The sequence below is a fragment of the Nocardia amamiensis genome, from assembly GCF_015477605.1.
Lineage (GTDB): Bacteria > Actinomycetota > Actinomycetes > Mycobacteriales > Mycobacteriaceae > Nocardia > Nocardia amamiensis_A.
In genome coordinates this window covers 282,862-338,077 of the sequence record NZ_JADLQX010000003.1, presented here as the reverse complement: position 1 = coordinate 338,077, position 55,216 = coordinate 282,862, and the positions used below count along the sequence as shown (strand labels likewise).

Genomic DNA, 55,216 nt, shown 5'->3' with positions numbered 1-55,216 from the left:
AGCGAATAACCCGAATATCGCCGTTTTGGCAGGTTGGAAACGCCCTGACACGCAGATAGTGCCCCGAGTTATCGCATCGTTATGTGCTCGATATCACGTAGAAATGGTGATATGTGTCACGTTTGAAAGCGGGATGCTGTGTCCATATGGCGCGCGGGCGCACTACGGCACCGGGACGTCGCCGCCCTCGGGTGGGGACTCCGGCATTCGTCGCCTCTTTGTCGCGTCGCGCCTCGGTAAACATTGCGAAAACGCCGCTGAGCTGGCGATTTGCAGTCCTTGCGAGCTCATGTGTAATGTTGTGTTCACCGACGCGGGGTGGAGCAGCTCGGTAGCTCGCTGGGCTCATAACCCAGAGGTCGCAGGTTCAAATCCTGTCCCCGCTACAAACGGCCCAGGCCGGAGAGATTCCGATCTCTCCGGCCTGGGCCATTTTTCGACCCCTGGATCGCTACCCGTCCCTCCAGCGCAGCCCTTGCCCAGGACTAACCGAATCGATGCTCGGTGACCGATGTGCTGAGGGCCGTGCCGTTGAGCTCCAGGTACAGCAGGCGCTCCGTCACGGACATGGTGACCGTGTTGCGGCGTTCGATCGCGGCGACGGCGGAACCGACGAAGTCACTGTCGAAGCTGTAGAGCGGGATCGCGTCGGCGCGATGGATCCGCTTGCCGTCCAGGTGCGCCAGCACCTTGACCGGGTCGCGATGGGTGTAGATGGCAACCCGATCCGCCAGTTTGGCGGCCCGGTGCACGCGTTCTGCGTCGGGCGCGCCGACTTCGACCCACGCGGTGAGGCGCCCGGTACGATCGCGCACCAGCACCGCGGGCTCGTCGGTGGACGACACGCCGCCGTCGCTGAAAGCGATGCCCTCCTCGTACTCGAGGCAGTAGGCCAGCAGTCGGGTCACCATGAACTCGGCGGTTTCGGACGGATGCCGCGCTACCCGCAACGCCAGCTCCTGATAGACGTCACGGTCGACGTCGGCCAGGTGAACGGCGAAGTTGTGCAGTGTCGCGTTGAGGGCCATAGCAGCAGCAGCTTACGCAGATCCCCGAGTCCGAGTGCACGCGGAACGAGGGTGCTGCTCATCGGACTCGGCTGTCACATCGGATGCTCCGGGATCGGCGTCGCGACAGGCGCATGATCCTGAGGAAAAGCGAGTGCGGAGGCCGCACCGCTGTTGACGAATTCCGTCGCCGCCGCGACGGCGAGCTGCACCGCCTTCTCCACGTCCGCCCCGTCGGCCAGCGCGCTGACCGCGGCGGCGGCGAACCGGTCACCCGCGCCGCAGGTATCGGATCCCGGGCTCATGAGCAGTCCGGACGGCGTCGGCAGGTGCAGGACGTCTGGGCGGCCGCGGCAGAACAGCATCGCGCCATCCGGACCGAGCGTCACCGCGACCGCCTGCGCGGACCATCGCTCCGTCAGCATTCGGGCGGCCCGGCGGGGACCCCGCGTGCCGGGAACGAACCGCTGCGCCTCGTCGCGATTCGGGGTCGCCAATGTGGCGTCACGGATCGGCACCGGCCCTCTGGGGTGTGGATCCCAGACGAGCGGAATCTGTCCCGCCCGTGCCTCGAGCAGTGTCCTGACCTGCGGATGGCCGGCGGCGCCTCGGCCGTAGTCAGCGACGAGTACCGCTCGGGCCGTGTCGATCGCCTCACGCACGTTGTCGCTCAACGGGTCGGCGGTGACACCGCCGTCACCGAAGTCGAGCCGGGTGATGGTCGCCGGCCTGTCCTCCGGCCCTGCGCAGCCCGCACAGGGCCCCACCGCGCGAATCCGCTCTTTCCGGACCGTACTCCCACGAAATGGCAAGGACACCACACGTATCCGTTCCGGTAGCAGCGCGCGCAGTCGATCACCCGAAGGATCGGTCGCGAATCCGCCGATCAGCACGACATCCGCGACGTCCTGTCCGGCGAGGGCAGCGGCCAGCCCGGCCCCGCCCGGTCGAAGCGTGCGGGTCGCCACGTCCACCACCGGGGCGTCCCCGTCGGGACTGCGCCGGTCCGCACGGCCCTCGATGTCGATGTCCAGCAGTACGTCGCCGACTACGACCAGCGGGCCCTGCGAGGTCATGAGTCCGCCCCGAGCGCCGCCTCCAGCGCCATGCACAGCGAATGCACCAGCACGAGGTGCAGTTCCTGCACGGTCGAGGTCGTGTCCGCTTCGATCGTGATCGCGTCGTCGCACAGCGCGGCGAGCGGATTGGGGGTGGGACCGGTCATCGCCCAGGTGGGGAGCCCGATCTCCTGCGCCGCCTTCGCGGCGGCGACGACATTGGCGCTGGAACCGCTGGTGGACAGCGCCAGCAGGATATCGCCGCCGCGCCCGTGGGCCCGCAGCTGGCGGGCGAACATTTCCTGCACGCCGTAGTCGTTGACGATCGCGGTGAGACTGGAGGTCTCGGCATGCAGCGCTATGGCCGACAGCGGCCGGCGTTCGGCGCGAAAGCGGCCGGTCAGCTCGGCGGTCAGGTGCTGGGCCTCCGCGGCGCTGCCGCCGTTGCCGCACACGAGCAACCGGCCGCCGCGTTCGTAGACCGCGGCCAGCTGCTGTGCCCACGAGACGATCCGCGCCGCCGCGGGTCGAAGGTTCCGGCTCAGTGCGACGCCCAGCGCGTCGAAATGTTCTTCCACCGCTGCGACACGCCGATGGTCGACGCGCCCGTCGGCGATCCCACGGCTGCCCTCGGTCGGTTCGTTCGCGTTGCTCACGACGGACCCTCCTTGCACACGCCCGTGAGGGCGAGGGTGACGGCGGCGGTCAGATCGGGGGCGACGGCGGCCATCCGCTCGGCGTGGGCGATCTCGGCGGGGCGTGTCCGCGGCGTCGGTACGAGAATGGCGCCTGCGCCTGCCGCCAGCGCCGCCTCGATGTCGGAGCCGATGTCGCCGATCACGACGCAGCGTTCGGGCTCGATCGCCAGGCTTTCCGCGGCGGCCACGATCAGCCCCGGCTCGGGCTTGCGGCAGCCACAGCTGTCGGCGGACGCGTGCACACAGACCTGCCACGTGTCGAAGGGGCCGAGCAGTGCTTCGACTCTGGCGTTGACGGCCGCGAGCTGCCCTGGGGTGATGAGACCGGCAGCGACGCCGGATTGGTTGCTCACCACCCCGGTGCGGATTCCCGCGCCGCGCAGGCGGCGCAGCTGTTCGCGCGCTCCCGGCACCGGCCGCACGAGGGCCGGGTCGGCGAGATACGGAACGTCCACGATGAGCGTGTCATCGCGATCGAACAACACCGCCGCGGGACGGACGGGCACCCTGGCGAGACGAGGAACCAGGGGTTCTGTGATGCTCATTCACCCTCCTCGTCCCGTCACGCAGGTGACGCGCGTCTGTGCGCTTCGACGGCGTTGATGCGTGTGTCATGCCCGGGCTGACCAATTTGAAACCGCGCGGCACGCTGAACCCGGGTTCAGGCAGGACGTTTCTCGGTGTCGGCAGGAGGCGAACCGCTCGCGGCCGATGCGGCCAGCCGGTCGACCGCGGCGACGACGGCGGTATCGGGGATCTGGTTCAGGCACGGATGCCCCGGTACCGGGCAGTGCCGTGCGCGTGAGCCCGCGCACGGCGCGGACTGGTCGCCGAGCACGATCGAGGGCACCCCATAGGGCGCCCAGCGCCCGGCCGGGACGACCGGCGCGAACAGCGAGACGACCGGTGTGCCGACCGCGGCCGCGAGGTGTGCGGCGGCGGTGTTGGGGGCGACCACGACGGACGCTTCGCGCAACACGGCGGCGAACATCGGAAAGTCGGTCGCGCCACCCGCGTCGGTCGCGAGGTCGCCCGCCACGGTGGCGGTGAGTGCCTTCTCGTCGGGACCACCGGTCACCACCACCCGGTGGCCCGCTCCGGTCAGTGCCGCGACCACGGACCTCGAGCGGGCAGCGGACATGTGCCGGGCCGGCACGGCCGCGCCGGGATGCACCACCACGTAGCCAGGGTCGCCGGTGAGCGGCCGCACGTCGGGCAGGTCCGTACGGATCCGCAACCGCGCATCCGCCGCCGGATACCCCGCCGCACGCGCCAGTGACAGCGCGCGGATCGGTTCGGGCGCGTCCTCGTCGACCAGATGACGGACATCAAGGAGCGACCCCGGATAGTCGGTGCTGATCGCGCAGACGCGCGGCACCCCGGCCATGCGCAGGATCAGGGCCAAGGGCAGGGGTGACTGGTGGAACGAGGTGAAGATGAGCGCCTCGTCCAAGCCCAGCGCAGCCATTGTGGTCCGCAGCTGCTCGACCGCGGACGCGGTCACCGGTGGGGGATCGAAGTCCACCCAGCCCGCCTGGAATTCGATCACCTGGTCGACGCCGGGCAGCAGCTCGGCGGCGGCGCGACCGCGGGGTCCGGCCAGAAATGTGACCCGATCAGCGCGCGCCGCCACCGCCCGCACCGCGGGACCGGTGATCAGGACGTCTCCGGCGCTGTCGAGCCGGGCTGCCAGCACATGTCCGCTCATGTCCGCACCGGGTGGGCGGCGGCGACCTCGGCCAGCAGGCGGTCCCAGGCCGCGGTGAACCGGTCGATGCCGAAGGTGTCCTTCGCCCAGTGCCTGCCCGCGTTGCCGACGACCTCGGCGAAGCACTTCTCCTGAAGGAACATGCGAACGGCCTCGTCGAGGACAGCCGGATCGTTCGACACGATGCCCGCGTCGGCCGGAATCGATGACGGCGCCTCCGTGGTGCCGAGCGCGACGACGGGCATGCCGAGGAACATCGCCTCGACCACCGAAAGTCCCAGCGACGTCCAGCGGGCGGTGTGCACGAAGACACGCCGTCGCGCCAGTTCCGCGTGCAGTCGGCTCTGTCCGTGATCGCCCGCGCCGTGTACACGCTCGGGTGGCAGGCCGAGCGCCACGTGCAGATCGTCGGTATCGATACCGAAGACGTCGATAGGCGCGGCCTGCGAGAGCGGGACGAGCAGATCGGTGCCGGTGATCCGCCCGCGCCGCACCGGCTCGTCGATGATCGTGGCGGCGCGTTCGAGTTCCCCGGTGTAGCGATGGCCGGGGTCGAGGACCCCGTGTGTGATCACGGTGACCGGACACCGGCCGTTGTCCCACATCAGCCGGTTGAAATGGGTGACGTGCACGAGCAGGATGTCGCTGCGGTCGGCGAGCGCGTGACGGGTGAGCGCCGCGTGCGCACGAGGGGCGTTGTGCTCGACGTACACCGCCGGCAGGTCGGTGCCGGGTGCTCGGCCCAGCCATCGGCGCGCCAGCTCCAGTTCCTCCGGCCGCTGCAGGACCACGACGTCGACCTGTTCTTTCGCCAGGTCGGCCGGCGCGATTTCGCGCACCGCGGCGGGTCTGCTGCGCCCAGTCCGCCCGCGGGCCCAGTTGCCGCGCTCGGCGGCGCAGGGAACCAGGTAGGTGTGGTTGCCGTGGACGAACGAGGTCATCCAGGAGTCGTGCACATGCCAGATCAGTACGTTCAGCGGTTGCGGCACCGGGACAGGCCCGGCTTCGATCTCGTTCGGCCGCTCGGGAAGCCACTTCGAGATCGTCATGGCCAGGATTGCTCGGTGGAGTGGCAGACGACCAGCTCTCTGACTTCGCACCCGCGCGGCTGAGTCATGGCGAAGACCGCGGCGGCTGCGACGTCCTCGGGTTTGTTGAGCTGGACATCCGGAGGCGGCGCGTACTGGGCGGGTCGCCCGTCGAAGAACGCGGTGTGCATACCGCCGGGGACCAGCAGCGTGACGCCGATCTCGCCGGCGGTCTCGGCCGCGAGCGCCCTGGTGAAGCCGACCACCCCGAATTTCGAGGCGCAGTACGCGGTCGCGTCCGGCAGCGCCTTGAGGCCCAGAGTGGACGCGCAGGTGACCACGGTGCCGTGGCCGGCGCGCAGCGCGGGCAGCGCGGCCCGGATGACGGCGGCGGTCCCGAGCAGGTTCACCCGTACGACGCGTTCCCAGTCCTCGGTCGAGACGTCGTCCAGCTTGCCGCACGAGTCGATACCCGCGGCGGTGAAGACCGCGCTCAGGTGGCCGTCGGCGCGGTGCAGAAGGGTGTGCACCGCTCGTTCGGCGTCCTCGGAGTGCGCCAGATCCGCGTACTCCCAGATGACGTCGGTTTCGGGTTTGTTCCGGTCGATGACCAAAGGGACGCCACCCGCGGCGCGTACCGCCTCCACGGTGGCGGCGCCGAGCCCGGAGGCGCCTCCGGTGATCAGGACATTGCCGAGTGCTGTCTTCTCCGGTCGGCTCACACGAGATCCTTTCCAGACGGATGGTCGATTTCAGCCAGCGGTCGCGAGGGGGCTGTCGGGCGCCGGTGTGGCGCGGCGGTAGGCGGCGAGTGTTTCTTCGGCGACGCGATCCCAGGAGTAGCGGTCGCGCGCTCGTTGATATCCGGCGATGCCCCACGCTCGGCGCAGCGAGTCGTCGTCGAGCAGGGGCCGTAACGCGCGCGCCACCTGGTCCGGTTCGGGGGCGACCAGTGCGCCGGTGACACCGTCGAGCACGGTGTCGAGCAACCCACCGACCGCGCTGCCCACCACCGGCTTCGCACAGGCCATCGCCTCGAGCGGCACGATGCCGAAGGGCTCGTACCAGGGCGTGCACACGACCACGTCGACCGAACGCAGCAGCGCGGGCATGGCGGCATGGGGAACTTGGCCGAGCAAGCGGACGCGGTCGGCGACGCCGTGTTCGACCGCGACGCGCCGCAGCCGCTGCGATTCGGCGCCGTTCGCGTCATTGTCGTTGTCCGCGCCGCCCGCGATCAGCAGTTCGGTGTCGGGCACGTACACCAGTGACTTGATGGCGGTGTCGAATCCCTTGCGCGGGACCAGTCTTCCCACCGAGACCAAACGCCTGTGTCGTCCTCGCTCGGCGGCAGGCCCGTGCGGACCGAACGACGTCAGATCGACACCACACGGCACGACGGAGATGCGCGCCCGGGGAACGCCCATGCGTTTGAGTTCCTGGACTTCGTCGGTACAGGTGGCCACCACGTGATCGGCGCGGGTACCGATGAGTCGCTCGAATTCGATCCGCGACGGCGGGCTGGTGTCGGCGGAGCCTTGGTATCGGCGCTTGACCGTGCCCAGCGCGTGGAAGGTCAGCACCACCGGGATCCGTGGGCCTCGCGCCACGGCCGCCTCGGAGGCCAGCCCGGACATCCAGAAGTGCGCGTGGATCAGATCGGGTGGACGCTTCGACCACTGCTCCCGCAGGAACGTCGTGAACTCGCCGAGGTGGGGGAGAATGCCGTCCTTCGGAATCGGCTCGGGCGGACCGGCGGGGACATGTACGACCCGATAACCGGCTTCGGTGACGACCTCGGTGTCGATGTCGGGCGCCTCGCGGCGGGTATAGACCGTGACTTCGTGCCCACGGCGGGCGAACGCGGCCGCCAACTCGCCGACGTGTACATTCTGGCCGCCGGCGTCGACGCCACCGAGCTGGGCGAGGGGACTGGCGTGCTCGGAAACCATGGCGATCTTCACGACGTTGTCCCTCCTCGTCGTCGTACCCGCGGGGTCGGGAAGCGTGACTGCCTGTGGCCTGCTCAACCGCTCGCCATGGTGTCCGTGATCGTCGCTGCTGGGTGCGGTCTCTTCGCGGTCCCTCCGGGAGCGGCGACCAGGCCCGTAGTGGCGATCACGAGTAAGTCCATGACCGGCGCGTACCCGCTGCGCCGATGATCAATCCGAGATGGTGGACAGCACGGCGGGGCGCAATCAGCTACCGGCGCGGATCCGTTCGATCATCGCGGAGGTGGAGCGGTCCTGCAGATAACTCAGCACCCTTACCTCGCCGCCGTATTCGCGCACTATCGGTGTCTCGGGCAGCGAATCGAGCCGGTAGTCGCCGCCTTTGACGTACAGGTCGGGTTCCGTGGCGCGCAGTAATCCGGCCGGTGTGTCCTCGTCGAAGATCGTCACGTGATCGACGCAGCTCAGCGCGGCCAGCACCGCACAGCGGTCGTGCGCGGAATTCACCGGACGATCGGGACCCTTGAGTTTGCGCACACTTCCGTCGGAGTTGACCGCGACCACCAGGATGTCCCCGAGGCGTTTGGCCTCGTCGAGGTAGGCGATGTGCCCGGCGTGCAGCACGTCGAAGCAACCGTTGGTGAACACGATGCGCTTGCCCTCAGCACGATGGTTGCGGACGACCTCGGCCAATTCCCGCTGCGGAAGTACCGCCGCGCCGCTGCGAGCGAGCCGCTCACGCAGTTGGCCGGTCGTGCAGACCGCGGTCGCCTGCCGATGGACCACCACGTCGGCGGCGGCCTGCGCGAGCTCCACAGCCGAGGTGAGCGGCATACCGCTGATCAATGCGAGAGTCAGGGCGGCGACGAAAGTGCCTCCGGCGCCTGCGGATCGACTTTCCGGCACCGGCCGCGCCCGTGTCGGATGCACCGGACGATCCTCGTCCAAGAGCACACTTCCGGCGCGGTCGAGGGTGATGACCAGCGTGCTCGTGCCGACAACCTCGAACAGGCGGTGCCGATGACGATCCAAGAGTTCGACGCGCTGCTTCGCGTTCGTCGGCGGGCGGTCTCCGTCGGTGCGGGACAGGCCGAGCACGGCAATGGCGTCATCCGCGTCGAGCCTCACCAGGTCCGGGCACAAGCGGCGCCAGCGCCCTGGATGGTGGGTGTCGAGGATCAGCAGCGGTAACCGCTCGCGCCGGGCGGTGAGGGCTCGGCACATGCGGTCGCCGAGCGCTCCGTGATGGTCGCCGACAACTACCGCGGCGGCGGCGCTGAGCGTCTCATCGAGCGACACGAGCAGCGCGTCGACTTCGGGGTCGTTGGCAGCGGTGCTGCCGCCCTCGGCGTAGCGCACCATGATCTGGTCATCGGCCACGATGCGCGTCTCGACCGGAGTCGCGCGGCTCGTGGCCCGCCGCAGCCACGTCGCGTCGACGCCCGAACGCTCCAGTGCGTCACGCAATGCGGTGGATGCCCAATCGTCACCGGTGAGCGCGACCAATCGCGTCCGCGCGCCGAGCGCCGCCAGGTTGGCCGCCGTATTTCCCGCCGCGCCCGGCACTGTCGAGCCGCGTTCGATGTCGATCACCGGGACCGGCGCCTCGCGGCACAGCCCTTCGCAGCGTCCCCATTTCCACACATCTAGAGCCGCGTCACCCACCACCACGACAAATGGGCGTTCCTGGGCTATTCGATCCGCCGCGTCAGGTCCGAGACCGCTGCCGGCTTTCGCGGTGGACGCGGTGTCCTCGGGGTCCAATGCGTCCTCCCGTCCGGTCCGATGCTTGTTCGCGAGATTCCACCGGCTTTCCGGGCTAAACAGGTGACGACCGCGCCGCTGCCTGGTTTGGCGTTGCGACGTCGTGGTGGTGCGCTGAATGGCCGATCGGATCGCGGCAATGACGGTGGGGCAGCGAGGTCTACCGCCGGTTGAACCGCTTCCGTACCGCGTCCATACGGGCGCGCAGCTCCTCCGGGGTGATCACTCCGCGGTCCATCAGAGCGTGGGCCGTGACGACGACCGAGCGGGTCCGGACCGGGAAGTCCTGGTAGATCGTCTCGCCGAGGGCGTCCTCGGCTCGGCGGCGTTCCAGGTTGTCCAGGGCGCCGCGCCAGGACAGGCATTCGCACGTCGCCTGCATGCTCGACTCCCACGGGTCGGGTGCGCGGTCGAGTTCGGGCAGCGTCGTTTCCCGGCGCGACGCCGGATCCAGGGTGTCCAGCAGGACTTCGTAGGGACCGCTCGTCACTGTCGCGCGTCCTTTCCCGTGGCGGCCTCGACCTGGTTCGGTGGTTGCCGCGCGGTCCAATCGACCTGCGGCAGTGCCACGCCGATCATCGTGTCGCGGGTGACGATCGCGGCCAGCTGTTCCTCGGTCCACCCCTCGGTGCCCTCGGGGCGCATCGGCAGCACCATGAACCGGGATTTCTGGTTCGAGTCGTGTACCCGGATCTCGACGTCGGGCGGAAAGTGCAGGCCGAATTCGGCCAGCACCTCGCGCGGCCGGCGGACCAGGCGCCGACGGTAATTGGGGGTGCGATACCAGTCGGGTGACATGCCGAGAACCGGCCGCGGATAGCACGAACACAGCGTGCACACGATGACGTTGTGCACCGTGGGCGTGTTCTCCAGCACGTAGAAGTAGGTGTAGTCGCTCGGCGTCCCGGATCCGGTCGGGTCGCGCCAGTCGATGCCGACCTCCTTGCACGTCTCGGTGCCGTCGGCGAGCAGACGTGCCTTGAACTCCGGATCCGTCCACGCCTTCGCGACCAATTTCGATCCACCGTGCGGGCCGACCGACTGAGCCCATTCGGCGAATCGGCGGTGATCTTCCTGCGAGAAAAGGCCCTTGTCGATGGCGAGTTCGCGGATCGCGGTCTCCAGGACTTCGAACTCGCTGATCTCCTCACTGGTCTGGATCGGCGCATGCGCCTCGTGATCGTGGGTCCGGCTCACCGGGCGTCCTCCTCTGCGGGCTCGAGCCAGCGCTCGGAGACCTCGGTCTCCAAGGTGTCGACGTCGAAGCCGGTGTAGTTGGGCCATAGGTCTTTCTGACGGAAGCGCACCACGTAGAACGGCTCGAGACGACCGTCCTCGCGTCCCCATGCCTCGTCCTCCGGAATGATCCACTCCGGCCGGTATTCGACGACGACACCGGTGTGCCCGCGGGTGTAGGCCTGGGTGCGAGTGTGGAACATCGACGTAGCGTTCCGGACCCTGACCCGATCGCCGATCCGATACTTCCTGCTCACCGCCGCGCCTCCAACCGTGCGCGTACTTCGTCCACTTTCGCCGACAGTTCGTCCGGGGTGATCAGCCCCTTCTCGACCAAGGTCTTCGCGGCGACGGTCACCCACCGCGCGTAGTAGGGCAGACCGAAGTACAGCGTGGCGCCGAGGTCGTTCTCGGCCCGGCGGCGTTCCTCGGAGTTCCACACGCCACGCCAGCCGAGGCATTCACAGGTGACGTAGGTGTTCATCTCCCAGGCTTCTTCGTCCTTCTCCAGGTACTCGATCGGCACGTCCGGTTGGCCGCCGACGTCGTGCAGGACGTGGCGAAGCGCGGCGAACAATTCGTTCGAGATCTGGTACGGCGAGTCCAGTGGCCGACGGAACACCGGGCGTGCGATATCCGCGACGCGCTGCTGTAATTCGTCGAATCGGTTCGGTCCACCCATGATGTCTCCGTAGTGACGGATCCGCTGTTTTTGGATGCGCACACCGGCGGTGGCCGACCGCGGGGCCGCTTCCGGGCTGAGCTAGTGGCAAGGCCTCCCTGATCTGGTTGCCAAGGGTACACGCCAAGATCAATTTGCTGAAGGATCGCGGGAGCGTCCGTCGCCTCCTCGTCGAAGCCTGTTCAGTCGGGTGGAGCTGGTCGATCCGACAGCGAGATCAACCTCCTATCCGGTAGCTGACCGAGGTGACCGTCACGGTTTGTGTCCGATGCCGGCCCAGTACCAAGCGCTGTCGGCCTTGGTGACGGGAGTGGGCCGGTCCGTGAGTTCGGGGCGCCAGGTGGCGACGGGGACGAGTCCGGGGTCGACGAGCGTGGTCCCGGTGAACAGGGTGGCGGTGTCGGCCTGGCTCCGGGGGTGGAATGCGATTCCGGAGGCTTCCGCGGCGGCGGTCACGGCGGCCATGGCGGCGGCGTCGAAGTCGGCGGTGGGGTGGGTGATGACGAGGTGGCTGCCGGAGGGGACGGCGTCGAGGAGCGTGCCGATGATCTCCTCGGGGTGGTCGCTGTCGCGGAAGTACATCATGATCGCGACGAGCATGATGGCGACGGGTTTCGTCAGATCGAGGGTGTCCGCGAGCGCGGGGTGATCGAGGATGGAGCGGGGATCGTGCAGGTCGGCGTGAACGAAGCGGGTGCGGCCCTGCGAGGTGCTGCTCATGAGCGCACGCGCGTGGGCGAGCACGATCGGGTCTTTGTCCACGTAGACGATGCGTGCGGCGGGGTCGAGGCGCTGGGCGACCTCATGGGTGTTGCCCGCGGTGGGGATGCCGGTACCGATGTCGAGGAATTGCGTGATTCCGGCCTCGCCGACCAGGTAGCGGACGGCTCGGGTGAGGAAGGCCCGGTTGGCCCTGGCCATGGTCTTGATGGTGGGGATGTGTTCGGCGATGGCGTCGCCGAGGGCCCGGTCGGCGGGATAGTTGTCCTTGCCGCCGAGCCAGTAATCGTAGACGCGGGCTTCGTGCGCGACGGTGATGTCGATCTTGGTCGGCGGCTGTGTGCTGATGTAGTTGTCGGACATGCGCTGGGTACTGCCTCTGCCGTTGCTGTTATGCGATAGGGAAATGAGGGGTTCGGAGCGCGTCGATGAGCTCGGTGGTCTGTTCTGGTGATGTGGCGCACACGCACAGTCGATCCCAGATCGCGTTGTGGTGGTCGAGATCGCCGCGTTTGTCGAGGAACTGGGTGCCGGTGGCGTGCGGGAGGTGGACGAGGTCGCTGAGCTCGGGTGCGCCGAAACGAAGCAGCGTGAAGGGGGTTTCGCTGATGGCCGGACCGCCGACGTGGTCGGGCAGCACCTGCACGGTGATGTTGGGGCGCGCCGCCAAGCCTGCGAGATGGTCCAGTTGCGCATCCCAGACCTCGAGTCCGCCGATCTGGCGCCGCAACGCCGCTGCCTCGAGGACCAGCCACACCTTGGGCGGGCCGGAGCGGGTGAGCAGGCGCTGTCGCCGCATCAGCAGCTCGACGCGTCGCTGGATGTCGGCTGCCGGCTCGCGATGGGCAATGGTGAAGACCGTGTGCGCGTAGGACGGTGTGCGCACCAGGTCCGGCACCAAACCCGGTGCGTAGCAGCGGATCATGGTAGCGGCGTCCTCGAGCGCCAGATACGTGTCCAACCGTAGCGATGTCAGATCCGCGTCGGCCTGCCAGCGCCCCACGGCATTGGCTCGCCGGGCGAGTTGCCGGTACTCGGCCCGGACGTCGGCGTCGTGCACGCCATAGAGGGTCAGCAGATCGTCGATGTCCCTCGTGCGGTAGCCCACCCGGCCGGACTCCAGGCGACTGATCTTGGAGTGGGAGGCCCGTATTGCCCGGCCCGCGGCTTCCCCGCTGATCCCGGCTGCCTCGCGTAACCGCCGCAATCGTGCCCCGAGTACCCGGCGCAGCAGTGCCGGATCCTCTTCCGGATCATCTCCGGTAGCTGTCGTTTCGGCGGCGACCCGGTCCCCGATCACTGCCACTCCCGTCGGTCGGCATGTGTATGGGATTGTGCCACAATCCATTACAGTGCAATCCGCCGGAGCGGTTTGCGCGTGTCGCACTACTTGCACGGAGTAGTGCTCGGATCGCTGCTCGGGGAGCCGCTGATGTGTCGATCGCCCCAGGGCGGCAGACGCCGATGATTCTCGTCGAGGAGGTCCTGGGTGTTGCGGTCGGCGACGGCGGGAGGCGGCACATCTCGTGGCCCGGTGCGAGCCCGAGGAAATTCGGCCGGGCGGACCTATTGACTGGTGGGAAAATCTGGACGAAAATTAGAAGTTACACCGGAACACCGGAGAAGTGTCACATTGTCGACGGAGACGTCTGTTGGCAATGAGGATACTGATCCAAGATCCGGCTAGGCCCCCGGCAAGCCAGTCGAATGTCGGAGTCTCAGCGACGACTGAGACCCACGAATTCGATGGAGACTACCGGGGACTGATCTTTTTTGGGGGTCTTCACGTGGGGGAACGCGGCTCGGGAATCGAGCCGGAGTGGTCGGCCGATTCGGGCCACCTCTGCGGAGTACCGGTGGTTGACTAGCCGTGTGTCGGCTGACTCGGCCGCACCTCAGCAACCCATGTCAGGAGGCACCGCAATGCCCACTCATGACGGAAGCTGGCCGCAGGGAACGCCGTGCTGGGTCGACTGCCAGGTCGACGACCCCGCGCGCGCCCGCGATTACTATGGCGAACTCTTCGGCTGGGAGATCCAAGACAGTCCGCCCGAGGCGGGCGGATATCTCATGGCGATGCGCAACGGCCGCCCGGCCGCGGGCATCGGGCCCAAGCCGGAGGGCATGCCGATGCCCTCCGTGTGGACCACCTACCTAGCCGCCGACAACGCCGACACCATCGCCGAGAAGGTCAGCGCGGCGGGTGGTGCCCTGATGATGGCGCCGTTCGACGTACTCGACGTCGGCAGGATGTTCGTCGGCGCCGATCCCACCGGCGCGGTATTCGGGGTGTGGGAGTCCAAGGCCCACAGCGGCGCGGGCATCTACAACGAGCACGGCGCCTATTGCTGGAACGAGCTGCACACCAGCGACTACAAGAAGGCCCAGGAGTTCTACGCCAACGTCTTCGGCTGGCACTACACCGAAATCGGCGACGGCCAGAACTTCATCTACTCCACCTTCAGCCGAACCCAGGACGGCGACGCCATCGGCGGCGTCAACGACTCGACCAAGATGCCGGGCGACAATCCGTCCTACTGGCTGGCCTGGTTCCAGGTGGACAACGCCGACGCCGCGCTGGACAAGGCCCGCGATCTCGGCTCGACGATCATGTCCGGGCCCGACGACAGCCCCTTCGGCCGCATGGGCATCGTGCAGGGCGCGCAGGGCGAGGTCTTCGGCATCATCGATCCCAGCACCACCGTCGGCGAACCACCCACCGGCGCCTGACGCATGACGGCGGGGTGGGCAGCCACCCCGCCGTTCGGTGCGCATCGGTCCGCTCAGTCCGCGCGCGGCGACCCCAGGGAGGTCAAGCCGTGCTGGTGGGCGTACACGACCGCGTGGATGCGGTCGCGGACGCCGAGTTTCGCCAGGATGCGCGAGACGTGCGTCTTCACCGTTTCTTCGCCGACACCGAGCACCGCGGCGATCTCGGCGTTGCTGCGCGCGTCGGCGAGCAGCAGCAGCACCTCCAGCTCGCGAGCGGTGAGCTGCCCTACCTCCGGTGGTGTGGACGGCGGCGCGAGACTGCTCGCGAAGCGGGATACCAGGCGGCGCGTCATCGAGGGGTCGATCAACGCGTCGCCGCGCGCCGCGATGCGGATGGCGGCGACCAGTTCTTCCGGTGGCAGGCTTTTGAGCAGGAAACCGCTCGCGCCGGCTTGCAACGCGCGGTACAGATTGGCGTCGCTGTCGTAGGTGGTGAGCACCAGCACGTAGGTGCCGCCCGCGGCGACGATCGCGGCGGTGGCGGCCAGCCCGTCCAGCTTCGGCATCCGGACGTCGAGGATCGCGACATCCGGTCGCAGGCGGGCGGTCTCGGCGATCGCGGCCCGCCCGTCGCCCACCTCGGCTACGCAGTCCAGACCGTCCTGGCTGTCGATGACGGCGCGCAGACCGGAGCGGAACATGCTGTGGTCGTCGGCGATCAGGACGCGGATGGGCGTGTTCACGATCCTCCGATCGGCATGGCGACCGTGGTGTGCCAGTGGTCGGCAGCACGGCCGTAGTCCAGTTCGCCGTCGAACAGCTCCGCGCGACGGCGGATGCCACTGAGACCGCGTGGTACCGAGGTGTCGGCGGCGGCCGGCGCCAGCGGAAGGGGATTGGTCGCCCGCAGCACCACCCGCTTCGGCAGATACTCCACTTCCAGCCGCGCCCGCGTTCCGTCTCCGTGCCGCAGTGCGTTGGTCAGCATCTCCTGCACGATGCGATACATCGTGAGGTTCAGCGACTCCGGGAGATGGACGGGGGTGCCACGCACGCTCACCTCGACCCCAAGTCCGGCTTCGCGCACGTGCTCGATCAGTCCGTCGATATCCGCCAGTCCCGGCTGGCGCTGTCCCTCGTCCTCGCGTCCGTGCAGCAGATCGAGCTGGCGGCGCAGGTCGGTCATCGCCGCTCTGCTGCTGGACTCCACGGCCGCCAGCGATCGCGCGGCCGCCGTGTTCGCCGCGCCGCCCAGCGCCAGCCGCGCCGCGCCCGCGTGGATGCCGATCGCGCTGACGTGATGGGAGATCACGTCGTGCAGGTCCCGCGCGATCGCGGCCCGCTCCTCGGTCACGGCACGCTCCAGCGCGGCCCGGTGCTCCTGGTGGCGCAGCCGGGCACGCTGCTCGAGGTCGGCGATGTAGGCGCCGCGCGCGGCCGTGTAGCGGCCGACGAGCCACGGTACGCATCCGGCGGCCACGGTGGACGCGAGCAGCAGCCGCCAGTCGTGCGCCGCGGCGGTGTCGGTGAACAGATGGGCCGAGGCGACACCGCAGCACAGCGCAAGCATGGTCAGCGCGGATTTCGGACCGGCGAGCCAGGCCCCCGCGCGATATCCGGCCACCAGGAATCCCACGTCGGCGAACCGCACCGGGAACCCGTACCGGTACAGCAGCAGGACGGCGAGCAATCGCACCAGCACCTGCGTCACGGCCACCACACCCGCCGTTCGAGGTGGCGCTGCCAGGGCCAGGTCGGCGGCGACGACCACGGCCATGGCCGCCGCGGTCTGCCACGGGGCCACGGCGAACACGCCGGACAGTCCGAGCACCACCGCGTCGACGAGCGCGGCGACCACGGCTACCACCAGCGACTGACGGGCCAGCGATCTGCTCACATCCAACCGTTCGCCACCGCCTCCGTCTCTGGTCCCGTCGAGTTTCGCGGGCGATCCTAGCTAGCGAGCCCGGTCGCCGCGCGTATGCCGGATGTCCAGGGTGCCCGTGATCCGGGCCGTCCGCGTCCCCCGCGCGAGGGACGCGGAATCCCTCGTCGGCGCGATGTTCGCGCAGGCCGGGGCCCGTAGCGTCGAGGCCGACGGCAGACGGTGAAGGAGAACTCATGGGCCGTATGGAGTTGTTCATCTGGGCCGTTCCGGCGTTCGCGGTGCTGATGTTCGTGGAATGGATCGCCTACCGCCGCGATCCGGACCGACCGGACAGCAGCGGTTCGGCCCACGACACCGCCTCCAACGTGGTGACGTTCACCCTGAGCAGGCTGGCGAAACCGTTGCTGCAGCATCTGCTGCCGTTCTCGGCCGTGGTCGCCGCCGCGGCGGTCACCCCGCTGCACCTCCCGCCGCGATCGTGGTGGGTCTGGGCACTCGGTCTGGTCGTGACGGACTTCTGCTACTACTGGGCGCATCGCGCCGACCATCGGGTCCGCCTGCTGTGGACCGCGCACAGCGTGCACCACTCCAGCGAGTACTTCAATCTCTCCACCGCCATCCGGCTGCCCTGGCTGCACCCGGTGGCCAGCACCCTGCGCGGGGTGGCTTGGGTGCCCGCGGCTCTGCTCGGTTTCCCGGCCTGGATGATCTTCCTACTGCAGAGCATCGGCCTGCTCTACCAATTCCCGATCCACACCCAGCGCATCAAGACACTGCCGCGTCCGATCGAGTTCCTGTTCAATACTCCGGCGCATCATCGCATCCACCACGGCTCGAACCAGCCCTACATCGACAAGAACTACGGCGGTGTCTTCATCGTCTGGGACCGCATGTTCGGCAGCTTCGCCGCCGAAACCGAACCCATCCGCTACGGCCTCACCAAGAACGTCGGCACCGACAATCCGCTGAAGGTCAACTACCACGAGCTGGCCGGGCTGGTGCGTGACGTGCGCGGCGCCGCCACGTGGCGCGGACGGCTCGGGTACATCTTCGGCCCGCCCGGTTGGACCGAGGACCCGGCATCGGATCGAGCCGAGATTCCGGATCGAGCCGACGACCGCACTCCTGCCACGCAGTTGACCTCCTGATCGCATCGAGCCACTGCGCACGAAGGCGGCTGCCTGCTGAACGTGAGTTGGACGGTGGCAGCACCGCATACGGCCGCGCGCAAGGAATCTGTTTCCCGAGAACTGAGCTCAGACGGCGCCGAGGTGGAACCGGATGGTTGCTATGCGATTGCTATTTGTCGCGAACTCCACCACCGCGACGCCGGCTGCGTCGCCGAGCCGGACGCTCGCCGTAACCGTGCGGCCTGCCGCGATCACTTTGCTCCAGCGCATATTTCGCGCCCGATTGGTGAATTCTTCCGCCGAGACCGGTGTCCCCGCGGGCAGCTCGATGTCGGCCCGGGTGCCGAGCAGTTCACGGACCCGGGGCAGGTCGGTACCGGCCGCGGCGGCGAAAACTTGGGTCGTGGCGCGCTTTCCGCCGCGGCCGACGCCACCGAGCGCCCGCATCAGGCCGAGCATTCCACCGAAGCCCTGGTTGACGATCAACTGCGGACCGAGCTTCAGTGCGGCGGCGATGCCGGGCAACCCGGTGCGCAGCAGCTGCCGGATCATGCCCGCCAACTCCCAGTGCGCGGCCAGGTGGGCGATCTTCCAGACGCCATCCCGCGCGACCAGCCGATAGCGCAGGTGCATCGGGACGAAGACGGTGGCGCCGGTCGACATCGTGGTCTCGATGGTCAGATCGCGCAGCACCGTCGGCGGGTGCACCAGGTCGCGATCGACGCGGAAGGTGATGGTGTTCGGACCGATGAAGGTGTCGTAGAAGCGTTCGATGGCGGCGCGGCCGATATGGGGGCGCGAGCCGACCGGGTCGTTGACCTCGGCGTCCTCGGTGAACAGCGCCACCCAGGCCGACTTGTCGTGTGCGGCGACCGCACGCGGTGACGCCTCGACGGTCGTCAGCAGCGCCGCGACCGAGGGATCCAGCGGCATGGCGGTACCTCCAGTGGCATTGGGAGAACTCGCCCCATGGTAGAACACGTTCTATTCGGCGAGGCCGGACTCCTGGCCGCTGCCCGGTATCGGGCGAATCGGATATAGACCGTGTATTACGGTTTGGAAAGATTTCGAAACAGCAAACGCTCAGCAAACACTGCGTTCGGTTGGTTTCGAACTACAGTCGCGGTATGGGCATCGAGTATGCGAGTGTCATCGATCTCCCTCGGTCCGAGGTGTTCGCTTGGCACGCCCGCCCCGGCGCGCTCACCAGGCTGGCCCCGCCCTGGCAGCCGGTGTCGCCGCGCGCCGAATCGGGTTCGCTGTCCGACGGCCAGGCGGTACTCGGTCTGCCCGGCGGACTGCGCTGGGTGGCCCGGCACGACCCCGAGGAATACGACCCTCCGCACCGGTTCGTCGACGCGGTGACCGTCGACGGAATCGGCTCACTGCCGGCGGGGCTGTTGCCTTGGCGGCATACCCACGATTTCGAGGTCGTCGACGAGCGGCACACCCGCGTGGTGGATCAGGTGGACGCGCCGGTGCCCGCCACGGTGCTGCGCCCCATGTTCGCCTACCGGCATCGTCAGCTCGCCGACGATCTGGCGGCGCATGCGCGGGCGACGCGGGCGGGCTTCGTGTCCAAGACCATTGCGGTGACCGGGTCGTCCGGCCTGGTCGGTTCGGCGCTGACCGCCTTCCTGACCACCGGAGGGCATCGCGTGGTGCGGCTGGTCCGCCACCCGCCGCGTGCAGCGGACGAAAGGCAATGGGACCCAGCCGATCCCGCACCGAATCTGCTCGATGGTGTAGACGCGCTGGTGCACCTGGCCGGCGCATCGATCGCCGGGCGGTTCACCGAACGGCACAAACGTGCCGTCGCCGACAGCCGGATCGGGCCGACCCGCAAACTGGCCGAGGTCGCGGCGCGGGCGGCGGTGCCGGTCTTCGTCAGCGCCTCCGCGATCGGCTACTACGGCTTCGATCGCGGCGACGAGACGCTGACCGAGCGCGCGGTGCGCGGTGACGGCTTTCTCGCCGGCTTGGTGGAGGAGTGGGAAGCCGCCTCGGCTCCGGCCGCGGAATCGGGTGTCCGGGTGGTGCGCGTGCGCACCGGGATCGTGCAGTCTCCGCGCGGCGGCACGCTGCGGTTGCTGCGGCCGCTGTTCACCGCGGGCCTGGGCGGACCGATCGGCGGCGGCCGACAGTGGCTGTCGTGGATCGGGATCGACGACCTGATCGACATCTATTACCGCGCATTATGGGATACCACTCTGACCGGGCCGGTCAATGCCGTTGCGCCGCAACCTGTTCGCAATGCCGAATACACCAAGGTGCTCGCTGCGGTGTTGCATCGTCCCGCGCTTCTTCCGGTACCCCGGTGCGGACCCGCGCTGCTGCTCGGCCGCGAGGGCAACCGGGAGCTGGCGTCCGCGAGTCAGCGTGTCGTTCCCAACCGGCTGGAGCAGGCCGGTCATCAGTTCCGCGCGCCTGGACTGGAACCGGCGCTACGTCATCTGCTCGGCAGGTCCGCGGCCTGAGCGACGAGGCACGCCGATGCGGATCGAATATGAATCGTTTTGTCGCCATGGGTGGCAGGGCGGGTCTGTACCGGCTCCGAGCTGGCGCGAGCCGCACGTAGCCGGACCAGGGCGGCCGCGGTCAGGCGAGTCGGTCGGCAGCGTCCAGAAGGTTGTCCACCCGTTCGACGTTCTCCGGCAGGAAGACCGCGTCCCACCCCGGCCCGGCGACTTGCACCTGGGCGCCCGCGTCCAGGCAGGCGCGCACCGCAGAGGTCAACGCGGTCGACTCCTGCTGCGACCACAGCAGCACGGCGGCGGGGCGGTCGAACCGGGCCAGGGTGTCGGAGAGTGCGGCGGTCGGTACGTCGGCGCCGAGCATGTGCGCCGCGCTACCGCGCTCGGCGAGGGCCGCGCGCAGCACCTCCAGCGGAAGGGAATGCGTCTCGCCGCTGGTGCAGGCCAGTACCACCGGCGTCGGAGCGGTCCGCGCGGGTGGCGGATTCGTGCGGTGCAGCACCGAGATGACGCACCAGGACAGCAGATGCTCGACATCGATGCATCCCTCGCCGCCGAGCTGGCGATCGACGATGTCGGCAAAAGCGGGACGGCACAGCAGATCCCAGGTGTCCACCACGCCGAACGCGCGCACGTGCGCCTCCAGTTGATCGGATAGCGACCTGGCGTCCAGTGCGAACGCCGCGGCCAGCAGCGGGGCGCGCTCGCCGAGCGCAGGCGCGGGCCCACGCACCGTCGCAGCCGCTCCCGCCGGGCTCACGCCCGCGCGGATCAAGGCGAGCATCCGCTCGAGCATGGCGATATCGGATTCGGTGTACAGGCGGTGCCGACCCGGTCGGTCTTGCGGCGGCCCGATGCCGTAGCGGCGGTTCCAGCTGCGTAGCGTCGCGGTCGGGATGCCGAGGCGTTCGGCGACCGCGCGCACCGGGTATCCGGCCGCATCGGACACGGGGGCGGGACCGGCGGGCATCGCCCCATTGTTCCCGTCGTCGACGGGAACGGCCTCACCTGGGCGGCGCTTCGCGCTTGGCTGGGACACGGCATCACTTTCATCGGGGTGCGTGTGACCGCGGCGTGCAACTTGCCGCAGCCGATCGTGACCGCGATGACCTCGGCTTGGCGGAATCCTATTGCATCGATTATGCATCGTTATAAGCTGGAGGAAAGAGTTGTCGATGTCCGAGGAGTGAGCATGACCCACAGTCGGATGCTGACCTGGTCCACGCGCCTGTGCGGGGGAATAGCGTCGGCGGTGGCCACAGTGACTCTGGCAGCGGGCGGGGTTGCCGCGGCGCCGATGCCGACCCAGATCACCGCGCCCACGCCGGTGCCGCGGCTGGATGTGGAGCGGTACCTGGGTACGTGGCGTCAGCTCGCCGCCATCCCGCAGTACTTCAACCTGCAGTGCGCGCGCGACACACAAGCGAATTACTCGCTCGACCCGCAGGGCAATATCGCGGTGCGCAACTCCTGCATCACCTGGCAGAACACCCTCAGCGAGATCAACGGCACGGCCGTGGTGAACGACCGCGAGACCGGCGCCCAGCTGCACGTCAGCTTCCCCGGCGTGCCGACCCAGGACCGCCTGGAAGGGCCGACCAACTACATCGTCACCGCGCTCGGCCCGGCTTATTCGTGGGCGCTGGTCACCGACCCGAGCCGGACATCCGGGTTCGTCCTGGCCCGCGCGGCCGCGCTGGAAGAGGGAGCCTGGAGGGCGGTGCTCGCGGCTGTCACGGCGGCGGGCCAGAATCCGTGCCTGTACCTGACCTCGCCGACGACGGGCGGAGAGTCGCGCATCGTCCCACTGTGCCTGCGCTGATCCGATTGCTCGGCGCTCGCGAGGCCCGAGCAATCGGAGGTATGGCTGAGCCGCCCGAAGAGGATTGCCTCCAATGACCGTCACGATCGCACTGTTCACGCGCGACCTGCGGGTCCGTGACAACCCTGTGCTGACGGCCGCGCATCGAGAAGGCGCCGCGGTCGTGCCGCTGTTCGTTCTCGACGATGCCATCCTCTCCGGTCGCTTCGCCGCGCCGAACCGGGCCGGATTCCTGACCGCGGCGCTCGCCGAGTTGGATGCCGAACTGCGAGCCATCGGTGGCAGGCTGGTTTTGCGCCGCGGCGACGTGGTCGCGGAGGTCGACCGGGTGGCCGGCCAAGTGCACGCGCGGAGCGTGCACATCGCCGCGGATGTCAGCGGTTACAGCCAGCGGAGGGAACGCGCGCTGCGCGAGCGTCTTGCCCGACGGAACTGCCTGCTGCACACCCACACCGCGAGTATCACCAGCACCGATCCGGAGGCGCTCATGCCTGCCACCGGACGCGACCATTTCGCCGTCTTCACCCCGTACTTCCGGCGCTGGTCCATGACGCACCGGCGCAAGCCGCTCGGCAAACCACGCGAACTCAGGCTGCCGCGGGTAGAGAGCCTGCCGTTGCCGGACGCGGACGACCTGTGTGCGGGCCCTGCCTCGCCGCGGCTGGCCGTCGGCGGCGAATCGGCGGGACGAAAGCTGATGCGCGAGTGGTTGTCCGGGCCGATCGAGGACTACGCGCGCCTGAGCGACGACCTCGGCGCCGACGCCACCTCGCGGCTGTCGCCGTATCTGCACTTCGGCTGCGTGTCCCCGGTGGAGCTCGTCCACGGGGTGAATCTGTCCACCGAAGGCGGGCTCGCGTTCGCCCGGCAGCTGGCCTGGCGCGATTTCCACCACCAGTTGCTGGCCGCCCGCCCGGCTGCGGCGTGGTCGGACTACCGCGACCGCTCGATCCGCTGGTCCGACGATCCGCAGGCCGTGGACGCCTGGCGGGACGGGCGCACGGGGTACCCGATCGTGGACGCCGGGATGCGACAGCTGCGCGCCGAGGGATGGATGCCGGGCCGGGCCCGGCTGATCTCCGCCAGTTTCCTGACCAAGTCGCTGCGTGTGGACTGGCGCGTCGGCGCGGAGCACTTCCTGCGCTGGCTGGTCGACGCCGACCTGGCGAACAACCAGCTCAACTGGCAGTGGGTCGCGGGCACCGGAACGGATACCAGGCCGAATCGGGTGCTCAACCCGCTGCGCCAGGCCGAGCGCTACGACGCGGAGGGGGCGTACGCGCGGCGCTGGATTCCCGAGCTGGCTCACCTGCCCGGCGCTCGGGTGCACCGGCCGTGGCGCGAACAGGTCGATCCGGCGGACTATCCGGCGCCGATCATCGACGTCGTCGGAATGTGATGTGTCCGTGCTGGCTTCGACCGGCCCGGCGTGCTCGGAGGTCTGGGCGGCCGCCGTTCTACCTGCGCACTCCCCGCCCCGAACCGCGTATCGAACTGGGACACAACGGGAGCTTCCGAATCCCGTTCGGCCGAGCTTGAATTGATGGGTCGATGATTTGCCGTCCCGAGGAAAGGGGCTCGTTATGGGCACCGTCGAAATCGCGATCACCATCGGCCGCATTCTGGACACCCTGCAGAAGGCACTGATTCTGCTCCTCTGGTGATCTGCCGTGGTGCTCGGGCGAGCGACGAGGGTTGCCCGAGTGCCACGCTGCCGGATACGTGGCCTTTCGACGTATGCGGCAGCTCCGCGGTCGGCCCGTCATCGGCGATGGTGATGAGCGCTGGGAACGGGCCAGACCGAGGAGGCTCTGATTCCGTCACCGCCGTGGTCGATTACCTCGCCGGTAATCGACCTCATCGGCGTTTTCGGCCAGGCTCGAAGTATGGCGACGAACATCATCCGGCAGTCCCGCTCCCCGCTGGCTGGTGCGCTGCGCGGCCTCGCGATCGGTCGTGTCGCACTCGGCGCGGCGGCCCTTGTAGCGCCGCGAGCGCTGACCAGGGCGCTGGGCGTGCTTCCCACACCTGAACTCGACTATATGACGCGCATATTCGGCGCCAGGGCGGTCGCGCTCGGTCTCGGCTACCTGACCGCGCCGCAGGAGGAGTTGCCGCGCTGGCAGCGTCTCGCCCTGATGGTGGACATTCTCGACACCACCCATGGGAGTGTGCGCGTGGCCCGGGCTGACGTCCCGCGCCCGGCCGCGATCGCCATGGTCGCGTTGACGGGCGGCTACATGCTCGTCGGCGCCACCAAGCTGGCCGGCGACCTGCGGTGAGCCCGTCGGGCGAGGCGTAGTGCGCGCCCCTGGCACACTGGGGCGATGGCGACCGTTGTGGCGTTCCACGCGCATCCCGACGACGAGACGCTGCTGACCGGAGGGACTTTGGCCAAGCTGGCCGCCGCCGGGCACCGGACGGTCATCGTGGTGGCCACCGACGGTCATATGGCCGATCTGGATGGCCGGAAAGCCGTGCGGCTGGGCGAGTTGGAGGACAGTGCCGCGGCGCTGGGCGTGGCCAGGGTGGCGCACCTCGGCTATGCCGACAGCGGTCACGGCGCGGTGCTGTACGCGGACCCGCCGGATCGGGTGCGATTCGCGCGCGCGGATCCCGAGGAGGCGGCCGAGCGATTGGCCGCGATCCTGCGCGAGGAGAATCCCGGTGTCCTGCTCAGCTACGACCGCAATGGGGGCTACGGACACCGTGATCACGTTCGCGTGCACGAGGTCGGCAAACGCGCGGCCGAACTGGCCGGGGTGTCGCGCGTCCTCGACGCCACGTTGCCGCGCGAAAGCTACACGCGCCTAGTGCGTTTACTCGAACGACTGCGTATTCCGCTGCGCTACGACCCGGCCACCCTCGCCACCTTGTACAGCCCGCGCTCGGAAATCACCCACCGCATCGACGTCGGTCCTTTTGCCGCCCAGCGCAAAACCGCCCTCTCCGCCCACCGCTCGATCATCGAGGGCTCCAGCCGCTTCGCCACCATCGCAAACGCGCTACTACACCTGCCCACCCCGATCCTCGCTCGCGCCCTCCACTGGGAATGGTTCGCCGAGGAAGGCGCCGCCCCACCTTCCAATACCCCACTGGACGACATCCTCCAGCCCGCCCCGCGCTGAAACCCGGCTACCAACGACCGCGTGCGGCCAGTGCGGTGTGCATGCAGGCATGCGCGAGTTCTTCGCACAAGTCTTGTGCGCCCTCGCCGGGAGGGGCACCACCGGCAAGGCGATGGGATTGTCGTGGCCGGTGATGTACTAGCCAGTGTGGACACCAAAGCGTTGGCGCGCGCGGAACGTGCCGAGTTCGCCGACCTGATCGCCGAGCTATCGGATGATCAGTGGCAAGCGCAGAGCCTATGTGCGCCATGGCGAGTGCGGGACGTGGCAGCACATGTCATCAGCTATGGGCAGTTGACGCCGGCGCGGTTCGCCGCCCGGTTGGCCCGCGGCCAGCTGTTGGACCGCGTCAACGCGCTCGGAGTCGCCGCGTACGCCGAGCGCACACCTCGCCAGCTGTCCGAGCTGGTCCGGGCCGACCTCGATCCATCCGGATTGACCGCCTGGTTCGGCGGACGGGTCGCCTTGGTCGAGGCGATGATCCACCAGCAGGACATCCGTCGGCCCCTCGGACTGCCACGGGTCATCCCATCCCAGCGGATGCGCGTAGCGCTCGACTTCACCAGATATGCACCGCTCATTCGTGGCGCGTGGCGAACCCGCGGTGTTCGCTTGGTCGCCACCGATCTGGCGTGGACGCATGGTGTGGGTCCGGAAGTACGCGGTACCGCTGAAGCGCTGCTCATGGTGATGGCGGGGCGCCGCGCCGCCCTCGCCGATGTGGCTGGTGCCGGACGATCTCGGCTCGCTCACCTCCTCGTGCGGTAGTCCGAAAACGGGCGGTCGCCGTCGGCTGATGGGATCTGACATCGCGAGAACAATGGCCGCCGTTGGCCGTTCCCGCGCCTGGTCGGCCTAGTCCGAGTTCTCGGACAGCAGGGTGCCGGCTGTCGCTTCGGCGACGGTGTGGGTGAGGGCGGGGAGTTTGTCGCGGTCGCCGTCCAGGATCAGGAGCCAGGCGAAGATCGGGCCGAGTAGGAGTGCCTGCACGGTGGTCGGGTCGGGGCGGGTGGTCAGTTCGCCGCGGGTGACCGCGCGGTCGAGCACCTCGGTCAGTACGAGTCGTTCGCGTTCGAGGAAGGTCTCGGCGAAGCGGGTGGCCAGCGCGTCGTCGGCGTAGATGTCGGCGAGCAGGCCGGCGAGGACGTCGGTCGGGGCGTGGCCGAGTTGCGCTGCGATGACGCGGGTTACCGCGGCGAGATCGGCACGCAGGGAGCCCGCGTCGGGTGGCGGTTGCTCCCGCATGTCGTGCACCACGACGGAGAAGATCATTTCCTGCTTGGTCGCGTACCGGCGATAGATCGCGGCCTTGCCGATACCGGCTCGCGCCGCCACCGCGTCGACGGTGAGTCCGGCGTAGCCGCGCTCGGCAAGCAGCTCTCGGGTGGTCTGAACGATAGCGAGATCCACCTCACTGTTGCGGGGACGACCCACGCCTTGTCTCGGTTTCGGCACGCTTCTACTATACGGAACTATCAGTATCGAAACTGACGGTTCCGTAATAGATGGGTGGACTTCACATGATCAAATGGGCAGGTGGCCTTCTCGTGTTGCTCGGATTCGGGCACACACTGGGCAGTTATGTACTGACCGCCGCGGAACACGGGGACTCGTGGTTCAGCACGGAGCTGTGGCGACCGGAAGAGGGAATCACCGAGATGAGTTCGGCCATGGGTTCGTTCTGGCTGACCACGGGGAGCTTCGGCGTGCCGCTGATCGTGCTCGGCATGGTCGTCCTGTGGCTGGATCGCCGGGGCATCGTGCCGCCGTTGTTCATCGCCTGGGCGCTTGGCATCTGGTCCGTGGTCGCCGCCGTGATCCTCGAGCCCGCCCCCTGGGTGCTCGCCTGGATCGCGGTCGGGCTGCTGGCGCTCGGCGCTCGGCGCGCACGCGTCGCCGAATCGACACCCCAGCTCAGCGGCGTATGAGCCGGTCAACGGCGGGGCGACGATGCCCGTGAGTTGTGCTCGCGGGCATCGACGACTCGGACCGGGCGCGCTGCCCTCCCGACCGGCTAAATCGTGCTGACCACCTCGTCGTAGTCCAATCGCGGCGACCGCGGGAACCAGGCGTTCGCGCCCGGCTTGCCGATATTGACCACGACGAGACCGGTGTGCTCGCCCTCCGGGAAGAAGTCCTTGTCCAGTCCCGCGCCGTCGAAGCCGTTCATCGGGCCCGCCGCCAGCCCCGCCGCGCGGATGCCCAGGATGAAGTAACCGATCTGGATCAGTGCATTGAACCGCGCCGACTCGGCCCGGTGGTCCGTATCGGTGAAGTAGTCCTTGGCCTCGGGCGCGTGCGGGAACACCTTGGGCAAGTTCTCGTGGAAATTCAGGTCGGCGGCGAGAATCGCCGAGAGCGGCGCCGCGGCCGTCTTCGGCTTGTTGTTGTCGATCATGTGGGTGACCAGCCGGTCCCGCGCCTCCTGGCTGCGCACGAGCACGATCCGCAGCGGTTGCTGGTTCATCGACGTCGGCCCATATTTCACCAATTCGTAGATCGCGCGGATCTGCTCGTCGGTGACCGGCTCGTCGGTGAAGGTATTCGCCGTGCGGGCCTCCCGGAAGAGCAGGTCCTGAGCCTCGGCGGCGAGCGTCAGCAAGGCTGGCTGAACGGAGTTCACGTGAGTTCTCCTCGAATGTGTTCGGGGACGGTGGGATACGGTCAGTCATGGACGACGCGCCGCGATCGCGTCAGCAGCGCCCCATCGACGCGGACGAGCACGTCGTGCACGACGCAGCTCGGTGCGATCTCGGGCTTGCTGTTCGGGCGGATCTTCACCACCAGGCAGTAGGCGGTGGACACGATGGTCCCGTCGTCCTGGGGTTGCAGGTTGATCATGTTGAACCAGTGTCTGCGCTGCATCGGGTCGGTCTCGAAGCGCTTGTGGAACTCGACCAGGTCCGCGATGATGCCCGCCCTGGTCCGGGCGGGCGGAATCCCCGGCGAGTGCTCGAATTCCGCGTCCTCGGTGAAGGTCTCGGCGTAACCGGGGATGTCGCGGTTGTCCAGTCGCTGCATCTGCTCGGCGTAGAACTGCTGTACCTCGGCGTACAACTCGGTGCGGCTCGCGACAGTGGTCATGGTTGCTCCCTTGGGTTGCGGCGGGGCGCGGCTGCACGCCACGGTGGCCGACGCCGCTAGAGCCTCGGTCGAGCCCCAGCACGCGACCGTCGGTTGACCGGATCTATAGGACGCGCGACGACGCTGGTGGTCGAGAAGCCCGGCGAGTTCGGAAGATCGACCGATGGAGGAGTCATGGCGGAAAATCGGCGCGTCGCGCTGGTCACCGGAGCGACCAGCGGAATGGGCCTGGAGATCACCAAAAGCCTGGCGGCCCAGGGCATTGCGGTGTTCCTCTGCGCTCGCGACGAGCAGCGGGTGACCGACACGGTGAAGAGCCTGCAGGACGAGGGCCACGAGGTGGACGGCACCGTCTGCGACGTGGCCGACGCCGCGCAGGTCCGCGAGTACGTCGACGCGGGCGTACGGCGCTACGGCCCGATCGACATCCTGATCAACAACGCCGGCCGCAGCGGCGGCGGCGTCACCGCGCAGGTGACCGACGAACTGTGGTTCGACGTGATCAACACCAATCTCAACAGCGTGTTCCTGATGACGAAGGCGGTGCTGAACGCGGGCGGCATGCTGGAGCGCGGCAGCGGCCGCATCATCAACATCGCCTCCACCGGCGGCAAACAGGGCGTGGTGCACGGCGCCCCGTACTCGGCGTCCAAGCACGGCGTGGTCGGTTTCACCAAGGCGCTCGGCCTCGAGCTGGCCAAGACCGGGATCACCGTGAACGCGGTGTGCCCCGGATTCGTGGAGACACCGATGGCCGAGCGGGTGCGCGAGGTGTATTCCGGCCTGTGGGGTGTCGACACCGACGAGGTGCACGCCAGGGTCAGCGCCCGGGTGCCCATCGGTCGTTACGTGCAGCCGTTCGAAGTGGCGGCGATGGTCGACTACCTGATCGGCCCCGGGGCGGGCGCGGTGACGGCGCAGGCACTGAATGTCTGTGGCGGACTGGGCAATTACTGATCGGAAGGAATCACGGCAATGACCGCAGTCGACGAGAACGCCGCCGACGCCCGCCCTACCGGGCACGACGATTATCTCCGGGTCCTGGACGCCATACAGACGGGCGCTCTGCACCTGCTCGCGGGCTTCCCGCGGCAGCCGAGCGCGCTGCGCTTCCAGGTCGGGGAGGTGACCGTGGAGGCCGAGTGGCAGGCCGCCGCGCCGCCGTCCGCCCCGGCGCCGGTCACCGAAGTTCCGGTGGAATCCGTTGCGGCGCCGGAGAGCCCGGTGATCGGTGCGGTGGTGCGCGCACCCAGTGTGGGCGTGTTCTATCGCTGCCCCGAGCCGGGCGCGGACCCCTTCGTCGAGGTCGGCGACCGGGTGCAGGCCGGACAGCAGATCGCCATCGTGGAGGCGATGAAACTGATGATCCCGGTGACCGCCCAGACCGGCGGCGTGATCACCGGGATACTCAAGGAAGACAACGAACCGGTGCAATTCGACGAGCCCTTGTTCTCGTATTCTGCGGAATGACAGGGAGTTCAGGCGGGCGGGCGGCTGCGTCGCCAGGTGAGTACCCGGCGTTGGGTCCGCCCGCCGACCTGTGCGGAGCCGATCAGGGTGAGCACGTCCCCGGTCAGCGACATCTGGCGCACCTGCTCGGTGTCCGCCAACGCCGGGTTGGAACACACGCTGATCGCGTGCACCACCTCCGTGCCGGATCGCCGCCACGTGCCCGCGTAACCCATGAACGGCGTCGCGCCCGGGGCGCTGTCCGTGCGCATCATGCTCACCGACATGTAGCCGTGCGCGCCGTAGATCAGCAGGCCGCGTGGCGCGTCTCCCAGCGGCCCCTGGCTGGTCGCATCGTTTTCGTCGATGTCGTAATAGGACACCAGTTCCCATGTTCCGACGAGATCGGTCGCGTTCATGGGCCCAACGATGGCGGCCGCCGCTCTAATCACGCTGTAGCCGAGCCGCGGGCGAAGCGGTGACTGATCCGCACCAGCCGCCAGATGACCTCCAGCTCCTCGCGATCGCGCGGTCCGTAGACCATCACCAGCGTCCCGGGCAGGAATCCCTGCCTGGCCATCGGGTGCAGCTCCGCCCAGCCCTGCTGGACAGTCTGCGTCACCACGTCGTTCGGCAGGCACATGTGCAAGCTGCCATCGCCGCGTCCGTGCAGGTGGGCGAATTCGGTCCCCGCGAGATAGGCCTCGCCGGGACCCTTGGCAAGGGTCGGCCGCAGGTGCAGGGCACGGGTGTCGGGCAGGGAAACGCCGCTGCGGCCGAGCAGGACGCCGTCCAGCGTGGTCATCCGGGACCACAGCTCCTCTTGCAGATCGGGCGGTGCGATCTGGCTGAGCTGCTGATGCGGGTTGTGCTCGCGGGTGCGCGGCCGGTCGCCGGAGCGGCGCGGCAGGTCGAGCCGCCCGTCCACTGTTGTCGTCGTCATGACTGTGCTCCCTTCGGTTTCGCGTGCTCGTGTCCCTGGAACCACAGTACTTTCCAAAGTATAGTAGTAACCAAGCGGAAAGTGAGTAACCGGGAGGACATATGACAGCCGTGCCCGACACCGACCCGTGCCCGATCACGCCGGTCATCGATCTGGTCTTCGGCCGCTGGTCGACCCAAGTCCTCTGGGTCCTCACCCACGACGGACGCCTCCGTTTCACCGAACTCCAGCAGCGCATCCCCGGCCTCACGCCCAAGGTCCTCACCCAGCGCCTACGCCAACTCGAACGCGACGGGTTGGTCTCGCGGACCTACCACGCCGAGGTCCCGCCGCGGGTGGAGTACGAGGCGACGCCGCTGGCCAAGACGCTGACCCCGGTGTTCAGCAGCATCGTGCAATGGTCCAGCGAGCACCTCGGCGAGGTTCTCGCGGCGCGCGCCGCCTATGACGCGGCCGACGGTGTGACCTGAGCCGCGGTCGCCAGTTGGAACAGCCGCGCGTATCCGCGGATCACGGTCGCATCCCGTTCCAGGCGGCGCACAATCGCCGGGCGCGCATGTTCTGACTGGCCGACAGCGTTATTGGAAAACCCTTGCGGCTGTGTCATTTTCGGTTTCGTACCGGGGTTCGGTCGGCCTGCACGCGGCGGGCTCGCTGTGCTTCGATGGAACCGAGTCCGTGCCCTGTGCGTCCAAGACTGGTGTGGCACGAGCGGAAGGGAAGCTGCGGTGATGGTGAACAGTTCGTCTATCGCGCTGATCGAGGAGCGCCGACGACCAAGTGGAAGATTGGGCTGGACCGTGCCGCAATCAACTGCCGACCGCGCGTGGGGCAGGGGGTACACACCGGTTACAACAGACCAGGTGTGCATGCAGAAGGATAGTAGGCCGATTGGGGACGGACTCTGAATGGGCACCTCCGCGAGGGAGATCCAGCAGGTGTTGGAACTGCTCCCGATACCGGACCCGTGGGACCGGAACCAGTTTGTCGAGAACGTGGCCGAGTTGCGCGGACGCCCGATAACCGTGCTTCCGTTGAGAATTCTCGGTTCGATCGAAAGCCCCTGCGGTCTGTGGTTGGTTCGTAAGCACGATGACGTCATCATCCACGAGGACGCGACATCGGAATACCATGTCGACCAAATCGTGTGCCATGAGATCGGTCATATGGTACTCGGTCATGATCGTACATATCAGGGTGGCGTAGACACCCCCGAAGCCGACCAGCTCTTCCGGCTTGCGTTTCCGGATATCGATCCTTCGACGGTTCAAGCCGTCCTCGGCCGTTCGGCTTATGAAAGTGGGCCGGAACGCGAAGCGGAGATGTTTGCAAGCATGGTGATGGTTTCCTCGGTAAGCACGAAGCGGGACCAGAACTTTCGCAACGTCCTCTTCAAACGGCGATGACATCATCGGTATGCGCGGCAATCGCGTGGCCGCTGATCGGTGTGATGGTTCTCGTCGTCCTGGCTCGATGGCGATGGTTCAACAGTACGTCGGCCGAGCGGTACCTCAACGCCACACTCACGATCATCTTGTTGACCCAGTTGCTCCGGGAGCAAGCAGTAGAGACTCTCATCGCCGAGAGTTCGCCGCTGACCGTGACGATGGTCCAACAGCTATCACTGTGCACGATCGTTGTTTCGATCGCGCCCTTCCTGTGCGTGGTCGATCTTCTTTCCGGCAGAGATCCGGCGAAGGTCCGGCGGCGGCAATTTCTTTGGTACTTCGTCGCAGGGTTTCTCGCATCCGTGATTCTGGTGGCCGGAACCCGGGCGCGGCGCGATGAACAGCTGCTGGAGATCTCCGGGGGATGGGACGAGGTGCTCGCATGGGTCGGGTTCTCGGTGCTGCCGCTGTATTTGTCGTTCCAGATGCTGCGCAGATGCTATCTGGAACTCCGGCAACAACGCGTGTCCGATACCGAGAAGTTGATTCTCGCCGGAATAGCGGCGGCAGGAGCGGCCATCGGGGTCTCGACAATGATCGCGCTCGTACTCGCCATACTTCAGGAACTCCGCGTCGTCGACTCGGTCGAGTTTCGGCTCCGAACCCATTCACGGAACTTCTTCTGGATTGCGACAACGATATCGCTGGTGTCTGCCGCGCCTCTGGTGAAAGCGGTCATCGAGTATCTCGGCTGCGACTACGCCGGTCGACGACTGCGACGACTGCGGCCCTTGTGGCGCACGATGGTTTCGATGTTCCCGGACAGCCGGCTCCCGCTGGACGCCGGCGCGGCGGCGGGCCGAGGCACGAAGCTGCAACTTCATCGCGCCACCGTGGAAATACGCGATGCCATCCTCCAACTCCGTCCTTACTGTCGCGATGTGGAGTCGATCGAGTTCGCGCGATTTGTTGCCGGCCGGCATGTTCCAGATCACGAGCGGGATATGGCAAAGTTCGCTCTGCAGTTGGCTGGTGCGGCGCGTGACAGGATGGATACCGCGTCGCCGGCCAACGAGGTGGTCCGGTGGCGGCCACCCTCATCGTCTGCGACCCTGGACGACGAGGTGGCCGAACTTCTCGTACTGGCCAAGTGGTGGCCAGCGGCAGAGAGGTTCGCCGCGACTCCGCAGAACCGCGCAATCACCGAATCAGCCCGACGAGTGGGGGAGAAAACATGATCGAGGTGTCGTCAAGCACGGTCGGGGCTGAACCCGCGGCGTTGCCGCATCCGCGTTTCCGAGTGCCCCTGCTCGGTGACGTCTTGACCACCGACTTCGCCAAGCCATGCCAGCGGTTGGCCGAGCAGGCGCGGGAACTGGGCCCAGTCTTCGAACAGAAGCTCTTCGGCTTTCCCGCGGTCATCGTGACCGGTACCGAGGCGGTGGAGGATGTGAACAACGAGTCGCTGTGGGAGAAGCACATCGGCCACTCGTTGATGAAGCTTCGGCCTCTTGCGGGGGACGGTCTGTTCACCGCCTTCAATCGGGAGGCGAATTGGGAGAAGGCACACAACATCCTCATGCCCGCGTTCACGCGGACTGCGATGGCCAACTACCACGACACGATCGCGAGCACGGTGCGCGAGTTGACCGATTCCTGGTCGGCGTTACCGTCGGGCACGTGGATCGATATTCCCGCGCACGCGAACCGTCTGACTTTCGAGATCATCTCCCGCGCTGGGTTCTCACACTCGTTCCGTTCGATGTCCGATCCGAGCGGAAACCCGTTCGTCGAGGCGATGGTTCGTGAACTCACCTACGCGAACCGGCGAACTGATGTTCTTCCGTGGTTCGAGCTGATCTTCCGCAGAGGTCGGGAACGTCAGCATCGGACCGACGTAGCACATGCGCACACGGTCGTCGACGGCATCATCGAAGCCCGCCGAAGCCAGTCCGGTGCCGAACACCGCGACATACTCGATCTGATGCTCGACGCCGGTGACTCGGTGGCCGGTGACGCACTCGATGCCACGAATGTACGGAACCAGATTCTGACTTTCTTGGTCGCGGGCAGCGAGACATCGGCGAATATCATCTCCTTCGCCTTGCACTATTTGTCCATCCGACCGGACATCGCTGACGGTGTCCGCGCCGAGCTCGACGAGCGTTGGCCCGCCAAGGCATATCCGGACATCGAGTTCGACGATGTAGCCAAACTCCGCCGGCTACGGCGGGTTGTGGATGAGACGCTACGTCTGTGGCCAACCGGTCCCGGCTACTTCCGCCGCGCCCGGCAAGACACAACGCTCTGTCACGGCAGGTACCGTTTCAAGAAGAAGGACTGGGTACTGGTGCTGCTGCTCGCCGCGCACCGGGATCCGGCTTGGGGACCGGACGCGGACGAGTTCAATCCCGATCGTTTCCTGCCCGAGAACCTTCGGAATCTCCCTCCCCGCATCTACAAGCCATTCGGCACCGGCCCCCGTGCCTGCATCGGGCGACAGTTCGCCCAACACGAGATCATGGTGACGCTGGCCGCCATCCTGCACGAGTTCGACCTGGATCCCGACCCGGGCTATCGACTCGACGTCCAGGAAACCCTCACCCTCAAACCAGCCGGATTGCGCCTGCGCCTGCACTCCCGCCATCCGTGACAGCAAGTACCGCCGCGACGGAGAAGTCAGCCTGCACGCCGAGGAGGGCGCGACGTTCCGCTACGGCTACGGTCTGATCCGGCTGGTCTACCTGGGTGCTGCCGCCGAGCACTTCACCTGGATCGGCATAGCCCAGCTCGTTTGGCTGGCGGCAACCGTCACCGCCCTGCAACCTGGTACCTCTCGACCACGACGAAATCCGTACTAGGCGATGTCGTAGTCGGCGGGGTCGATGTGCTGGGTTCTCCGCCAGTACTCGTCGGCCGAGTAAGGCCAGTTCGTCGCTGAACGACCACCCTCGTTGTACCAGCCGGACCTTGTCGAGAAGCCCCACGCGCGGTTCTCGTTGCCGCGGTCGACACACGCACCAAAGTCGTCGTACACGTCTTTGCGGACGTCCAGCGCACGCTGCCCGGTAGCGAGTAGCAGGCGCACGGTCCAGTGTCGGTGGCGAGCGTGCTCGACTCCGCTCGAGCCCGGCTACAGCATCGACGGTCGGCGAGCGTGGAGGAGCCGACGAGGCGCCGGCCGCGCGCCCTACGACGCGGGCGACGCGCGAACTGGGCTGCGATCGCGAATTATCGGTGTCCGCACCGAAAGACGTGACGAATAAAGACGTGGCGAAGGACGCCAACCCCTTCCCCATCGACATCGAAGAGCCGGAGTCGATGAGCTGGCAGGAGATGTACGACCTCGGGCAGCGGATCGATTCCTCCCAAGTAGCGCAAGCCGCCCCGGGATGGGGAGCCATGGCCGACCGAGCGTATCCGGCCGCTCGGACTCGGAGAGTCCGACGGGGCATTTCCTGCACTCTCGAACGGCTGCTGTCGGCCCCCGCTGCTCCCGCTGCTGCGATTCCAGCCGCGCAGGCAGGAGCGGGCATTCCGCAGGCGAGTGCATCCGGTTCGCAGTGGGTAGTTCCCGGTGTCACCGCGTCGGTGCAGTCGGAAGACGTTGTGCGGCAATCGGCCTTATCGGCAGACGTGACAGCGGTGTAGGTCGATTCGTTCCAGAATGCGCGGTCGGCGGTCGAATCATGACGCAGCGATGGGAATTCATGCTCGACCGCATGGAAACCCACTGGGAACCACAGGGTTGGACACGTCTCGTGCGGGTCGATTTCCTCCGGAGGAAATCGACCCGCACAGAGGATTGCGTGACTGTCCGCTGCACGGAGGCTATGGTGCGGCTGCCGGCCGAGGTGCCAGTGCGAGCAGATGTGCGGCCAATTCGTGCGGCATGGTGATCATGCAGTCATGGCCGGTCGGCAGGACCAGGAGCCGGTCGGGCGGTAGGTCGGTGGGTGGCAGAGTGCGGGGCATGGCGGTCCGCATGGCTTTGAAGGCCTCGCCGCCTTCGCTGCAGTAGACGTGTGACACCGGAATGGACTCGAGCGCTCGGGGATTCGTCAGCTTCATCGGCTGCTGGAAGGTCTTCAGCGATTGCGGCGTCTGCAGCGAGGCCAGCCAGCTGAGGTCGGGTTCCTCGGTGACGCCGTAGAGCCCGCCGTCATCCATGGGTTCGGTTTGGGGCGGCACTCGCCAGCCGTCGCCGTGGGCGGCGGCCGCGGCGACGAAAGCCTCGACCATGCCGGGCATGATGTCGGCGACCGCTTCGCCGTCGCGAGGGACGAAGGTGTCGATGTAGACGAGTTCGGCGATGCGGTCCGGTACGGCGTCGGCCAGCGCGGTGACGACGATGGCGGCGTAGCTGTGGCCGACGAGGACGATATCGGTCAGATCCTCGGAGGTGACCAGGTCGATCAGGTCGCGGACGTGGGTGTCGAGGCCGACGTCGGCTGTGAGCAGGTGGGCGCGGTCGCCGAGACCGACGAGCGAGGGGGCGAGGACGCGGTGCCCGGCGTCCTCGAGCAGCGGGGTGACCCGCTGCCAGACCCATCCTCCGTGGAAGGCGCCGTGGATGAGCAGGTAGGTCGACACGATCAGTTCTCCCTGGAGTTCGTGAGGGCCGTGACGGTTCCGGTCGCCGGAGGGACCGGCTCGGGGCGGATGCCGAGTCCGATCACCCGGGCCACCAGGCGGGGCAGGCGGGGGAAGCGCCGGAGCAGACGGACGAGCAGCGGTTTGTCGGTGCCGGGGCGTCCGGCGCTGGGATAGAGGTCGGACAGCAGGCGCAGTTGCGCGAATTGCACCACCCGCATGGGGAATTCGCGACGCCGCTGGATGGTGCGCAGCGCGGCCGTAGTCGGTGTCGCGCCCGTGGTGAGGATCGGTGCGAGCAGCCGGGCGGCCGCGATGGCGTCCTGCACCGCGAGATTGATCCCGACGCCGCCCGCCGGAGACATCGCGTGCGCCGCGTCCCCGATCGCGACCAGCCCCGGCCGGTACCAGCGGCGCAGCCGATCCACCCGGACGTCGAGCGGCTTCACGTCGTCCCAGTCCAGGATCTCGGCGTCCAAATGCGGCGCGAGCACGGGATAGATGGCGGCGAGATCCGCACGGAACCGCGGCAGCCCCGCGTCCCGGATGGTCGCGAAGCCGCCCTTCGGGATCATGTACGCGACCTGGAGATAGTCCCCGCGGTCGATACAGACGATGAAGAACCCCTTTCCGCTGCGGACCGTGGGCAGGCGCTCACCCTCCGGCTTGGTCACCCGGAACCACAGCACGTCCATCGGGGCGGCGCTGGCGGCGACCTCGAGCAGCCCCGATCGGCGCACGATCGAATGGCGTCCGTCGGCGGCGATCACCAGGTCCGCGGTGATCTCCAACGGTCCCTCGGGAGTTCGGGCCCGTGCCCCGACCACCACGCCGTCGCGCTGGATCACCTCCGTGACCTCCGCCTGCTGCACCAACCGGAATCCGGGGTAGCGTCGGCCCGCCTCGGCGAGGAAGTTCAGTACGTCCCACTGCGGCATGAAGGCCACGAACGGGAAACGCCCCGGCAGCGTGCTGAAGTCGGCGAATACCACCGGACCGGTCGCCGTCGCCATCGGCAGCCGCGGCAGCTCGACGTGCGGCAGCGCGAGGAACTCCTCGGCCAAGCCGAGTTCGTCCATCGCGAGCAGCGTCGAGGTGTGCACCGTGTCGCCCCGGAAATCGCGCAGGAAGTCCGGATGCTTCTCCAGCACGAGCACGTCCACGCCGGAACGGGCCAGCAGCAGCCCGGTCATCAGTCCGGCGGGTCCGCCGCCGATCACGCAGACCCGCACCGACTCGGTTCTCACGCCAGGCATGCCGGCACCTGCCCGCCGTTGTAGAGCACCATCTCGTCGAAGATGGACAGCACGTCCAGCGGTTCGCCGAGCGGGCCGCCGGACAGTTCGGCGTCCGCCCGGTACAGGTTGCCGACCAGCCGTTCCTGGTCGACCAGCTCGGCGAACTCGCCGTGGTCGGCCTCCAGCGCGATGGCCAGCGGCGTCAAGCCCAGCGTGCGTCCCTCCGCGGCCAGATCCTGCACCCACCGCAGATACCGCAATGTCTGGTCGAAGATCTCCGGGCCGGTCACCGGACCGTGCCCGGCGACGACCGTCTCGGCGCCGAGCGCGGCCAGCCGCCGCACCGCGGCGATGGACCCGCTGACGGACCCCATCAGGCAGAACGGCGCCGCGCCCGACATCACCAGGTCCCCGGCGAACAGCACGCGCTCCTCGGGCAGCCAGGCCACCACATCGTTGCTGGTGTGCGCGGCGGGACCGAGATGGATGAGCTCGACCCGCCGTTCGCCCACGTGCAGGGTCAGCTTGTCGCCGAAGGTGATGCCGGGCAACGTGACCCGCACGTCGCCCCAGTCCACGTCCGGCCACAGCTTCGTCAGCGCCAGACCGGTTTCGACCATCTCGGGCCGGATCCGGTCGTGGCCGATCACCACGGCGGTCGGCCCGAACAGGTGGTTGCCGAAATTGTGGTCACCGTGGTGGTGGGTGTTCACGATCGTGCGGGCCGGCCCGGCGCCGAGCCCGTCGACGAACTCGACCAAGGCGCGGGTGCGTCCCTCGGTCGCCAGCGTGTCGATCACCACCGCGCCGTCCGGGCCGACCAGCACACCGGCGTTGCTCACACACCAGCCGCCGCGGCTGTGGGTGTAGGCGTAGATGTCGTCGGCGATCTCGGTGACGGTGGGCGCCGCGGACGTTTCGGTGGCCGTCATGTCGGCGACTTCGTTTCGGCGTAGCGCACCGCGCACAGCAGTGTATTGCGGCTGTTGGTGGACAACGCTTCGGTCAAATAGGCACGGGCATCGGCGAGATTCGTTTCAACGCCGAGAATCTCGCGTGCGGCGTCGGGATTGATCGCGACGGTGTGCCGTGCGGTGACCACCGCGCCGTCCGGGCCGTCCGCGAATTCCCACGCGCCGCTGTGCCCGAAGAGCATCGCCGGTGGCAGCAGCTGCTTGTAGTCGATCCGTTCACCGAGGACGCACACACGCACCGACTTGGTGGTGTGCGGGATGCCGCCCGCGGTCACCGTGTCCATCTCCATCAGCTGCACGCCGTCGTCGTCCTCGGTGAGCTCGATCCGGCTGACGTGCGGGACGTGCTCGGGCCACCGCTCGCTGTGATAGACGAAGTCGTACACCTCCGCGGCCGAGCATTGCAGCGTCACCGTGTCTTCGAAGGTGTGGACGACCTCCTCGACCGGGTGTCCCAGCTCCGCGATGCGGGCCAGCGCAGCGAGCTCGGTCTCGCTGTTGCGGTCCACCGCCGTGGCGACCTGCTCGTGGTCGGCGCCGTCCACCACGGTGAAGTGGTGATCCAGGGTGACTTTCGTCGCGCCGGGACCGACCTCGCGAAACGACCAGCTGCCGCCCATGGACGCGATCGGCGCCTGGCTGCGCTCCTGCTCGAAGGCGATGCGGCGCTGCTCGGCGTCCAGCACGCGCCGCGAGGTCCAGTTCTTCACCGCGCCGTTCACGGTGGCCCACAGCCGGAACCGCTCCTCGTCCGGCCCGCGGTGCAAGTGGCGCACCAGCACGCTCGGTGCGAAGATCACCGGCCAACGGGTCACGTCGGCGACCAGGTCGTAGACGACCTCCGGCGCGGCCTGCACCACCTTCGTGTGGGTCATCACGGTAGTCATGCCACACCTTGCAGTTGGGCGTTCACGATGTCGACCAGCTCTTGCGGCGTCTTGACCTCGACGAGCTGCTCTTCCGGGATCATCACGCCGAAGTCGCGCTGGATCCGCGCCGCGGTCTCGATGAGCGCGAGCGAGTCGTAACCCAGTTCCTCGAATTCCACCGCGGCGATGTCGCCGTCGAGTTCGGCGAGATCCTCGCCGCCGGCGCATTCCACCAGGATCTTGCGTAGTTCGGTGATGGTCATGGTCATGATTCGCTCCCGGGAAGTACTCGGTCGGACACGGCACGCACGACGACCGCGGAGTTGAAACCCCAGCGCCCGCGGGCGAGGACGAGCGCACCGCCGACGGTGGCGGAGCGCGGGGCGCCGAGAACCAGGTCGATCCGGTAGTCCTCGGCGAGCGTGGTGGTGTACGCGGTCGGCGGAATCACCGAATCGCGCACCGACAGCAGCGCGGTCACGATGTCGAGCGGGCCTGCGCCGGAGAACAATCTGCCGGTCAGGGGTTTGGACGCGGTGACAGGAACGCCGCCGGGACCGAAGATCGCCTCGATGGCCGCGGCCTCGTCACGGTCGCGCTCCGGGATGCCGGACGCGTCCGCGAACACCACGTCGATGTCGGCGGGTGTCATCCCGGCGTCGGCCAGCGCGAGTTCGGCGGCCCGGCGCAGACCCGACGGCCGCTCCGAACCAGGTGGCGGGTCGAAAGTCTAGGCATACCCGGCGATTTCGCCGTGCACCTTGGGCACGCCGCGGGACCGCGCCGCGGCGGCGTCCTCGACGACCAGCATCGCGCCGCCCTCGCCGGGCACGTACCCGGCGGCGCCGACGTCGAACGGCAGGTACGCGCGCTCGGGCTCGGTGGAGGCGCTGACCGAACCGCTGGCCAGGTGCGAAGCCCAGCCCCACGGGTCCAGCGCCGAATCGACACCGCCGGTGACCACCAGCGGCGTGCCGCGCCGCACGGTGCGCCGGGCGTGACCGATCGCGTCCAGCCCGCCGGCCTGCTCGGCGACCAGCGCGCTGCTCGGTCCGCGCATGCCGTGACGGATCGAGATCTGGCCGGTGTTGACCGCGTAGAACCAGGCGAACGACTCGTACACGCTGACGTGCTCGGAGCCGAGCGACCACAGCTTGTTGAACTCGCGGTGGGTGAATTCGAAACCGCCGGAGGCGTTTCCGGTCACCACGCCCATGTCGTAGTCGGTCATCGTCGTGGTGTCGACCTTCGCGTCGTCCAGCGCCCACTGCGCGGCGACCAACGCCATCCGGGTCGAGACATCGGTCTGCGGCAGCAGCCGGCTCGGCAGATGCTCGGCCGCGTCGAAATCGGCCACCTGCCCGGCGAGCCGCGCCGCCGAGCGGCTGGTGTCGAACCGGGTGAGCGGCGCGATCCCGCCGCGCCCGGACAGCACGGCATCCCAGAAACGCTCCACGCCCATGCCGTTCGGCGCGAGCACCCCCATTCCGGTCACGAGGATCATGCCGCCACCGCCTCCGCTTTGCGCAGCACCATCGCGCTCTGGAACCCGCCGAACCCGCTGCCCACGGTGAGCACCGTGTCCATCCGGTGGTCGCGGGCGACCAGGGGCACGTAGTCCAGATCGCATTCCGGGTCCGGCTCGTGCAGGTTGGCCGTCGGCGGCACCACCTGGTACTCCAGCGCCAGCAGCGAGGCCGCGATCTCCACCGAGCCGATCGCGCCGAGCGAGTGCCCCACCATCGACTTGATCGAGCTCATCGGCGTGGCGTAGGCGTGCGCACCGAGACTGCGCTTGACCGCCGCGGTTTCGTGCCGGTCGTTCTGCCTGGTCCCGGAGCCGTGCGCGTTGATGTAGTCCACACCGGTCGGGTCGATCCTGGATTCGTCCAGCGCAACCCGGATCGCCTCGGCCATCTCGCGGCCGTCGGCCTTCAGTCCGGTCATGTGATAGGCGTTGCACCTGGTCGCATACCCGGTGATCTCGGCGTAGATGCGTGCTCCGCGCTTGCGTGCGCTTTCGTACTCCTCGAGCACGAACATCGCGGCGCCCTCGGCGAGCACGAAACCGTTGCGCGAGTTGTCGAACGGCCGCGAGGCCACCTCCGCCTCGTCATTGCGCGGCGTGGTCGCCTTGATCGCGTCGAAGCAGGCCACCACGATCGGGGTGATCGGAGTGTCCGACGCGCCCGCCAGCATGACGTCGGCGGAGCCCTCGCGGATCAGCTGCACCGCGTGGCCGACCGAGTCCAGTCCCGACGTGCAGCCGTTGGAGACCATCGCCACGGGCCCCTCCGCCCCCACGCTCCAGGCCACTTCCGCCGGCATCACGCTGGGCACCATGTAGTCGAACATGTGCGGCGAGAGATACGACTCGTCGACCAGCCAGTTCTTCCCGGAGTCCGACAGCACCAAATATTCGCGCTCCAGGCTGGTGGCCGCGGCGACCGCACTGCCGAGGCTCACGCCGAGCCGGTACGGATCGACCGCCGCGAGGTCGAGTCCGCTGTCGGCCACCGCCTCCCGCGCGCAGACCACGGCGAACTGCACCGCACGGTCCATGCGCCGGATCTCCCTGGGCGACAACCCCTCCCGCACCGGGTCGAAATCCGCTTCGCCCGCGACCTGGGACCGGTACGGTGCGGCGTCGAAGAACGAAATCCGGCGGGTCGCGGTGCGGCCTTCGGACAGCAGTTTCCAGAACGCGTCCTTGCCCGACCCACCGGGCGCGCGGACGCCGAGTCCGGTGACGACAACGCGGCGGTTCATCGCGCACCACCGGATGCGTGGGTGTTCATGGCGTTATCTCCCTTCGATCGTGCGACCAAGCATCCGGGCCGGTCCTCGAACCTCGCTCGAGCCGAGGAGTCGAGTTGTTCTCTAGCGGGAGCGCGCAGGCTGTCGCTGTGATCGCCCGGCCGGCGCTGTCCGGACCGATCACCCGTTCCCCGAGCACAGGAGACACGCGTGATGAAGTCAGCACACGGCAGCGACGGCGCCGCGGACTGGGTGCTCTGCCCGGCATGCCTGATCCCGCTGTACGGCAAGCGATTCGCCCGCGACCTCGGCGTCTGCGGCGAATGCGGCAGGCACACTCCGATCACCGCCGAGCAGCGCATTGTCCAGCTCGCCGACGAGGGCCGGTTCGAGCCCCTGCCCGGCGCCGCGACCGAGGACGACCCGCTGAGCTTCACCGACACCAAGCCCTACCGGGACCGGCTGGACGCCGCGCGCGCCCGCACCGGCATGCACGACGCGGTCCTGTGCGCGCGGGCGACTATCGAAGGTCAGCCGGTGCTGATCGCCGCGATGGACTTCCGCTTTCTCGGCGGCAGCCTCGGCACCGCGGTCGGCGAGATGATCACCGGCGCTGCGGAAACAGCCCTGGCAGAGCGGATTCCGCTACTGATCGTCACGGCCTCGGGCGGCGCGCGAATGCAGGAGGGCCCGCTGTCGCTGATGCAGATGGCCAAGACCAGCGCGGCGCTGGAACAGCTGGACCGGGCGGGCATCCTGACCGTCACCCTGATCACCGACCCGACCTACGGCGGCGTGGCGGCCTCGTTCGCTACCCTCACCGACGTGCTGATCGCCGAGCCGGGCGCGCGCCTGGGATTCGCCGGGCGGCGGGTGATCGAGCAGACCATTCGCCAAGAGTTGCCGCCGAAGTTCCAGACCGCCGAATTCCTGTTGGAGCGTGGGCTCATCGACATGATCGTGCCGCGCGCGGGCCTGCGCCAAGTGCTCGGCGGGCTGCTGCGGGTCGCGGCGCCGGTGGATCCGACCGAAAGCTTCGTCTCCGCGGACGCGGGCGTCGTCACCGATCCGGACCGCGTCGCGGAGAACGATCCCTGGACGCAGGTGCGCCGTGCGCGCACCCCGCAGCGGCCGACCGCGCTCGACTACTTCGCGCTGGCCTTCGACGAGTTCCGTGAGCTGCGCGGCGACCGGATCTCGGGCGACTGCCCGGCGGTGGTCGGCGGAACTGCCTGGCTCGGCGCGCAACCGGTGATCGTCATCGGCCACCAGAAGGGGCACGAGCCGAAAGAGCTGATGGCACGCAACTTCGGCATGCCGACACCCGCGGGATACCGCAAGGCCGCGCGACTCATGCGGTTGGCCGAGAAGCTGGGACTGCCCGTCGTCACCCTGATCGACACGCCCGGCGCCTATCCCGGCGCGACCGCCGAGGAGCAGGGGCAGGCGATCGTCATCGCGGAGAACATCCGGCTGATGTCCGCGCTGCGGGTGCCGGTGATCAGCGTGGTCATCGGCGAGGGCGGCAGCGGGGGAGCGCTGGCGCTCGGCGTCGCCAACCGGGTGCTGATGTTCGCGAACGGGACCTATTCGGTGATCAGCCCCGAGGGCTGCGCGGCGATCGTCTGGAACGACCCGGCCGCGGCGCCGAAGGCAGCCGCCGCGCTCGCGCTGACCGCACGGGATCTCCTGCGGCTCGGTGTGGTCGACGGGGTGTTGCCGGAGCCGGGCGGCGACGTCGGTACCGCGCCCGTGGCCGCGGCCGAGCAGCTGCACCGCGCACTGACCGCGACGCTCGGCGAGCTGGTCGGGCGCAGTGGTGCGGAGCTGGCCGACGAGCGGCGCGCCCGATTCCGCCGGTTCGGTGCGCGGCCGCAGGTCTTGGTCCGGTCGGTGGCGTAGGGGGAGGGATGATGTTCGAGAAGATTCTGATCGCCAATCGCGGGGAGATCGCGCTGCGCGTCGCGCGCACCTGCCGTGAACTGGGTGTGCGCACCGTCGCGGTGCATTCGGTCGCCGACGCCGACTCGACGGTGGTGCACTTCGCCGACGAAGCGGTGCAGATCGGTCCGTCCGCCGCCAAGCGCAGCTACCTGAACGCCGCGGCCGTGTTGGCCGCCGCCGAGCTCACCGGGGCGGACGCGATCCACCCCGGATACGGATTCCTTTCCGAGTCGCCGGATTTCGCCGATGCCTGCCGCGCGGCGGGTATCACGCTGATCGGTCCGCCCGCCGATGTGATGGCCGAACTCGGGGACAAGCAGTCCGCACGCACGCTGATGGCGAAGGCGGGCCTGCCGCTGCTGCCCGGCAGCCTCGACCCGCTCGAACTCGACGAGGCGCACGCGCTGGCGGACTCGATCGGCTACCCGGTGATCATCAAGGCCGCCGCGGGCGGCGGCGGCCGGGGCATGCAGGTGGTGCACGACAGCGCCGCGTTCCCGCGGGCCTTCCAGGAGACCAGGGCGACCGCGCGGATGCTGTTCGGCGACAGCCGGGTGTACTTGGAGAAGTACCTCGCGGCGGCCAGGCATGTCGAGATCCAGGTGCTGTGCGACGGCCACGGCCACGGCGTGCACCTCGGTGAACGGGACTGCTCGGTGCAGCGCAGGCATCAGAAATTGATCGAGGAATCCCCGGCGCCGCTGCTGCCGGACGGCCTTGCCGAGCGGATGGGCAAATCCGCGGTCGACGGTGTGCTGGAGGCGGGCTATGTCGGTGCCGGGACCGTGGAATTTTTGGTCGATCGGGACGGCAATTACTATTTTATGGAAGTAAACTGCCGAATTCAGGTCGAACATCCGGTCACCGAAATGGTGACGGGCATCGACCTGATCGCCGAACAGATCCGTATCGCATCCGGGCAACCGCTCGGCATCGCCCAGGAAGATATCGTCCTGCGCGGTGCGGCAATCGAATGCAGGATAAATGCCGAAGATCCGTCCTCCGAATTCGCACCAGCTCCTGGAGTGCTGGCCGAATTCACTCCGCCCGGCGGTCCTTTCGTCCGCGTCGACACGCACGCGCACGCCGGTTATTCGATACCGCCGCATTACGATTCACTGCTTGCCAAATTGGTGGTATGGGCGCCGGACCGCGACCGGGCGCTCGCGCGGATGCGGCGGGCGCTGGAGGAGTTCCGGATCTCCGGCGCCCGCGTGGCGACGACGAGGGATTTTCTGCGTGAGGTGCTCGACCATCCGGCCATGCGTGCGGCGACGCACACCACCGCGCTGGTGGACGAGCTGCTCGGGCGCAGGTGAGGCGGGGCGGCGTCGACCCGGGCTGCCGAGACTTCCGGCGGTCAGGCGGTCTCGGCGGAGGCGGTGCGGAACTCGGGGGAGTACCACCCGATCAGGTAGCCGGCGTGGCGGCTGTTCAGCATCGCGCTCACCGAGACGTCGGAAGCGGCCAGGATGTCCTGGTGCAGCTTCTGCAGCTTCTGGCACGGGTCGAGGCCGAGCTCACGCTGCATCGACCGGCTGAACTGCTGGTAGGAGGCCAAAGCGCGGGCGCGCTGGCCCGAGCGGCACAGGGCGAACATGTAGTACGCCTGCAGCCGCTCGTGCAGCGGGTGCTGCATGGTCAGGCGGGCCAGGTCGGGGCACACCTCGCGGTGCCTGCCCAGGCGCAGCTCCGCCTCCACCCGCAGCTCGATGTTGGTCAGCCGCAGGTGGTCCAGGTGCGATACCTCCGCGGCGAGCGGGATGCCGCCCTCCACGTCGACCAGCGCCGGACCGCTCCACAGCGCTTCCGCCGCGCTGAACAGATCCACCGCGCGCTGGTCGTCGCCGGTCTTGGCGGCGCACCGGGCGGCCGCCGACATGGACTGATAGTCACGCAGATCGAAAACGCAATCCTTCACATCGAACGAATAGCCCTTGCTGCGGGTACGGAGAAAACGTTCGGCCACTTCCGCCTGCCCCACGCCGAGCTGTTCGGCCATCTTCTTCCGAATTCCGAGGACATAGGTCTGCACGACCGTCACGGCGCTGCGCGGCGGATCGTCGTTCCATAATTCTTCGATCAGCGTCGTCACCGGCACAACGGTGTCATGCCGGACCAGCAGTAAAGCCAGCAACTGCCGCTGCTTCTGCGCGGTCGGCGTTGCGTTGTGATTGTTGAGAGCGAGCGTCAATGGACCCAACACGCGCGCGTACACTGGATTATTCACCGGGATCTCCTACGGGCGACATTCCCCCCGACCGACGTGAGATTCTCAATTCCCACCGCGCTGTAGGTATCGTCCACACTATCGAGAAATCCGTATCCGATCCATGAAACCTGGGTAATATCGGAGTTAACGGGTCACGGTCGTCCGTTGAATTCCCCTCTGCCGCAAGGAGATTCGCGTATAGTTTGCGGAACCCTCAGCGACGGCGAATGCGCAGGATGTTGTCTTTCTTGGTGCCCGGCTGTCCCTCCGGCCCGGCGTGCTCGAGATCGACGACTTCGTCGACCTCCACCTGCCATTCCGCGGGGTCCAGCGCCAGCCCCGCGCGCACCTCGGCGGTGGTCGGGAAGTGCACGTGGAGAGGCGGTTCCACCACCCAGCTCGGCCATTCCGCATGCCCGACGATCAGCAGCAGGCCGCCCGGCGCGACCGCCTCGGCCGCGCGGCGCAGGATCCTCGTCCGCTCACCGTCCTGAGCGGGCGGTGAGTGCAGATACTGCGCGGTAACCAGGTCGAAAAGGCCGGACGGAAAGCTCTCGGCGAGATCGTGCCGCTGCCAGCCGATCTGCTCCGACAACCCCAGCCGCTGTGCCTCGGCCCGCGCGCGGGCGAGCGCGGTCTCCGAGACGTCGGCGGCGGTGACCTGCCAGCCACGCTGGGCCAGCCAGATCGCGTCGGCGCCCTCGGCGCAGCCCAGATCCAGCGCCGAACCCGGTGCGACCCCTGCGATCTCGCGCACGAGCAGAGCGTTCGGCCGTCCCGACCAGACCTGCTCGCGCTCGGCGTAGAAGGCCTCCCAGTACTCGACCGTCGTCGTGGGCGTCGTCCCGTCCGCATGGTGGTGTGTGGAGTTCATGAAACCACGATCCACCCGACTGTGGAGAACTGGCAAATAACGTTGCCGCTTCGGCAACTGCCCCCGTCGGGGTGGTACGGCGCTCCGGTTCGGTCGCGCTGTATTCAGTCGTCGAGCGGGTCGCGTGGGAGCATGCCCTCGGCGGCGCGCAGGCGCCCGGTCATGGTGGTCAGCAAATCGATGGAGTCGTCGGAAAGGCCGACGGCCGTATGGATCAACCTGCGTAGTCGCTGGCCGGTGATCCGGTCGGCCACCGCGCAATCGTGCTCGGTCGGGAAGTCGTGCTCCGGCGGTGTGGCGCCGGGCTGTCGGTCGAGATTCACGCCAAGGTACTCACAATCGGTCATCGAGCTCCAGGAACCATGGTGGATGCGCTGGACCGCGCCCCGGAACGACGAGCAGGCACGGTCGTCCCGGGGCGCAGCGTACTCGCACTCACGCCGTCACTGGGTCGGGTCGGTGGGGTTGCACGTGCTGTCCCTGCCGTAGTCGGGTCGGCTCACCCGTGCCGTAGCCGTGCCCGCTCCGGAGTGGGGACGATACGCATTGTTCCACTGCGCCTGTGGATTTCGACGCACCGCCCCCTGGAAGCCATGCGTTGCGGTCACCGGGCCCGCATCGAAGGTGGACGGCGCGTCCGTGTCCAGATACCCATTCGTGGGAATTCGCCGGTATCGGAGCCGCGGCGCCGGTGCTGAGAGGGCGAGAGCTGGAACCGGAGACCTGCTCGATGCAAGCCACCGCGGCGCAGACCGAAATCGGGCGCCGACCGCACCCGCACGTGACACGATGGATGGCGGCCGAAGCGGATATCGACTGGTGAGGGGCCCGACATGGGGAATCTCGACGGCAGGGTGGCGGTGATCACCGGCGGCGGCCGCGGACAGGGCCGCGCGCATGCGCTGGCGCTCGCCGGTGCGGGTGCCGACATCGTGGTGTGCGACGTCGCCGCACCTGTGCCGGGTCTTCCCTACGCGCTGAGCACCCCCGGCGATCTGGCCGAGACCGCCGAGCTGGTCGAGCGGACCGGTCGGCGTTGCATCGCCGTGCGGGCCGACGTGCGCAGCCTGGAGCAGGTGTGTTCGGTGGCCGAGCGCGCGATCGAGGAGTTCGACCGCATCGACATCCTGGTCGCCAACGCGGGCATCGCGTCCCATTCCGCCATCGCCGAGATGGACGAGCAGATGTGGCGGGACATGATCGACACCAACCTGACCGGCGTATTCCACAGCTTCCGTGCGGTGGTCCCGCATATGATCGAGCGCCGCTGGGGCCGCGTCATCGCCACCTCGTCGATCGTGGCCAAGATGGGTGTCCGCAACGCTGCGCACTACGCGGCCACCAAGTGGGGCGTGCTGGGCCTGGTGAAGTCGCTGTCGCTGGAGGTGGCCGAGTACGGCATCACGGTGAACGCGCTGCTGCCCTCCGGCGTGGACACCGACATGATCCAGAACCCCGCCACCTGGCGCCTCATGGTGCCGGACAAGGAGAACCCGACCAAGGAGGACTGGATGGCGATCATCGAATCCGGCCCGCCGAACGCGGATCTGATCCAGCCCGCCGAAGTAGCCGAAGCCGTGCTGCTGCTGGTCTCCGAGCACGGCCGCCATTTCAATGGTGAGGCGGTGACGATTTCGTGCGGAGGTAGCGCGAACACGTCGTAACTTCTCCGCCGCTGCGTCCGGCTGTGGCGTGTCTGTACAGACTTATCGCGCAGTGCTTCACTGGAAAGCACATGGTCTGTACAGTGCCCGCGTCCGGCCAGGAGTCAGTGCATGTCCCGCCACACCGAACGGACTGACCCGCTTCGGTTTTCGGTGTGCCGCCCGCGCCGCGACGTGACGCTGCTGATGGTGGTCGGCGAGATCGACCTCGCGACCGCACCCCGGCTGCGGGCCGAGCTGACCCGCAGATCGCTATGCCACACAAGAACGCTCGTGCTCGATCTGTCGCCGGTCACGTTCCTCGCGGCAGCGGGCCTGACCGTTCTGGTCGAGGCGCAAGCCGAAGCCACACGAGCACATCGCCGCATCATCCTGATCACCAAGGTGCGCTCGGTGGACCGCGCCATCGAGATCACCGGCCTGTCCGCGGGATTTCATCGCGTCCGCTCGCTGGACGCCGCCCTCGCCGATAGCGCACCCGGCTACGACGAGACCGCCTGATGGGCGTCATCGGCGGAGTTCGTTCGAGGCCCGCGCCCACCGGATGACGGTGAGGTAGTCCCATGGACGCGTCGTCGGAGAAAAGCCGTCTGTAGGCGCCTGTGCGAAAGGTCGACGCAGCCGCCGAACCGATGCGGTTGGAAGGACTCCTGTGCGGTAACCGCAGGACGGGCGTCGGCGGAGGTGTCTTCTGCAGCCGTGCCGCGAGCAGGTGCCGTCCTGCGTCGTCGGACGAAATTCGTATAGCTCGCGCCCACACTGCACGAAGGCCGGGCCGCCGCGGAACTGACGCGGGTCAGGCCCTAGGTCGTCCTCGGAGGCAGGCAGCAGCCGCGCCGGGCTCCTACGGAGGCGGCGCGGCCGTCGAGGTAAGCGTCAGCGGCGCTGTGCTTCGAGCTTCTCGCGTGCGGCGTGCGCGGCTCGGGCTCCACGCTCCCGTGCGAGGTGGGCGGTGTGCGCCCCGCGTTCCCGCGCCTCGTGCGCGATCTCGGGTCCGCGGTGCTTGGCGAGATCGGCCAGTTCGGCTCCGCGTTCCTTGGCGATTTCGGCCCACTCCGCGCTGCGCAGCTTGGCCAGCTCCGCGAGGTGACCTCCGCGCTCCTTGGCGAGTTCGGCCCACTCGGCGCTGCGCTCTTTTGCGATTTCGGCCCAGTCCGCGCCGTGTTCTTTCGCGATTTCGGCCCAGTCGGCGCCATGCTCTCGGGCGATTTCCGCCCATTCGGCGCCGTGCACCTTCGCGGACTCGGCGAGGTCGCTGCCGTGTTCCTTGGCCGCCTCCGCCCACTCCGGCCCGTGCCGTTGTGCCGTCTCGGCCAGCTCCGCGCTTTTGCTCGCGGCGACGGCCCCGAGCGCTCGCGCCCGTTCGGCGGCCTCGTGCGCGGTCTTGCGCAATGCGGCTCCGGTCGCGCCGTTCGAGGTCGCCCCGAACGGAAGCGCCGCCGATACCGTGGCGGCCGCGTCGCGCGCGGCCCGGCGTCCGCGCCAGCCCAAGGACGGCTTGCCCTCGGTGTCGGCCGCGGCGATCATCAGGCCGCCGAGCAGTCCGAGATCCTTCAGGAACGCGGTTCGCTTCGCCGACTTCCGTGCGGGATCCTGCTCGTTCCAGAAATCCTGCTCGGTCACGGTCGCGGGTACGACGGTCGCGGCCAGCACCAAGGCGGCCAGGCGCGGCGCTTTCCCGAGCGCCAGCAGCACACCGCCGCCCACCTGGGCGAACGCGTTGATCTGCACCACGGTTGCCGGATCAGCGGGCAATTTCGCGGCAATCTCGTCGGGCAGCTGTCGCCGCCCACGCTCTACCAGTTGGTTCGCGGCCTTGACCCGCTCGTCCGGGCGCCGCAGAGTATCGACTCCATCGACGACGAACACGGTGGCCAGTAGCGGCCGGGCGAGTCGGCGCAACAACATGACAAATCCCCTTCTCTCGATGCCGTTACCGACCGGATTCCCGCGCGTCGGGTGACCAAACACGCCCGGCCACCATCCTGTGAACGCCGCCTCACCCGGATAACAGCAAATCCATGGCGGGCGATTATCGAGACGGGGGCCGCACCCGGATCCGGGCCGGTTCTCCCACTTTCCACCCTGCTCTGCCGGAAGGTGTCCGCTGTGCGAACAGCTGCCTCTACAACGACTTTCGAAGCCATCGTCGCGGGGCTACCCGCCGAGCCGATGTGCACGTTCCGATTCGACGGCGCGCGGTGTCGTCATCGCGCCGACTGGTTGATCCGTAAACGGTCCTGCTGCCATACCGCGGGCGTCGACTTCCTCTGCGAGACCTGTCATGCCCGCATCAACTGGATGCTCGACCTCGGCATGGCCTTCGAGTGCACGGGGTGCGGCGCGCGCTCCACCGGCTTCGCCGAACTCTGCCCGACCGTGGCTCCCCTTTGAGCGCGGCTCAGCCGTTCGCTTCTTTTCTGGCGGCGGCCGCCGCCAGGAAACCGCTGATGATCTCGGTGACCCGATCCGGGTCCTCGACCATGGGAAGGTGACCGCAGTCGGGTATCTCCACCGCGGTGTGCGGGCGCAGCGCGCGGTTGAGGCGCTTGCCCGCCTCGGCCGAGAGGATGCGATTGCGCCGCCCCCAGATCGTGCAGATCGGCGGGAACCCGGCGGGCGGATCGAACGCGTCCAGCGCGCGGTAGGCCGGGAAATCCTGGACCAAGCCGTGCAACGCGGTCAGCCTGCCGCGATCGGACCAGTGCGCCCGCACTCGCGGTTCGTGCTGTAGTTTCCGGCCGCGACCACGCGGCCCCAGCTGATTCGCGACGATCAGCGCGACCGCCCAGCTGGGCAGGCTGATCCGGCGAGCTACCGGAGCCAGCGGCAGCCGCGCGTCGGCCCAGGCCAGGCCCGCCGATTGCCCCGAACTCACGGTGTCCCAGGTCAGCGGATTGATCAGGACGAGCGCGCGCACTACGGCCGGATGGTCCATGGTGTAGCGCAGCGAGGTGGCGCTGCCGAGGCAATTGCCGATCAACACCACGCCGGTGAGCCGGTGCGCGGTCAGGAACGCGTCGAGCATGTCCACGTAGTCGGCGAGCCGGTAGCCCGCCGCGGGCTGCTCGGATCGCCCGTAGCCGGGAAGGTCGAGCGCGAAGACCTCGTGCTCGCGCCGCAGCGCCGCGACCTGGTCGTCCCAGATGCGATGTTGCGCACCGGCATTGTGCAGGAACACGACCGGCGACCCGCTACCCGCGCGGTCGAAGGCCACGCCTCTGCCTCGATGCTCGAAAACGTCCACGCCGACTCCCTGCGAGCTGCCCGGCGAACGATTGCCTGGTGTGTCACGATTTTACGTGGCGATACCCGCTCAGGAGGGCGCTCAGGCACACCGCGCGGTGGCCTGCACGCGCAGGTGCGGGCGCTTGTTTCACATCGGGGATTTCACACCGTGAGACCAGACCGCATCACCTTGCCGGTCGCGTTGCGGGGGAGCGCGGTGGTGGTGAGCCGCCAGCGCGCCGGCACCTTGTAGTAGGCGAGCCGTTCGGCGGTGAACACGCGCAGCTCGTCTTCGGTTGTGGCGCTGTCGCTTTCGACCACGACCAGGGCGGCGACCTGCTGCCCGAGGTCGGCGTCCGGGACGCCGACCACCGCGCACTCGCGCACCGCGGGATGTTCCTCGAGGCACTGCTCGATCTCGGTGGGATAGACGTTCTCCCCGCCGCGCAGGATGAGATCGGAACGGCGTCCGGACAAGCGCAGCCTGCCGTCTTCCAGGACGCCGATGTCACCGGTGCGCAGCCAGCGGTCCGACGTGATCGCCGCGGCGGTCGCCGCCTCGTCCTGCCAGTAACCGAGCATCACATACGGGCTGCGCACGCAGATCTCGCCTTCGGCGCCGTCAGGGACGGGGTTGCCCGACTTGTCGCGGATCTCCAGCGTGACGCCGAGGACCGGGCGCCCCACGGTGTCGGGGAACGCGGCCAGCTCAGCCGGGCCGGCCAGCGTCGCGGCGGTGCTGCACTCGGTGAGCCCGTAGCTGGTCACCAGGGCGGTACGGGCCACGGGCAGCTGATCGCGCAGTTTCTGTTGCAGCGCGGCCGAGGACGGCGCCGAGTTCAGCGAGAACGCCGTCAGCGAGGACAGGTCGTAGCCGGCGAGGTCGAGTTCGAGCATCCTGGTGGCCATGGTCGGCATCGCGCCCCAGTTGGTGATCCGTTCGGCCTCGATCAGTCGCAGCACCCGGTCGGCGTCGAACGACCCCTGGTGGATAACGGCCGCGTCCCCGGTGACCAGCCGGGGCACCACCAGGTTGTGCAGGCTGGCGATGTGGAACAGCGGCGAGGTGAGCAGGTAGCGCCGCCCGGTGGGCAGGTCGGTGGCTCCGGTGAATGCGGCGGCGAGCGCGTCGTTGAAGACGTGATAGTCGATCACCGCCACCAGGTTCCGATGCGAGTGCACCGCACCCTTGGGCCGCCCGCTGGTGCCGCTGGTGTAGAGGATCACCGCGGGATCGTCCTCGCCGACCTCGGCGTGCGGCAGAGCGTCGGTCCGGAACTCGGCCAGCAGCGCGGGAACATCGTGCTCCATGGTGAGCACCGGGACGCGAATGTCCAGCTCCGCCAGCAGCGCCGCGCGCTTCGCGTCGACGACGAGCACGGTGGGGCTGGTGTGCCGCACGCCGTAGGCGATCTCGGGGGGCGCCCACCACGCGTTGTAGCCCACCGCGATCGCGCCGAGCGCCTGCGCGGCCCAGAACGCGACCACCCACTCGGCCGTGTTCGCCGCGAGGATGCCGACGCGATCGCCCTTGCCGACGCCGTATCGCTCCCGCAGGGCCGTGGCCAGTGCGGCGACGGCGGCGGCGTGCTCGGTGAACGACATCCTGCGGTCCGCGGTGACCAGGTAGTCCCGGTCGCCGTGCTCGACCGAGGCGGCGAGCACCTCGCCGAGTGCGGTCTTCCGGTTCCGGATCACCGGCATGGGCGCGCCGAGTACGTTCTCGACCACCATCTCGAACCGGCCACCGGGGCCGGTGAGCTGGGCCGCCGCCTGCGCCGCGAACGCCTGCGGATCGAATGGTTTTGTCATATCGGCTACTTCCTCGTCACTGCACAGCACTGGTTCGTCACGGCTCGGGGACCAGGACCGCTCGGCCGGTGACCAGGCCCCGCTCCAGCCGGCCGAGGGCGTCGCGGCCCTCGGCCAGGGCGTAGCGCTCCACCTCGACCCGTAGCCTGCCCGACGTAGCCAAGGCCACGGCGTCGATCAAGTCGGATTTAGTGCCCCCGTACGACTTTCGGACCGAGGCGCCCCACGGCCAGCCCGGCCCGCCTGCCGGTGCCGCCGTGATCTCCGGGGCGCCGCCGCCGAGGCCGACCATCCGGTAAGCCCCGTTGGGCGCCACCGACTCCACCGCGAGCCGCGCGGTCGCGTCGACGCCGACGAAGTCGAACACCGCGTCCGCGCCACGGCCTTGGGTGCGGTCGAGGATCTCGCGCGCGGTTTCGTCGCTCGCCACGAGTCCCTCGGCCGCACCGCACCGCGCGGCGAGTTCGAGTTTGTCGGCGCTCACGTCCACGGCCAGTACCCGGGTCGCCGTGGTCGCGGTGAGGATCTGCACCGCGACGTGACCGAGCCCGCCTACCCCGATGACCACTGCCACCGAACCCGGGCCGAGCTGCTCGCGAGCGCCGCGGATGGCGTGATAACTCGACAGGGCGGCATCGGCCAGCGGCGCGGCCTGGAGAAAATCCAGGTCGCCGATCGGCACGAACGAACTCGCGGGCACGCGGATGTACTCCGCCATGCCACCATCCGGCCCGAGCCCGGGGCAGGGCGGCATGGCGGTGCGGCCCGCGGCACGGCAGACGTTCTCGTTGCCGCCGACGCACTCCCGGCACACTCCGCACGACCAGCACAGATACACCACGCCGCGCTCACCGGGACGGCGGCCGTCGACCGCGTCGCCGATCGCCTCGATGGTCCCGGCGATCTCGTGGCCCAGAGTCAGCGGCTCTTCGCGCATCCGGAACGGGAGGTGCAGCACGTGCAGATCCGAATGGCAGATGCCCGCCGCGCCGACGCGCAGCAGCAGATCGGCCGGACCGATCTCGGGGGTCGGTACCGTGCGCAGTTCCAGCACACCCGGCTCGGTGAGCTGTAGCGCCCGCATCATCGGAGCACCGCCTCGAACGTCGCCCGCAGATAGGCGTCGGCGCGGTCCGAGCCGATCAAGCCAGGGGCCATCCGGTTCATGGTGTAGGCGAAG

At 68.3% G+C, this 55,216-nt stretch carries 62 protein-coding genes and 1 tRNA gene (1 of these 63 cut by a window edge); 22 read left to right on the top strand and 41 right to left on the bottom strand.

Translation table 11 applies throughout. The features are described 5' to 3' along the window. Positions 1-312: 312 nt before the first annotated feature. Positions 313-386: transfer RNA gene (locus IU459_RS06235), tRNA-Met, on the top strand. A 99-nt stretch (positions 387-485) separates the two neighbouring features. Here IU459_RS06235 and IU459_RS06230 read toward each other — a convergent pair. The 15 genes from IU459_RS06230 to IU459_RS06160 form a co-directional block, all read right to left on the bottom strand. After that, complete coding sequence (locus IU459_RS06230) at positions 486-1,028, bottom strand: YaeQ family protein (protein WP_195128482.1); 543 nt, start codon at positions 1,026-1,028, stop codon at positions 486-488. A 74-nt stretch (positions 1,029-1,102) separates the two neighbouring features. Beyond that, positions 1,103-2,083 (bottom strand): PfkB family carbohydrate kinase, encoded by a 981-nt coding sequence (locus IU459_RS06225; RefSeq protein ID WP_195128481.1) that lies wholly within the window; start codon positions 2,081-2,083, stop codon positions 1,103-1,105. Then, the gene (locus IU459_RS06220; RefSeq protein ID WP_195128576.1) at positions 2,080-2,643 is read right to left on the bottom strand and encodes an SIS domain-containing protein; all 564 of its coding nucleotides are present in this window, start codon (positions 2,641-2,643) and stop codon (positions 2,080-2,082) included. Before IU459_RS06220 ends, IU459_RS06225 begins: the two co-directional genes overlap by 4 nt. A gap of 74 nt (positions 2,644-2,717) precedes the next feature. Beyond that, complete coding sequence (locus IU459_RS06215; RefSeq protein ID WP_195128480.1) at positions 2,718-3,308, bottom strand: D-glycero-alpha-D-manno-heptose-1,7-bisphosphate 7-phosphatase; 591 nt, start codon at positions 3,306-3,308, stop codon at positions 2,718-2,720. A 116-nt stretch (positions 3,309-3,424) separates the two neighbouring features. Then, positions 3,425-4,471 (bottom strand): glycosyltransferase family 9 protein, encoded by a 1,047-nt coding sequence (locus IU459_RS06210; RefSeq protein WP_195128479.1) that lies wholly within the window; start codon positions 4,469-4,471, stop codon positions 3,425-3,427. After that, positions 4,468-5,436: a glycosyltransferase gene (locus IU459_RS06205; RefSeq protein ID WP_324198770.1), complete on the bottom strand. Its 969-nt coding sequence runs from the start codon at positions 5,434-5,436 to the stop codon at positions 4,468-4,470. Before IU459_RS06205 ends, IU459_RS06210 begins: the two co-directional genes overlap by 4 nt. A gap of 80 nt (positions 5,437-5,516) precedes the next feature. After that, positions 5,517-6,221: an SDR family oxidoreductase gene (locus IU459_RS06200; protein ID WP_195128478.1), complete on the bottom strand. Its 705-nt coding sequence runs from the start codon at positions 6,219-6,221 to the stop codon at positions 5,517-5,519. Positions 6,222-6,251: 30 nt separating this feature from the next. Further along, positions 6,252-7,463: a glycosyltransferase gene (locus IU459_RS06195; protein ID WP_195128477.1), complete on the bottom strand. Its 1,212-nt coding sequence runs from the start codon at positions 7,461-7,463 to the stop codon at positions 6,252-6,254. A gap of 234 nt (positions 7,464-7,697) precedes the next feature. Next, positions 7,698-9,215: a D-glycero-beta-D-manno-heptose 1-phosphate adenylyltransferase gene (rfaE2, locus tag IU459_RS06190; RefSeq protein WP_195128476.1), complete on the bottom strand. Its 1,518-nt coding sequence runs from the start codon at positions 9,213-9,215 to the stop codon at positions 7,698-7,700. Positions 9,216-9,375: 160 nt separating this feature from the next. Beyond that, entirely contained in the window at positions 9,376-9,705 is a 330-nt protein-coding gene (locus tag IU459_RS06185; RefSeq protein ID WP_195128475.1) for a ScnB, read from the bottom strand. After that, positions 9,702-10,412 (bottom strand): thiocyanate hydrolase subunit gamma, encoded by a 711-nt coding sequence (gene scnC, locus IU459_RS06180; protein ID WP_324198763.1) that lies wholly within the window; start codon positions 10,410-10,412, stop codon positions 9,702-9,704. The genes IU459_RS06185 and scnC overlap by 4 nt, the downstream gene beginning before the upstream one ends. Next, complete coding sequence (locus IU459_RS39275; protein ID WP_324198762.1) at positions 10,409-10,654, bottom strand: SH3-like domain-containing protein; 246 nt, start codon at positions 10,652-10,654, stop codon at positions 10,409-10,411. The genes scnC and IU459_RS39275 overlap by 4 nt, the downstream gene beginning before the upstream one ends. 50 nt (positions 10,655-10,704) lie before the next feature. Next, complete coding sequence (locus tag IU459_RS39270) at positions 10,705-11,133, bottom strand: SH3-like domain-containing protein (RefSeq protein ID WP_195128472.1); 429 nt, start codon at positions 11,131-11,133, stop codon at positions 10,705-10,707. 252 nt (positions 11,134-11,385) lie between these two features. Beyond that, positions 11,386-12,216, bottom strand: a complete 831-nt coding sequence (locus IU459_RS06165) for an SAM-dependent methyltransferase (RefSeq protein ID WP_195128471.1) — start codon at positions 12,214-12,216, stop codon at positions 11,386-11,388. Between the two features lie 28 nt (positions 12,217-12,244). Next, on the bottom strand, positions 12,245-13,153 hold the full coding sequence (locus IU459_RS06160) for a helix-turn-helix domain-containing protein (RefSeq protein WP_324198761.1): 909 nt from the start codon (positions 13,151-13,153) through the stop codon (positions 12,245-12,247). A gap of 623 nt (positions 13,154-13,776) precedes the next feature. On the opposite strand from IU459_RS06160, the gene IU459_RS06155 reads away from it, so the two are divergent. Then, on the top strand, positions 13,777-14,583 hold the full coding sequence (locus IU459_RS06155; RefSeq protein ID WP_195128469.1) for a VOC family protein: 807 nt from the start codon (positions 13,777-13,779) through the stop codon (positions 14,581-14,583). A gap of 53 nt (positions 14,584-14,636) precedes the next feature. On the opposite strand, the gene IU459_RS06150 is transcribed toward IU459_RS06155, so the two are convergent. Both IU459_RS06150 and IU459_RS06145 read right to left on the bottom strand, forming a co-directional pair. Continuing rightward, the gene (locus tag IU459_RS06150) at positions 14,637-15,308 is read right to left on the bottom strand and encodes a response regulator (RefSeq protein ID WP_195128468.1); all 672 of its coding nucleotides are present in this window, start codon (positions 15,306-15,308) and stop codon (positions 14,637-14,639) included. After that, positions 15,305-16,462, bottom strand: a complete 1,158-nt coding sequence (locus IU459_RS06145; protein WP_324198760.1) for a sensor histidine kinase — start codon at positions 16,460-16,462, stop codon at positions 15,305-15,307. The genes IU459_RS06150 and IU459_RS06145 overlap by 4 nt, the downstream gene beginning before the upstream one ends. Positions 16,463-16,695: 233 nt before the next feature. On the opposite strand from IU459_RS06145, the gene IU459_RS06140 reads away from it, so the two are divergent. Further along, on the top strand, positions 16,696-17,601 hold the full coding sequence (locus tag IU459_RS06140) for a sterol desaturase family protein (RefSeq protein ID WP_195128574.1): 906 nt from the start codon (positions 16,696-16,698) through the stop codon (positions 17,599-17,601). 108 nt (positions 17,602-17,709) lie between these two features. Here IU459_RS06140 and IU459_RS06135 read toward each other — a convergent pair whose 3' ends face one another. Further along, positions 17,710-18,516 carry a nuclear transport factor 2 family protein gene (locus IU459_RS06135; protein WP_195128466.1) on the bottom strand — a complete coding sequence of 269 codons (807 nt, stop codon included), beginning with the start codon at positions 18,514-18,516 and terminating at the stop codon, positions 17,710-17,712. Between the two features lie 194 nt (positions 18,517-18,710). On the opposite strand from IU459_RS06135, the gene IU459_RS06130 reads away from it, so the two are divergent. After that, positions 18,711-20,060 (top strand): TIGR01777 family oxidoreductase, encoded by a 1,350-nt coding sequence (locus IU459_RS06130; RefSeq protein WP_195128465.1) that lies wholly within the window; start codon positions 18,711-18,713, stop codon positions 20,058-20,060. Between the two features lie 121 nt (positions 20,061-20,181). Here the strand turns inward: IU459_RS06130 and IU459_RS06125 are convergent, their stop codons facing one another. Continuing rightward, positions 20,182-21,027, bottom strand: a complete 846-nt coding sequence (locus IU459_RS06125) for a MerR family transcriptional regulator (protein WP_195128464.1) — start codon at positions 21,025-21,027, stop codon at positions 20,182-20,184. Positions 21,028-21,249: 222 nt separating this feature from the next. Here IU459_RS06125 and IU459_RS06120 point away from each other — a divergent pair, with 222 nt between their 5' ends. The 5 genes from IU459_RS06120 to IU459_RS06100 all read left to right on the top strand — a co-directional run bounded on the left by IU459_RS06120 (position 21,250) and on the right by IU459_RS06100 (position 25,775). Continuing rightward, positions 21,250-21,879, top strand: coding sequence for a lipocalin family protein (locus IU459_RS06120; protein ID WP_228837426.1), 630 nt, complete (start codon positions 21,250-21,252; stop codon positions 21,877-21,879). A 73-nt stretch (positions 21,880-21,952) separates the two neighbouring features. Beyond that, positions 21,953-23,278, top strand: coding sequence for a cryptochrome/photolyase family protein (locus tag IU459_RS06115; protein WP_195128463.1), 1,326 nt, complete (start codon positions 21,953-21,955; stop codon positions 23,276-23,278). A gap of 487 nt (positions 23,279-23,765) precedes the next feature. Further along, a complete protein-coding gene (locus IU459_RS06110) occupies positions 23,766-24,161 on the top strand; it encodes a hypothetical protein (protein ID WP_228837425.1) in 396 nt (131 codons plus the stop codon). A gap of 45 nt (positions 24,162-24,206) precedes the next feature. Then, positions 24,207-25,007 (top strand): PIG-L deacetylase family protein, encoded by an 801-nt coding sequence (locus IU459_RS06105; protein ID WP_195128462.1) that lies wholly within the window; start codon positions 24,207-24,209, stop codon positions 25,005-25,007. Positions 25,008-25,154: 147 nt separating this feature from the next. Next, positions 25,155-25,775 (top strand): maleylpyruvate isomerase family mycothiol-dependent enzyme, encoded by a 621-nt coding sequence (locus IU459_RS06100; protein ID WP_195128461.1) that lies wholly within the window; start codon positions 25,155-25,157, stop codon positions 25,773-25,775. Positions 25,776-25,862: 87 nt separating this feature from the next. Here the strand turns inward: IU459_RS06100 and IU459_RS06095 are convergent, their stop codons facing one another. Then, positions 25,863-26,462, bottom strand: coding sequence for a TetR/AcrR family transcriptional regulator (locus tag IU459_RS06095; protein WP_324198759.1), 600 nt, complete (start codon positions 26,460-26,462; stop codon positions 25,863-25,865). A 65-nt stretch (positions 26,463-26,527) separates the two neighbouring features. On the opposite strand from IU459_RS06095, the gene IU459_RS06090 reads away from it, so the two are divergent. After that, positions 26,528-26,935, top strand: a complete 408-nt coding sequence (locus IU459_RS06090; protein WP_195128460.1) for a hypothetical protein — start codon at positions 26,528-26,530, stop codon at positions 26,933-26,935. Positions 26,936-27,021: 86 nt separating this feature from the next. Here IU459_RS06090 and IU459_RS06085 read toward each other — a convergent pair whose 3' ends face one another. Both IU459_RS06085 and IU459_RS06080 read right to left on the bottom strand, forming a co-directional pair. After that, positions 27,022-27,630: a malonic semialdehyde reductase gene (locus IU459_RS06085; protein ID WP_324198758.1), complete on the bottom strand. Its 609-nt coding sequence runs from the start codon at positions 27,628-27,630 to the stop codon at positions 27,022-27,024. Positions 27,631-27,671: 41 nt separating this feature from the next. Then, positions 27,672-28,091 (bottom strand): nuclear transport factor 2 family protein, encoded by a 420-nt coding sequence (locus tag IU459_RS06080; protein ID WP_040781427.1) that lies wholly within the window; start codon positions 28,089-28,091, stop codon positions 27,672-27,674. A 174-nt stretch (positions 28,092-28,265) separates the two neighbouring features. Here IU459_RS06080 and IU459_RS06075 point away from each other — a divergent pair, with 174 nt between their 5' ends. Both IU459_RS06075 and IU459_RS06070 read left to right on the top strand, forming a co-directional pair. Continuing rightward, the gene (locus IU459_RS06075; protein WP_195128459.1) at positions 28,266-29,048 is read left to right on the top strand and encodes an SDR family NAD(P)-dependent oxidoreductase; all 783 of its coding nucleotides are present in this window, start codon (positions 28,266-28,268) and stop codon (positions 29,046-29,048) included. 18 nt (positions 29,049-29,066) lie between these two features. Further along, positions 29,067-29,561: an acetyl-CoA carboxylase biotin carboxyl carrier protein gene (locus IU459_RS06070; RefSeq protein ID WP_228837424.1), complete on the top strand. Its 495-nt coding sequence runs from the start codon at positions 29,067-29,069 to the stop codon at positions 29,559-29,561. An 8-nt stretch (positions 29,562-29,569) separates the two neighbouring features. Here IU459_RS06070 and IU459_RS06065 read toward each other — a convergent pair whose 3' ends face one another. Both IU459_RS06065 and IU459_RS06060 read right to left on the bottom strand, forming a co-directional pair. Next, entirely contained in the window at positions 29,570-29,959 is a 390-nt protein-coding gene (locus tag IU459_RS06065) for a lipocalin-like domain-containing protein (RefSeq protein ID WP_195128458.1), read from the bottom strand. A 29-nt stretch (positions 29,960-29,988) separates the two neighbouring features. Continuing rightward, entirely contained in the window at positions 29,989-30,483 is a 495-nt protein-coding gene (locus IU459_RS06060; protein ID WP_195128457.1) for a luciferase domain-containing protein, read from the bottom strand. A 101-nt stretch (positions 30,484-30,584) separates the two neighbouring features. Between IU459_RS06060 and IU459_RS06055 the strand changes: the two genes are divergently transcribed. The 4 genes from IU459_RS06055 (at position 30,585) to IU459_RS06040 (ending at position 34,524) form a co-directional block, all read left to right on the top strand. Beyond that, the gene (locus IU459_RS06055) at positions 30,585-30,953 is read left to right on the top strand and encodes a winged helix-turn-helix transcriptional regulator (protein ID WP_195128456.1); all 369 of its coding nucleotides are present in this window, start codon (positions 30,585-30,587) and stop codon (positions 30,951-30,953) included. Between the two features lie 438 nt (positions 30,954-31,391). Beyond that, positions 31,392-31,889, top strand: coding sequence for a hypothetical protein (locus tag IU459_RS06050; RefSeq protein ID WP_228837423.1), 498 nt, complete (start codon positions 31,392-31,394; stop codon positions 31,887-31,889). Positions 31,890-31,933: 44 nt separating this feature from the next. Next, positions 31,934-33,109, top strand: coding sequence for an MAB_1171c family putative transporter (locus IU459_RS06045; RefSeq protein WP_195128455.1), 1,176 nt, complete (start codon positions 31,934-31,936; stop codon positions 33,107-33,109). Further along, positions 33,106-34,524, top strand: coding sequence for a cytochrome P450 (locus IU459_RS06040; protein WP_195128454.1), 1,419 nt, complete (start codon positions 33,106-33,108; stop codon positions 34,522-34,524). The genes IU459_RS06045 and IU459_RS06040 overlap by 4 nt, the downstream gene beginning before the upstream one ends. A gap of 204 nt (positions 34,525-34,728) precedes the next feature. Here IU459_RS06040 and IU459_RS06035 read toward each other — a convergent pair whose 3' ends face one another. Further along, positions 34,729-34,959 (bottom strand): hypothetical protein, encoded by a 231-nt coding sequence (locus tag IU459_RS06035; RefSeq protein ID WP_195128453.1) that lies wholly within the window; start codon positions 34,957-34,959, stop codon positions 34,729-34,731. Positions 34,960-35,108: 149 nt separating this feature from the next. Here IU459_RS06035 and IU459_RS06030 point away from each other — a divergent pair, with 149 nt between their 5' ends. Next, positions 35,109-35,522: a hypothetical protein gene (locus tag IU459_RS06030; protein ID WP_195128452.1), complete on the top strand. Its 414-nt coding sequence runs from the start codon at positions 35,109-35,111 to the stop codon at positions 35,520-35,522. Positions 35,523-35,702: 180 nt separating this feature from the next. Here IU459_RS06030 and IU459_RS06025 read toward each other — a convergent pair whose 3' ends face one another. From IU459_RS06025 to IU459_RS05995, 8 genes are read right to left on the bottom strand one after another with little or no spacing between them, the layout of a single operon-like run. Further along, on the bottom strand, positions 35,703-36,464 hold the full coding sequence (locus IU459_RS06025) for an alpha/beta hydrolase (protein ID WP_195128451.1): 762 nt from the start codon (positions 36,462-36,464) through the stop codon (positions 35,703-35,705). 2 nt (positions 36,465-36,466) lie between these two features. Beyond that, on the bottom strand, positions 36,467-37,720 hold the full coding sequence (locus IU459_RS06020) for an FAD-dependent oxidoreductase (protein WP_195128450.1): 1,254 nt from the start codon (positions 37,718-37,720) through the stop codon (positions 36,467-36,469). After that, positions 37,708-38,634 carry an MBL fold metallo-hydrolase gene (locus IU459_RS06015; RefSeq protein ID WP_195128449.1) on the bottom strand — a complete coding sequence of 309 codons (927 nt, stop codon included), beginning with the start codon at positions 38,632-38,634 and terminating at the stop codon, positions 37,708-37,710. The genes IU459_RS06020 and IU459_RS06015 overlap by 13 nt, the downstream gene beginning before the upstream one ends. Further along, positions 38,631-39,563 (bottom strand): aromatase/cyclase, encoded by a 933-nt coding sequence (locus IU459_RS06010; RefSeq protein WP_195128448.1) that lies wholly within the window; start codon positions 39,561-39,563, stop codon positions 38,631-38,633. Before IU459_RS06010 ends, IU459_RS06015 begins: the two co-directional genes overlap by 4 nt. Beyond that, positions 39,560-39,814: an acyl carrier protein gene (locus IU459_RS06005; protein ID WP_228837422.1), complete on the bottom strand. Its 255-nt coding sequence runs from the start codon at positions 39,812-39,814 to the stop codon at positions 39,560-39,562. Before IU459_RS06005 ends, IU459_RS06010 begins: the two co-directional genes overlap by 4 nt. Then, positions 39,811-40,236 carry a hypothetical protein gene (locus IU459_RS39615; protein ID WP_324198769.1) on the bottom strand — a complete coding sequence of 142 codons (426 nt, stop codon included), beginning with the start codon at positions 40,234-40,236 and terminating at the stop codon, positions 39,811-39,813. The genes IU459_RS06005 and IU459_RS39615 overlap by 4 nt, the downstream gene beginning before the upstream one ends. A gap of 39 nt (positions 40,237-40,275) precedes the next feature. After that, positions 40,276-41,049, bottom strand: a complete 774-nt coding sequence (locus IU459_RS39610; RefSeq protein WP_324198757.1) for a beta-ketoacyl synthase N-terminal-like domain-containing protein — start codon at positions 41,047-41,049, stop codon at positions 40,276-40,278. After that, positions 41,046-42,314: a beta-ketoacyl-[acyl-carrier-protein] synthase family protein gene (locus IU459_RS05995; RefSeq protein WP_195128447.1), complete on the bottom strand. Its 1,269-nt coding sequence runs from the start codon at positions 42,312-42,314 to the stop codon at positions 41,046-41,048. Before IU459_RS05995 ends, IU459_RS39610 begins: the two co-directional genes overlap by 4 nt. A gap of 201 nt (positions 42,315-42,515) precedes the next feature. On the opposite strand from IU459_RS05995, the gene accA reads away from it, so the two are divergent. Both accA and IU459_RS05985 read left to right on the top strand, forming a co-directional pair. Beyond that, the gene (gene accA / locus IU459_RS05990) at positions 42,516-44,204 is read left to right on the top strand and encodes an acetyl-CoA carboxylase carboxyl transferase subunit alpha (protein ID WP_195128567.1); all 1,689 of its coding nucleotides are present in this window, start codon (positions 42,516-42,518) and stop codon (positions 44,202-44,204) included. An 11-nt stretch (positions 44,205-44,215) separates the two neighbouring features. After that, positions 44,216-45,565 carry an acetyl-CoA carboxylase biotin carboxylase subunit gene (locus IU459_RS05985; RefSeq protein WP_195128446.1) on the top strand — a complete coding sequence of 450 codons (1,350 nt, stop codon included), beginning with the start codon at positions 44,216-44,218 and terminating at the stop codon, positions 45,563-45,565. Positions 45,566-45,606: 41 nt separating this feature from the next. Here IU459_RS05985 and IU459_RS05980 read toward each other — a convergent pair whose 3' ends face one another. From IU459_RS05980 to IU459_RS05970, 3 genes are all read right to left on the bottom strand, one after another. After that, entirely contained in the window at positions 45,607-46,476 is an 870-nt protein-coding gene (locus IU459_RS05980; RefSeq protein WP_195128445.1) for an AfsR/SARP family transcriptional regulator, read from the bottom strand. 196 nt (positions 46,477-46,672) lie between these two features. Next, entirely contained in the window at positions 46,673-47,332 is a 660-nt protein-coding gene (locus IU459_RS05975; RefSeq protein WP_195128444.1) for a class I SAM-dependent methyltransferase, read from the bottom strand. Positions 47,333-47,436: 104 nt separating this feature from the next. After that, positions 47,437-47,679, bottom strand: a complete 243-nt coding sequence (locus tag IU459_RS05970; RefSeq protein WP_195128443.1) for a hypothetical protein — start codon at positions 47,677-47,679, stop codon at positions 47,437-47,439. A 486-nt stretch (positions 47,680-48,165) separates the two neighbouring features. Between IU459_RS05970 and IU459_RS05965 the strand changes: the two genes are divergently transcribed. After that, complete coding sequence (locus IU459_RS05965; RefSeq protein ID WP_195128442.1) at positions 48,166-48,996, top strand: mycofactocin-coupled SDR family oxidoreductase; 831 nt, start codon at positions 48,166-48,168, stop codon at positions 48,994-48,996. A 111-nt stretch (positions 48,997-49,107) separates the two neighbouring features. Continuing rightward, a complete protein-coding gene (locus IU459_RS05960) occupies positions 49,108-49,497 on the top strand; it encodes an STAS domain-containing protein (RefSeq protein ID WP_195128441.1) in 390 nt (129 codons plus the stop codon). Between the two features lie 375 nt (positions 49,498-49,872). Here the strand turns inward: IU459_RS05960 and IU459_RS05955 are convergent, their stop codons facing one another. Continuing rightward, the gene (locus IU459_RS05955; protein WP_195128440.1) at positions 49,873-50,904 is read right to left on the bottom strand and encodes a DoxX family protein; all 1,032 of its coding nucleotides are present in this window, start codon (positions 50,902-50,904) and stop codon (positions 49,873-49,875) included. Positions 50,905-51,105: 201 nt separating this feature from the next. On the opposite strand from IU459_RS05955, the gene IU459_RS05950 reads away from it, so the two are divergent. Further along, entirely contained in the window at positions 51,106-51,390 is a 285-nt protein-coding gene (locus tag IU459_RS05950; RefSeq protein WP_195128439.1) for a hypothetical protein, read from the top strand. A gap of 7 nt (positions 51,391-51,397) precedes the next feature. Here the strand turns inward: IU459_RS05950 and IU459_RS05945 are convergent, their stop codons facing one another. From IU459_RS05945 to IU459_RS05930, 4 genes are all read right to left on the bottom strand, one after another. Further along, the gene (locus IU459_RS05945) at positions 51,398-52,243 is read right to left on the bottom strand and encodes an alpha/beta fold hydrolase (RefSeq protein ID WP_195128438.1); all 846 of its coding nucleotides are present in this window, start codon (positions 52,241-52,243) and stop codon (positions 51,398-51,400) included. Positions 52,244-52,386: 143 nt separating this feature from the next. After that, positions 52,387-54,036 carry a class I adenylate-forming enzyme family protein gene (locus tag IU459_RS05940; protein WP_195128437.1) on the bottom strand — a complete coding sequence of 550 codons (1,650 nt, stop codon included), beginning with the start codon at positions 54,034-54,036 and terminating at the stop codon, positions 52,387-52,389. Positions 54,037-54,073: 37 nt separating this feature from the next. Continuing rightward, a complete protein-coding gene (locus tag IU459_RS05935) occupies positions 54,074-55,120 on the bottom strand; it encodes an NAD(P)-dependent alcohol dehydrogenase (RefSeq protein ID WP_195128566.1) in 1,047 nt (348 codons plus the stop codon). Continuing rightward, a protein-coding gene (locus tag IU459_RS05930) for a serine hydrolase domain-containing protein (protein ID WP_195128436.1) crosses the window boundary here: on the bottom strand, positions 55,120-55,216 show its 3' portion. It continues 1,061 nt past the right edge of the window; 97 of the gene's 1,158 nt are visible here — the last part of the coding sequence; its start codon lies beyond the right edge, outside the window; it ends in the stop codon at positions 55,120-55,122. Before IU459_RS05930 ends, IU459_RS05935 begins: the two co-directional genes overlap by 1 nt.

Coding starts and splice junctions, on each gene's coding strand:
- IU459_RS39275 (WP_324198762.1), bottom strand. CDS start 10,654: ATGTTCCACACTCGCACCCAGGCCTACACCCGCGGGCACACCGGTGTC.
- IU459_RS39610 (WP_324198757.1), bottom strand. CDS start 41,049: ATGATCCTCGTGACCGGAATGGGGGTGCTCGCGCCGAACGGCATGGGC.
- IU459_RS06120 (WP_228837426.1), top strand. CDS start 21,250: ATGACCCACAGTCGGATGCTGACCTGGTCCACGCGCCTGTGCGGGGGA.
- IU459_RS06115 (WP_195128463.1), top strand. CDS start 21,953: ATGACCGTCACGATCGCACTGTTCACGCGCGACCTGCGGGTCCGTGAC.
- IU459_RS06010 (WP_195128448.1), bottom strand. CDS start 39,563: ATGACTACCGTGATGACCCACACGAAGGTGGTGCAGGCCGCGCCGGAG.
- IU459_RS05965 (WP_195128442.1), top strand. CDS start 48,166: ATGGGGAATCTCGACGGCAGGGTGGCGGTGATCACCGGCGGCGGCCGC.
- IU459_RS06090 (WP_195128460.1), top strand. CDS start 26,528: ATGATCAAATGGGCAGGTGGCCTTCTCGTGTTGCTCGGATTCGGGCAC.
- IU459_RS05940 (WP_195128437.1), bottom strand. CDS start 54,036: ATGACAAAACCATTCGATCCGCAGGCGTTCGCGGCGCAGGCGGCGGCC.
- IU459_RS06080 (WP_040781427.1), bottom strand. CDS start 28,091: ATGACCACTGTCGCGAGCCGCACCGAGTTGTACGCCGAGGTACAGCAG.
- IU459_RS06215 (WP_195128480.1), bottom strand. CDS start 3,308: ATGAGCATCACAGAACCCCTGGTTCCTCGTCTCGCCAGGGTGCCCGTC.
- IU459_RS06055 (WP_195128456.1), top strand. CDS start 30,585: ATGACAGCCGTGCCCGACACCGACCCGTGCCCGATCACGCCGGTCATC.
- IU459_RS06060 (WP_195128457.1), bottom strand. CDS start 30,483: ATGACGACGACAACAGTGGACGGGCGGCTCGACCTGCCGCGCCGCTCC.
- IU459_RS06105 (WP_195128462.1), top strand. CDS start 24,207: ATGGCGACCGTTGTGGCGTTCCACGCGCATCCCGACGACGAGACGCTG.
- IU459_RS06065 (WP_195128458.1), bottom strand. CDS start 29,959: ATGAACGCGACCGATCTCGTCGGAACATGGGAACTGGTGTCCTATTAC.
- IU459_RS06130 (WP_195128465.1), top strand. CDS start 18,711: ATGGGCATCGAGTATGCGAGTGTCATCGATCTCCCTCGGTCCGAGGTG.
- IU459_RS05935 (WP_195128566.1), bottom strand. CDS start 55,120: ATGCGGGCGCTACAGCTCACCGAGCCGGGTGTGCTGGAACTGCGCACG.
- IU459_RS05985 (WP_195128446.1), top strand. CDS start 44,216: ATGTTCGAGAAGATTCTGATCGCCAATCGCGGGGAGATCGCGCTGCGC.
- IU459_RS05995 (WP_195128447.1), bottom strand. CDS start 42,314: ATGAACCGCCGCGTTGTCGTCACCGGACTCGGCGTCCGCGCGCCCGGT.
- IU459_RS05975 (WP_195128444.1), bottom strand. CDS start 47,332: ATGAACTCCACACACCACCATGCGGACGGGACGACGCCCACGACGACG.
- IU459_RS06045 (WP_195128455.1), top strand. CDS start 31,934: ATGGTTCTCGTCGTCCTGGCTCGATGGCGATGGTTCAACAGTACGTCG.
- IU459_RS06050 (WP_228837423.1), top strand. CDS start 31,392: ATGGGCACCTCCGCGAGGGAGATCCAGCAGGTGTTGGAACTGCTCCCG.
- IU459_RS06135 (WP_195128466.1), bottom strand. CDS start 18,516: ATGCCGCTGGATCCCTCGGTCGCGGCGCTGCTGACGACCGTCGAGGCG.
- IU459_RS06020 (WP_195128450.1), bottom strand. CDS start 37,720: ATGCCTGGCGTGAGAACCGAGTCGGTGCGGGTCTGCGTGATCGGCGGC.
- IU459_RS06165 (WP_195128471.1), bottom strand. CDS start 12,216: ATGTCCGACAACTACATCAGCACACAGCCGCCGACCAAGATCGACATC.
- IU459_RS06070 (WP_228837424.1), top strand. CDS start 29,067: ATGACCGCAGTCGACGAGAACGCCGCCGACGCCCGCCCTACCGGGCAC.
- accA (WP_195128567.1), top strand. CDS start 42,516: ATGAAGTCAGCACACGGCAGCGACGGCGCCGCGGACTGGGTGCTCTGC.
- IU459_RS06225 (WP_195128481.1), bottom strand. CDS start 2,083: ATGACCTCGCAGGGCCCGCTGGTCGTAGTCGGCGACGTACTGCTGGAC.
- IU459_RS05955 (WP_195128440.1), bottom strand. CDS start 50,904: ATGTTGTTGCGCCGACTCGCCCGGCCGCTACTGGCCACCGTGTTCGTC.
- IU459_RS06125 (WP_195128464.1), bottom strand. CDS start 21,027: ATGCCCGCCGGTCCCGCCCCCGTGTCCGATGCGGCCGGATACCCGGTG.
- IU459_RS06075 (WP_195128459.1), top strand. CDS start 28,266: ATGGCGGAAAATCGGCGCGTCGCGCTGGTCACCGGAGCGACCAGCGGA.
- IU459_RS06040 (WP_195128454.1), top strand. CDS start 33,106: ATGATCGAGGTGTCGTCAAGCACGGTCGGGGCTGAACCCGCGGCGTTG.
- IU459_RS06140 (WP_195128574.1), top strand. CDS start 16,696: ATGGAGTTGTTCATCTGGGCCGTTCCGGCGTTCGCGGTGCTGATGTTC.
- IU459_RS05960 (WP_195128441.1), top strand. CDS start 49,108: ATGTCCCGCCACACCGAACGGACTGACCCGCTTCGGTTTTCGGTGTGC.
- IU459_RS06015 (WP_195128449.1), bottom strand. CDS start 38,634: ATGACGGCCACCGAAACGTCCGCGGCGCCCACCGTCACCGAGATCGCC.
- IU459_RS05970 (WP_195128443.1), bottom strand. CDS start 47,679: ATGACCGATTGTGAGTACCTTGGCGTGAATCTCGACCGACAGCCCGGC.
- IU459_RS06210 (WP_195128479.1), bottom strand. CDS start 4,471: ATGAGCGGACATGTGCTGGCAGCCCGGCTCGACAGCGCCGGAGACGTC.
- IU459_RS39270 (WP_195128472.1), bottom strand. CDS start 11,133: ATGGGTGGACCGAACCGATTCGACGAATTACAGCAGCGCGTCGCGGAT.
- IU459_RS06155 (WP_195128469.1), top strand. CDS start 13,777: ATGCCCACTCATGACGGAAGCTGGCCGCAGGGAACGCCGTGCTGGGTC.
- IU459_RS06110 (WP_228837425.1), top strand. CDS start 23,766: ATGGCGACGAACATCATCCGGCAGTCCCGCTCCCCGCTGGCTGGTGCG.
- IU459_RS06230 (WP_195128482.1), bottom strand. CDS start 1,028: ATGGCCCTCAACGCGACACTGCACAACTTCGCCGTTCACCTGGCCGAC.
- IU459_RS06005 (WP_228837422.1), bottom strand. CDS start 39,814: ATGACCATGACCATCACCGAACTACGCAAGATCCTGGTGGAATGCGCC.